The sequence below is a fragment of the Thermodesulfobacteriota bacterium genome (assembly GCA_040756475.1).
GTDB lineage: Bacteria > Desulfobacterota > Deferrisomatia > Deferrisomatales > JACRMM01 > JBFLZB01.
In genome coordinates this window covers 1-57,074 of sequence record JBFLZB010000008.1, presented here as the reverse complement: position 1 = coordinate 57,074, position 57,074 = coordinate 1, and the positions used below count along the sequence as shown (strand labels likewise).

The following is a 57,074-nucleotide window of genomic DNA, read 5'->3' as shown; positions in this document are numbered from 1 at the left end:
CCGCCATGTCAAAGTGGCCGTGGCCCGAGAGCAGGAAGAGGATGTTCTTTTGCTTGCCCTCCTCCTTGGCCTTCATCGCCTCGACGATGGCGCCGCGGATGGCGTGGTTCGACTCGGGCGCGGGCACGATGCCCTCGCAGCGGGCAAAGAGCACGCCGGCGTCGAAGCACTCCACTTGGTGGAAGGCCACGGCGCGCATGAGCCTGTCCTTGAGGATCTGGCTCACCAGGGGCGCCATGCCGTGGTAGCGAAGGCCGCCCGCGTGGATGCCCGCGGGCATGAAGGTGTGCCCCAGGGTGTGCATGGGCAGGAGCGGGGTCATGCCCACGCTGTCGCCGAAGTCGTAGTGGAAATGCCCCTTGGTGAGGGTCGGGCAGGCGCTGGGCTCACAGCCCACGATGTCGATGTTCTTGCCGGCGATCTTGTCCCGGAGGAAGGGGAACGCAAGGCCGGCGAAGTTGGAGCCGCCGCCGCAGCACCCGAGGATGACGTCGGGATAGGCCCCGGCCATCTCCATCTGCTTCTGTGCCTCCTGGCCCACCACGGTCTGGTGCAGGAGCACGTGGTTCAACACCGAGCCCAGGGCGTACTTGGTGTCCTCGCGGCTCGCCGCGTCCTCCACGGCCTCGGAGATGGCGATGCCCAGGGAACCCGTGGAGTCTGGGGTCTCGGCCAGGATCTTGCGGCCGGCCGCGGTCTCGTTGGAGGGGCTGGGGGTGACCTTGCCGCCCCAGGTCTCCATCAGCATCCGCCGGTAGGGCTTTTGCTGGTACGAGATCTTCACCATGTAGACCTTGGCCTCGATGCCGAAGAAGTTGCAGGCCAGGGAAAGCGCACTGCCCCACTGGCCGGCCCCGGTCTCGGTGGCGATGCGCTTCACGCCCTCCTGTTTGTTGTAGTACGCCTGGGGAATGCTGGTGTTGGGCTTGTGGCTCCCGGCCGGGCTCGTGCCCTCGTATTTGTAGAAGATCTTGGCGGGGGTCCCCAGGGCCTTCTCGAGACGGCGGGCCCGGAAGAGGGGCGTGGGGCGCCAGAGGCTGAGGATGTCCAGGACCTCGTCCGGGATGTCGACCCAGCGCTGGCCGCTCACCTCCTGCTCGATCAGGCTCATGGGGAAGAGCGGCGCCAGGGCTTCGGGCCCGATCGGCTGCCCGGTGCCCGGGTGGAGCGGAGGCTTCATGGGGTTGGGCATGTCGGCCGCGATGTTGTACCACTGCCGGGGGATGTCCTTCTCGGTGAGCAGGTACTTGGTCTGATCCATGTTTCGGCTCCTCTGGGTGGGTGGGCGGAAACGATCGATGGGGGCTCCGTGGGCGGCACCTCCTGGGCTCTTCGAGGGTCAGCGCAGACGCACGAGCTGCCGCGCGAACCGTGCCAGCGCCTCGACGCTGTGGGCAGGGTGGAAACCGTCCAGGTACGGCCGCGCCGCGGCCATGCCCCGGCACAGGGGCCGGTAATCGGGGTCTCCCACGAGGGGGTTGAGCCAGTATACACGCCCCGTGGCGGCCTTGAGCCGGATCATCTCTCGGCGCAGGAGGTCCGGGTCGCCCCGGTCCCAGCCGTCGCTGAGGATGACCACCACGGTGTCCTTGAGGTGGGGCCGGCGGCGTAGCTCCCGGTGGAACTCGGCCAGGCATTCTCCGATCCGCGTCCCCCCGGACCACCCCCGCGTCTCCTCGCTCAGGCGTGCCAGGGCGCGGCTGGCGTCCTTGTCCCGAACGAAGTCGGTGAGACGGAAGAGCCGCGTGGAGAAGGCGTAGACCTCCACCCCGGGCTCCTGCCGGGCGAGCGCGTGGGCCACCAGGAGGAAGAACCGGCTGTAGGCGTCCATGGAGCCGGAGACATCCCCCAGGAAGGCGACTCGGCGCTTGCGGACCTTGCGCTCCCGGCGGACCAGGGTGAGGAGCTCTCCGCCGGTGCGGGCGGAGCGCCGGAAGGTGGAACGAAGCGCCAGGCCCCGGCCGCGGCCCCGGGGCGTCGGCCGGGTGCGGCGCCCCGGGCGGGTGGCGAGCTTGGCCAGGAGGGACTGGAGGATCTCCCGCAGGCGGGGCTCCTCCCGGGGGGCCAGGGTGCGCAGGTCCTTGCGCAGGAGGACTTCGTCGGCGCTGGCGCCTCCCGAGCCGTCAGTCCGGCGCGGTGCGCTGGCGTCGAAGTCCGGGGGCGCATCCGGCGGGGCGGGCGGCGCCGGGACGCGGACGGGGAGAGAGCCCAGGCGCTCATTGGGGGGCTGGGGCAGGCGGCGGAGCCCCTCGTCCCAGAAGAGGCGGTAGAGGCGGTCGAAGGCTTCGTAGCGGCTTTGGTCGGAGACGAGGTTGGCGCGAAGGGCCCAATACACCTGCCGGCGGTCGCCCAGGTCCAGGGCGGCCACCGAGCGGCAGGCGTCGGCCACCGCCCGGGGGTGGGTGGGCAGCCCGGCGTCCTTGAGGAGCCGGGAGAAGGCCACGATGCTCCCCGCCATGCCCAGGGGGCCGTCGGGGATTTCGGAGCCGGCTGCGGGGCGAGGTTCCGGCATCGGCGCTCAGTCGTCGGTTGTCGTCATCTCGCTCCTCCCGAGGCTCCCGATGAAAAGACGGTACCTTCTCCGATTTCCCGCGGAGTCAGTAAGGCTCCACGAAGATGCGCATCGTCCCGCCGCAGACGTCGCCGCCGCGGGTGCCCAGGTCGTCGGTGAGGTCCACTTCCACCAACTCCGGGGCGCGGGTGGCGAGCAGGCAGCGCAGCGCCGCGGTCTTGACGTTTCGCTCCCCGCAGCCGCCCCCAACGGAGCCGTAGGTCGTTCCGTCGGCGCACACGAGCATCTTGGCGCCCACCTCCCGGGGGGTGGAGCCGGCAGCGTCGACGATCGTGGCCAGGCACACGGCCACCTTTGCAGCCCGCAGCTCGGCGAGCTTTGCCAGGAACTCCCGGTCGGTCACCGCTCCCCCCCTTCTTGCGATGCCTCCCGCAGGGCCCGGGCCCGCCCCGGCCCCTTGCGCCGCACGCACACGAGCTCGGCGGCGATCGAAAGGGCGATCTCCTCCGGCGACTCGGCGCCGATCGGCACACCGATGGGGGTGAAGACCTCTTCGAGCCGGGAGGCCGGCACGCCTTCCCTGCCCAGCATCTCCAGGACGAAGCGCACCCGGCGGCGGCTCCCGATCATGCCCGCGTAGGCCGTGGGCTTGCGGAGCACCTCGGCCAGGCACTCTGCGTCGTGCTCGTGGCCCCGGGTGATGACCACCACATAGGTGGATCCGCCCAGGGGCATGCGCTGAAGCGCCTCGGCGAAGTCCGCGGCCAGCACCGTGCAGCCGGGGAACCGGTCGGGCCGGGCGAAGTCGGGCCGGTCGTCGAGCACCGTCACCGAAAACCCCAGACTGCGGGCGAAGGTGGCGAGCGGCACCGCGATGTGGCCGGCCCCGCAGACGACGAGCTCGGCCTCGGCCGCGAGCACGTCGAGGAAGACCCGCAGGCCCCCGCCGAGCTCGGCTGTGCCCTTGCGCCGGCGGGCGATCGCCTCCACCGCCGCCTCCCGCAGCTCCCGGTCCCGACCGGCGTCGCCGAGGGTGCCCTCCAGGGTGCCGTCCCGGCGGACGATGGCCTTGCGGCCCGGAGGCAGGGCAGGGTCGGGGGAGGCGAGCACCGTGACCAGGCAGAAGGCGTCGCGGCTCGCCAGGAGCTCCCGCGCCCGGTCGAGGAGGTCGGGGGGGGCGGGGGTCAGCACACCTTCTCCTTCACCTCGCGCAGGTAGGCCTCGCGCCGCGCCTCGTCGGCCCAGACCTCGCCCCGGAAGACCTGGATGTCCTGCTGGTTCTTGAAGATGCACCCCAGGGTGTCCTCCACGGCCCCCGCGTCCAGGCTGTGGCGGTTGAGCGCCAAGAGCGCCGCCGCCCAGTCCAGGGTCTCGGCCACCCCGGGCTTCTTCAGGTATTCCTCGGTGCGGATGTGCTCCATGAACCGGCACACCTGGGCCGCGAGCTCGGCTTCGACCCGGGGCAGACGGCTCCGCACGATGGCGTACTCCTTCTCGAAATCCGGGTAGTCGATCCAGTGGTACAGACAGCGGCGCTTGAGGGCGTCGTGCACGTCGCGGGTGCGGTTGGAGGTCACGAGGACGAGGGGCTTGACCGCCGCCCGCACGGTGCCGAGCTCCGGGATGGTGATCTGGTAGTCGGCCAGGAGCTCCAGGAGGAACGCCTCGAACTCCTCGTCGGCCCGGTCGAGCTCGTCGATGAGGAGCACGGCGGGGCGGGGCCCGGGGTGCTGGATGGCCTGGAGGAGCGGTCGCTTGATGAGAAACTCCTCCCGGAAGATCGTCGCGGCGAGCCGCTCCCGGTCGCCGCAGGCCTCCTGGAGCTTGATCTCCAGGATCTGGCGGGGGTAGTTCCACTCGTAGAGGGCCATGGAGGCGTCGAGCCCCTCGTAGCACTGGAGGCGGATCAATGCCGTGTCCAGGGCCCGGGCGAGCACCACCGCGAGCTCGGTCTTCCCCACCCCGGGCGCCCCCTCCAGAAAGAGGGGCTTCTCCAGCACCTGGCTCAGGTAGAGCACCGTGGCCAGCGACGGCTCGGCGACGTAGTGCTCCCGCCCCAGGGCCTCGATGATGGCGTCGACGGAGGAGAACGTCGGCTCCATGGCGTGCAGCCTCAGGTCTCGGCGCAGAAGCGGGCTCGGCCGGGAACCGCACTGCGGGGGCGCCGAGGCACGGGTCGTTCGCGAGCAAGCCCGCTCCTGCGGAGACCCCAGGAAATCGGCACCAGATGCGTCACGCGTCATCCCCCCCGTCGTCATAGCTCCGGTCGAAGTCCCCGTCCAGGATCTCGGTGAGCACGCCGTGCATCTGGGGGGGCGGGGCGATGAAGGCGTAGCGGTTGCCCATGAGCTCCCGGGGCGCCCGGTCGATGGTGCGGTAGTGCTTCTCCTTGAGCTCGGCGAGGCCCGCCGCCACGTCGTCCACCCGGTAGGAGATGAGGAAGAACCCCTCCCCGCGCTTTTCCAGGAAGCGGCCCACCTCGCTGTCGGGCTTCGTGGGCTCCATGAGCTCGAGGGCCACGTTCTCCAGGTAGTACCGGGCCACCCGGATGCTCTCGGAGGGCGCCGTGTAGAACCCGTCGGGCTCCATCCCCAGGGTGTCCCGGTAGCGCGCGACCGCGGCGTCCAGGTCGCGCACGACGAAGCAGATATGGTCGATGGCCTTGGCCTTCATGCGCAACCCCGCTTCTTGGACAGGATGACAGGATGGACAGGATAGAACTCGTTTTCGGTTGGTCTTGTCCTCTCCATCCTGCTCATCCTGTCATCCTGTCGACGTTCGTCTCTCCTCGATCGCTGCCAGGATGCGGTCCGGGGTGTAGGGGAACTCCCGGACGAAGGTCCCGATGGCGTCGGCGATGGCGTTGGTGTAAGCCTGGGCGGTGCACATGGAGATGGAGAGCCCGCCCTCCTTGGCGCCGAAGGGCCCCACCGGGTCTTCGGACTCGATGATCGTGTTGTGGATCGGCGGCATGTCCGGGGCCAGGGGCACCTTGTAGTCCAGGAAGCCGGTGTTCAGGTTCGCCCCCCGGTGCCACCGGCACGCCTCGAGCAGGATACCCCCGTGGCCGCCCATGGCCACCCCGGCCTCCATCTGCCCCTCCACTTCGGCGGGGTTGATGGCCCGGCCGCAGTCGTGGGCCACCCATACGTCCAGGACGTCCACCAGCCCGGTCTCCGGGTCCACCGCCACCTCCACCACCGCGCTCCCGTAGCTGAACGCCGCGGCGAGCTGGCCCTGGGGGTTGGTGATCCATTCCCGGGTCTGGTCCACGTTGGGCCCGAAGCTCCCCTGGCCGAGCACTGCCTTGCCCTGGAGGAGCCCGGTGCGGATGGCCTTGGCCACGGGCATGGCCCGGGAGGGGGAGCCCACGACGAAGATCTTCCCGTCTTCGATGTCAAGGTCCGCGGCGCTCGCCTCCATGGCCTCGGCGGCGATCTCCAGGAGCTGGCGGCGGGCGTCCTCGCAGGCCAGGCGCACGGCGTTGCCGCTCACCAGGGTGGTGGCCTGGGAGTAGGCCCCCTGGTCGATGGGGGTCACCTCGGTGTCGGAGGCGGTGAGCTGGATCTGGTCCACCGGGATGCCCAGGGCCTCGGCCGCGATCTGGAGCACCACCCCCTCGTTGCCCTGGCCGTTGTCCACCACTCCCGAAATCAGGGTCGCCCCCCCGTCCTCGTCGAACTTGATCATGGCCGCGGAGCCTCCCCGGATGCCCATGGGGAAGCCGCTCATCACACTCACGCACCCCACGCCGATGCCGTGCCAGGGGGGGAGCTTGCCCCACTTGTCCCGGAAGCGGCTCGCCTCGGCCACGGCGTCGATGGTCTCGCCGCTCGCCATCACCGGGATGTAGCTCCGGGTGGGGGTGTACTCCCCCCCGTGGAGGGCGTTCTTCCGGCGGATCTCGATGGGGTCCAGGCCCAGGGCCCGGGCCGCCAGGTCGAGCTGCATGTCCACGTTGCACGCCCAGGCCCGGCCGTGGGTGCGGATCATCCCCCGGATGGGCTTGTTGGTATAGACCCGGTAGCCGTTGTAGCGGACGTTGGGCACCCGGTAGGTCTGCTCGAAGCACAGGAAGGGCACGCTGGTGGCGATGGGGCCGGTGGAGGAGTAGGCGCCCCCGTCCATGTAGGCGGTGACGTCGGCGGCCTGGAGGGTGCCGTCCTTGCCGAACCCGAAGGTGCTCTCCACCACCATGGAGTGGCCCTGGCGGATGGCGATGGAGTTCTCCTCCCGGGTGTAGACGAGCTTCACCGGCCGCCGGGTCTTGCGGGAGAGGAGCGCCGCGATGTACTCCCCGGGGAACATGTCGCTGCGGCCCCCGAAGGCGCCCCCCACGGCCACGTGGCGCACGTGCACCTTGGAGACCGGGAGCTCCAGCGCGTTGGCGAGCCCCTTGGCCTTGGTGTGGGGGCTCGCGTTGGGCATCCACACCTCGACCGTGCCCTGGCGGTCGCAGTGGGCGACCACCGCGTAGGGCTCGGTCATGAAGTAGCTCTCCTCTTCGCTCTCGGTGCGCTCGGTGTGCACGTAGTCGCAGGCGGCCAGGGCCGCCTCCACGTCGCCCACGTGGATGGGCACGTGGATGTTGACGTTGCGCTCCGCGTGCTCGTGCACCCGGGGCGCGCCGGGTGCCATGGCCGAGAGGGGATCGAAGACCGCGGGCAGGACCTCGTACTCGACCTCGATCCGGGCCACCGCCTCCCGGGCCAGCTCCTCGGTCTCGGCCGCCACCGCCGCGATCTCCTCGCCGATGTAGCGCACCACGTCCCGGGCCAGGAACTCCTGGTCCCGGGTGTAGCGAAAGACCCCCCACTTGACCCCCGAGGCGTCGGCGGCGGTGACGACGGCCTTGACCCCGGGGAGCGCCAGCGCCGGCGTCGCGTCGAGCTTGAGGATGCGGGCGTGGGGGTGGGGACTTCGCAGCACCGCGGCGTGGAGCATGTAGGGCAGGCTCACGTCCGCCGTGTAGCGGGCCTCGCCGGTGGCCTTGAGCCGGGCGTCCCGGCGGGGGAGGCTCTTGCCGATGGTGCGGCCCGGCTTCACGGCTTCACCTCCTGGAGGCGCTCGGCCGCGGCCAGCACCGAGTCCACGATCTTGGCGTAGCCGGTGCAGCGGCACACCTGCCCCGAGAGGGCGTGGCGGACCTGGGCCTCGGTGGGCCGGGGGGTCTCGTCCAGGAGCGCCACCGCGGTGAGAATCATGCCCGGGCTGCAGAAGCCGCACTGGATGCCGTGGCGCTCCACGAAGGCCTCCTGGACCGGGTGGAGCTCCTCCTGCGCCCGGCCCGGCCAGGTCTCGGCCAGACCCTCGATGGTGAGGACCTCCCGGCCCTCGGCCTCGCAGGCCAGCGTCAGACACGAGCGCGCGGGCTTCCCGTCCAGCAGCACGGTGCAGGTGCCGCAGGCGCCCACGCCGCACCCCTCCTTGGCGCCGGTGAGCCCCAGGTCCTCCCGGAGCACCTCGAGCAGCGTGCGCTCGGGCGCTACCAGGAGCTCGTGGGCCGTGCCGTTCACCTGGAGCTGGATGGGGAGCTTCCTCGGGCGGCTCACGGGGCGCCTCCCTCGGGTCCGACCGCGGCCCAGGCGCGACGGGCGGCCCGGGCCACCAGGGTCCCGACCACCTTCCTGCGGTAGGGGGGGGTCAGATCGGCGTTCTTGACCGGCCTGGCGGCCTTGCGGGCCGCCTCGGCGGCGGTACCCAGGGCCGGTTCTTCAAGCCTGGAGCCGATGAGGGCCGCCTCGGCCTCTGGAACTCGCAGGGGACCCGAACCCACGGCCCCCAGGACCACGCTGGCGGCGCTGCACCGGCCCTCGCCGTCCCGCTGCACGCAGACGGCCGCGGCGGCGGCCGGGAAGTCGAGGCCCTTGCGGGGCCGGAGCTTTTCGTAGGCCGCCCCCGCTGCCGGTGCCGGCTTGGGCAGGGTGACCCGGGTGAGGAGCTCGCCCTTGCCCAGGCGCAGGGGCACCCGGCCGTCTCCGGAGTAGAGCTCCTCCAGAGGCATCGTTCTCGATCCGGCGGCGCCCACGACCTCGACCGCCGCGCCCAGGGCGATCAAGAGCGGCGGCAGGTCGGCCTGGTGGCAGGCGTGGCACCGGGGGCTGCCGGGCACGGCGTGGCAGACCTCGCCCCCGGCCTTGTGGCAGGGGGGCCGGCCGCTCCGCCAGAAGGCGGACTGGTTGTAAAAGCAGCACCGGGTGTCCAGGCAGAGGTTGCCGCCCAGGCTGGCCCGGCTCTGGATCGGGGGGGCCGCGACCAGGGCGGCGGCCCGGGAGAGCTCCTGCAAGGAGGGCGCGCCCGCCGGCGCCCAGCGGATCAGCTCCGCGAGGGTCGTGGTCGCGCCCAGGGACCAGCCGCCGCCGCGCTCCTCGATCCCGCCGAGGGGCAGTCGAGTCAGGGAAACCAGGGCCGCGCCTCCTCCGAGCCCGTTCTTGTACGCCACCAGGAGGTCGGTGCCCCCGGCCAGTACCCGAGTCGCGCCGGGTCCGGACAAGGCCTCCAGGGCCTCACGCAGATCCTGGGGGCGGATCACCGGGGTCGGGGGAAGGCGGAGCATTTCCTCTCCTGTGGAAAGCGAGCTCTCCCGGGTCACTGCGGTTGGAACCTGCCCCACCGGCGCGGCGGGCGAACCCCCGCTGCCGGGGAACCGCCCTGGGGCACCCGGACCGGGGCGCCCCGTAGGAGCAGCCTGAGCCAGGAACGGCACGGTAGCGCCCCGGCAGCGCCAGACAAACAACATATTGCATAATAGAACAATGTGCCCGCCGCCGCCGGCAGGCCGTGGGGAACGGTAGCAGACGAGGAATGGCATGTCAACGCGACAAACGAAGCGGCGTTGGCGGAGATAAGCGCCGGAACGGAAGGCTGTCGAATGATCGGTTGACAGATTTTCGGGGCGACGCTAGACTCCGTCGAGGGATCGGTCAAAACGGTTTTCTATATTGCGTAGAACACAGCATTGCATTTCTCAAACAGCGGGAGCGCAGCCCATGGACGCCCTCCGAAACCTCACCGTCCTGAGCCTGGAGCAGGCGACCGTCCTGCCCTACCTCACCTATCGCCTGGCGCAGGACGGCGTGCGGGTGATCCGGCTCGAGCACCCCCAGCTCGGAGACCCCAACCGCAAGGTGGGGGAGCCCTTCGCGCCCGGAGAGGACGCGATGGGGAGCTACTTCCTCTCCATCAACGCCGGCAAGGAGGCGGTGACCCTCAACCTGAAGCACCCCAGAGGCCAGGAACTTTTGAAGAAGTTGATCGTGGAGCTCGAGGCCGATGTCTTCGCCACCAACCAGCTGCCCAAGAACTACGGGCCTTTGGGCATCGCCTACGAGACCCTGGCCGCGGTGAAGCCTGACCTCATCTGGCTCGGGCTCACCGGCTTCGGCCCCGACTCCAACGAGGCGGCCTACGACCCGGTGCTCCAGGCCCGGGGAGGGCTCATGGACCTCACCGGCGAGGCGGGGGGCAGCCCCCAGGTGGTGGGCATTCCGCTGCCGGACATGGGCACGAGCGAGCACGCCTACGGGCTGCTGATGCGGGCCCTCTACCAGCGCGCCGTGACCGGCGAGGGCAGCCGAATCGACCTGGCGATGATCGACTCCACGGTCTCCTGGCTCACCCAACCCATCGCCATGGCCAAGAGCTTCGGCAAGGTGATGACCCGCCGGGGCGCCACCCACGAGTTCTTCGCGCCGGTGAGCGTCTATCCCACGAAGGACGGGTACGTGTACGTGGCCCTGGGCAACGACGTGCAGTGGCAGCGGCTCCTGGCTCTGCCGGGCTTCGAGGGGTTGAACGACCCGGCCTACGCCACCAACGCGGGCCGGATCGAAGACGTGGGACGACTCAACGGGAAGATGGCGGCCGCCACCCGGCAGTTCGCCACCGACGCGCTCCTGGAGACCTTCCGCAAGGCCCTGATCCCCATCTCCAAGGTGCAGGACGTGCTCGAGGTGTGCGAGGACCCGGCGGTCAAGCCCCGGCTCCTGGAGACCGTGGACCCCAAGACCGGCTTCCGGGTCACCCTGGCGCCCCCTCCCTACATGACCCCCTATCTCAAGGCGCAGGGCCAGTCCCTCTCCTTCCCCCCCCGCTTCGGCGAGCACAACGGGGCGGTGTACGGGGGCGAACTGGGACTGGGCTCCGAAGAGCTGGAGGGGTTGAAGGCGGAGGGGGTGATTTGAGGGGCTGGGGGTTGGGGGTTGCACGTTGCGCGTTGGAGAGAACGACCACCACCACCACGCGCAACCTCCAACGCGCAACTCGCAACCGACAACGCGCAACAAGCGATGAGCAGAGACCATGGATTTTCGCCTGACCGACGAGCAGGAGTTCTTCCGCAGCGCCGTGGCCGACACGGTGGACCGCCTCATCCTGCCCCGGGTGGAGGAGATCGACCAGGCGGACGCCATCCCGGCGGACCTGTGGCGGGAATTCACGGGGCTGGGGTACCTGGGGCTGCGCTACCCGGAGGAGCTGGGGGGCATGAATGCCGACCCGGTGACCTGCATGCTTTTCTACGAGGAGCTCTCCCGGGGCTCGGTGGGGTTCGCCCAGGCGGTGATCATGAACATGCTCATGGGCACCCACTTCCTCTACCGGTTCGGAAGCCCGGGGATTCGCGAGCGGTGCCTGCTGCCGGCGCTGCGGGGCGAGAAGATCGCCACCATGTGCTTCACCGAGGACCAGTCGGGCTCGGACCTGGCGGCCACCCGGACCGCGGCGAAGAAGGTGGACGGGGGCTGGGTGCTCACCGGCACCAAGAACTGGATCACCAACGGCCCCACCGCCGACTTCGCCACGGTGCTCGCCACCAGCGACCCGGCCAAGGGCATGAAGGGCCTGAGTTTCTTCCTGGTGGAGAAGGGAACGCCCGGCTTCCAGTCCGGCCAGCTCCTGCACAAGCTCGGCGCCCGGGGGCCGGCCTGCGGCGAGCTCGTGCTCGAAGACGTCTTCGTCCCGGACGAGAACCTGCTCGGCGAGGAGCCGGGCAAGGGGGTGGTGTACCTCGGCGAGATCCTCAACGAGGTGCGCTGCATGACCGGCGCCATGGCCCTCGGGATGGCCCGCACCGCCTTCGCCGATGGCCTTGAGTACGCCCGCAAGCGCCAGGCCTTCGGCAAGCCCATCGGCGAGTACCAGCTGATCCGGGCCAAGCTGGCGGACCTGGCCACCGAGATGGAGGCGGCACGCCTCATGGTGTACTGGGTGGCCTGGATGATCGGCGAGGGGATGAACCCGCGAAAGGAAGCCGCCATGGCCAAGATGTTCGCCACCGAGACCTGCCTCAAGGTGGTGGACGAGGTGACCCGGATCTACGGCGCCAACGGCTTCGCCTCCGAGTACGGCCCCCAGCGCTACTTCCGGGACGCCCGGTTCCTGCTCTACGGAGGCGGCACCCACGAGATCATCAAGGACTTCGTGGGCCGGGAAATCGTGCGGGAACGGTAAGGCGTGAAACGTTAGACGTGAGACGTGAAGCGTGAAGAGCGGGTCCCCGTCTCACGTTTCACGTCTCACGCTTCACGACCCAAGGGGTGCCATGAAGATCGCAGTGCTCGTGAAGGAAGTTCCCGACCTGGAGGCCCTGGTGAAGGTGGCCGAGGGGGGAAAATCGGTGGAGGTGGAGAAGAAGCGCTGCCTCAACTTCTTCGACGAGATCGCGGTGGAGGCGGCCCTGCGGGTCAAACAGGCGGCCGGAGGCTCGGTGTACGCCGTCTCGGCCGGTGCGGGCACGGGGCTCGACGCGGCGCGGCGGGCCCTGGCCATGGGGGCGGACGCCGCGTTCCTGGTGGACGACCCGGCCCTGGCCGGGGCCGACCCCCTCACCGTGGCCCGGGCCCTGGCGGGGGTGTGCCGGCGGGAGGGCTTCGACCTGGTGCTGGCGGGCCGGCAGGCCACCGACGGCGAGGCCGGGCTGGTGGGGCCCATGGTGTCCGAGCTCCTGGGGGTGCCCTGCGCCACCGGCGTGACGGAGCTTGCGGTGCAGTCGGGCGCCGCCCGGGTGACCCGGGAGACCGACCGGGGGGCGGAGGTCCTGCGGGTACCCCTCCCCGCGCTCCTCACCGCCGAGAAGGGCCTGTGCGAGCCCCGGGTTCCCCAGGTGATGGGGCTCATGAAGGCCATGAAGGCCCAGGTGCCGAAGGCGACCCTGGCCGAGCTCGGGGTCGAGGCGGCGCCGGCTCTGGCGGTCCAGTCCTACCGCGGCCCGGCCAAGCGGGCGCCGGTGAAGATGGTGGAGGGCGAGCCCGCCGTTGCCGCGGCGCAGTTGGTGAAGCTCCTCAGGGAAGAGGCGAAGGTGCTGTGACGGCAATCCACATCGAAATCGAAATCGGGAGCGAAATCGACCCCGGTCCCGACTGCCGATTTCGATAGCGATTTCGATCACGAATCACGAGGTTCCCATGTCCATCTGGGTGATCTGCGAAGGGCAGGAAGGCGGGTACCGGGCGTCCACGCTGGAGCTCCTCTCCCAGGCGCGCCGCCTGGTCGGTGGAGCCGGGGGGCAGGTGGTGGCGGTGGCCGTGGGCGACGAGGCGGCCGCTGCCCAGGCGCTTCGCGGTGCCGCCCACCGGGTGGTGGCGGTCCAGGGGCCAAACCTCTCGCCCTATGCTGCCGACCCCTGGGTGGGCGCCGTGGCCGGCGTCCTCTCCGCCGGTGCCCCGCGGCTCGTCCTCTTCGCCGAGGGCACCCGGACCCGGGAGCTCCTGCCGCGCCTGGCCGTCCGGCTGGGGGCCTCGGCCCTGACCAACGCCCTCGGGCTGGAGGCGGACGGTGAGGCGTTCCTCCTCACCCGGCCGGCCTTCGGCGGCAAGGCCTACGCCACGGTGCGCTCCGGCGACCGCCTGTGCCTCGCGGCCTTCCGCCCGAACAGCTTCGACGCCGGGGCCGAGCCCGTGGCAGAGACCCAGTTCGAGACGCACCAGGCCTCGCCGGACCCGAGCCGTGTGGAGGTGCTGGAGAAGAGGCCCCGGGCCTCGGCCCGGGTGCCCCTCACCGAGGCCCAGCGGGTGGTGGCCGGCGGGCGGGGTCTGCGGGCGCCGGAGAACCTGAAGATCCTCGAAGAGCTGGCGGACGTCCTAGGGGGCGCGGTGGGGGTGAGCCGGGCCATCGTGGACGCGGGGTGGGCCGACCACGCCATCCAGGTGGGCAAGTCGGGCAAGACCATCTCCCCGGCCCTCTACGTGGTGGCCGGCGTCTCCGGCGCCGTCCACCACACCATGGGCATGGACACGGCCAAGGTGGTGGTCGCCGTCAACGCCGACCCCAAGGCCCCGATCTTCCAGTATGCCGACTACGGCATCGTGGGAGATGCGCTGCAGGTGCTGCCGGCGCTCACGGCGGAACTAAGGGCCGTGAAGCGTGAAGCGTAGAAGAGGAACCCCGCCCATGGACGTCGTCTCACGTCTCACGTCTCACGTCTCACGACGCCCCAAGAGGCCCGCGCCGTGAAGCTGGACGCCGTCGTCGTGGGCGCGGGTCTGGCGGGGCTGGCCGCGGCCGAGACCCTGGCGGACGCGGGGCTCCAGGTGGTGGTCCTGGAGCGGGGCGACGCGCCGGGGGCGAAGAACGTCACCGGCGGCCGGCTCTATGTGGAGAGCGTGCGCGATCTCTTCCCCGAGTGGTGGGCCGAGGCCCCCCTGGAGCGTCCGGTGACCCACGAGGCCTGGACCCTCCTGGACGAGGGCCGAAGCCTTCGGCTCGACTTCCAGGACGAGGGCCTGGGCGGAGAACTGCCCCAGAGCCACACGGTGCTCCGGGCCAGGTTCGACGCCTGGCTCGGCGATCGGGTGGGCCAGAAGGGGGCCTTCGTCATCCCCCAGAAGCCCGTGGCCCAGCTCCTCTGGGAAGGCGAGGCCGTGGCCGGGGTCAAGGTGGACGGGGAGGAGATCCCGGCCCACGCGGTGATCGCCTGCGACGGGCTCCTCTCCTTTGTGGGCCAGGCAGCCGGGCTCCGGGGCCGGCCCGCGCCGAAGACCGTGGCCGTGGGGGTGAAGGAGGTCCTGGGGCTGCCGTCGGGCACCATCGAGGACCGCTTCCAGCTCGACCCCGGCGAGGGGGCAGCCGAGCTCTTCGTGGGCTCGGTGACCCGGGGGCTCCTGGGCGGCGGGTTCTGCTACACCAATCAGGAGTCCCTCTCCCTGGGGCTGGTGGTCGGGGTCGGCGACCTGATGGAGAAGGGCGGGCAGGAGAAGGTGCCGGAGCTCTTCGAGGCCTTCAAGGCCCACCCCCGGGTCCGGAGCCTCACGCGGGGGTCCGAGCTCCTGGAGTACTCGGCGCACCTGATCCCCGAGGGGGGGCTCGGTGCGGTGCCGTCCCTCGTGCGCGACGGCCTGTGTCTCGCCGGCGACGCCGCCGGCCTGGCCCTGAACATGGGCTACACCGTGCGCGGCATGGAGTTCGCCCTGGCCAGCGGGAGGTTCGCGGCCGAAGCGGTGATCGAGGCCCGCCAGAAAGAGGACTGCTCGGCCGCGGGGCTTGCCGGCTACCCCCGGCGCCTCAAGGAGAGCTTCGTCTGGCAGTACCTGGAGGCGTACCGGGAGATGCCCCGGCTCCTGGAGAACCCGGCCCTCTTCGACCGCTACCCTCGGGAGGTCTGCCGGCTGCTCGGAGGTCTCGTGCGGCTGGAACAGGGGCGACCGGGCAAGCTCTCGACCAGGGTCTGGGAGTTCCTGCGCCGCAACGTGCTCAACTGGACGGACCTCAGGGCCCTGGCGGGCTGGCGGAAGATCTGAGTTGCCCATGACCTTCGATCACCCCGAGGGATGAAACGGTAGGGCGGGCGGTTCCCGCGTAGCGGGGTTCGCCCGCCGGTTTGGCGGGGCAAGCCCCGCCCTACGCCTCTGGCGGGGTGGCGGAGAATCTGAGAGGCGTCCGACGGGTCTGACCGGTCCGACGGGGAGGAGCGAAGGCGTGGACGCAACCGAAAAGCTCACGAAGAACGCCATCAAGCCCGACGGCGAGAGCCACATCGCCATCGACGCGGAGGTGTGCCGCACCCGGTGCACCGAGCGCTACTGCGAGCGGGTCTGCCCGGCGACGCTCTACGAGTGGAACGCCGAGGCGGACCGGATGGTGGTGGAGTACGCCGGGTGTCTGGAGTGCGGCACCTGCCTGGTGGCCTGCCGGGAGGACGCCCTCTCCTGGCGGTATCCCCGGGGCGGGTGGGGGGTGCAGTACCGGTATGGGTAGGGCGATGATCTGGTCCGAACCCGATAGCGATACCGATAGCGATAGCGAGGGCGAGCTCGGTATCGGTATCGGGATCGACAGCGGTATCGGTATCGACGTGAGACCGGCCAACGCAGACGGAGGCCCAAGTTGATCAGAAGAATCAAGGTTCTCGTGGCCAAGCCGGGGCTGGACGGGCACGACCGGGGGGCGAAGGTCGTGGCCCACGCCCTCAAGGAGGCCGGCATGGAGGTGGTCTACACCGGGCTCCACCAGAGCGTGGAGGCGGTGGTGCAGGCCGCCGTGCAGGAGGACGCGGACGTGATCGGCCTCTCCATCCTGACCGGCGGCCACCTCGCCATCTGCCGCAAGCTCAGGAAGCTCCTTGCGGAGAAGGGGGCGGCGGACAAGCTCGTGTGCGTGGGCGGGGTGATCCCGAGCCGCGACTTCGAGGCCCTGCGGGCCCTGGGGGTGAAGGGCATCTTCCCCGGCGGCACGCCGCTCCGGGAGACCATCGAGTTCATTCGGGAGAACGTGGGGCGCACCGGAGCGTAGGACCCATAGGACCCATAGGACCCATAGGACCCATAGGTCCCATGGGTCCCATGAGTCCCATCACGACCCCCCACCCAGGAGCACCCATGGACGTCGCCCGCTACACCCGAGACAAGAACGACAGGATCCTCGACGTGGAGCTCTCGTCGGGGATCCACGTGAAGCCGAGCTACGGCCCGGCAGACCTGGAGGCCGTGGGCTTCGACTATGCGAGGGACCTGGGGGAGCCCGGGGAGTACCCCTTCACTCGCAACCTCTTCGCCGAGGGGTACCGGTCGCGGGAGTGGACCACCCGGCAGTACACCGGCTTCGGCACGCCCCGGGAGACCAACGAGCGCTTCAAGCTGATGATCGACCACGGCCAGACCGGGCTGAACGTGGCCTTCGACCTGCCCACCCAGATGGGCCTCGACTCGGACCACCCCATGGCCGAGGGCGAGGTGGGCCGGGTGGGCATGGCCGTGGACAGCCTGCGGGACTTCGAGGTCGCCTTCGACGGCATCGACCTGCACAAGGTGGGCGCCGGGCTCACCATCAACGCCGTGGCCTCGATCATGCTCGCCATGTACCAGGCGGTGGGGGAGAAGCTCGGCTTCGACCGGACGAAGATCTCGGCCACGCCCCAGAACGACATCCTGAAAGAGGTCATCGGCCGGGGCGCGTGGATCTACGCCCTGGACCCGGCGGTGAAGCTGATCGGCGACACCATCGAGTACGCCATCGAGGCCATGCCCCGCACCAACCCCGTGAGCATCTGCGGCTACCACATCCGTGAGTCGGGGGCCACGCCGGCCCAGGAGATGGCCTACGCCTTCGGCATCGCCAACGCCTACATCGACGAGGTGGTGCGCCGGGGCTACCACCCGGACCAGTTCGTGGGCCGCTTCAGCTTCAACCTGAACATCTTCGGCAATCTCTGGGAGCAGGTGGCCAAGTTCCGGGCCGGCCGCAAGGTGTGGGCCCAGAACCTGAAGGAGAAGTACGGGGTGAAGGACCCCCGGAACCTCTGGCTCCGGGGCCTGTTTGCCGGGGGCGGGTCGGGGCTGACCAAGGCCGAGCCCGAGAACAACATCATCCGGGGGGCCTACTACGCCCTGGCCGCGGCCCTCTCGGGGGCCCAGACCACGGCCCTGTGCTCCTTCGACGAGGCCTACACCATCCCCACGCCGCGCTCCGCGCTGCTCTCGCTGCGCACCTGCCAGATCCTGATGGAGGAGGTGGGGATGCGGGACACCGTCGACCCCTTGGCCGGCTCCTACTTCGTCGAGACCCTCACCAAGCAGATGGAGGAGAAGATCCGGGAGGAAATGGAGGACATCGAGGCCCGGGGCGGGATGCTCGCCTGCGTCAAGGACGGGTACGTGCAGCGCAAGGTCTCCCGCCAGGCCTTCGAGTTCGAGGCCGCCCTGGAGCGGGGCGAGCTGGTGAAGGTGGGGGTGAACAAGTACGCCACCGAAGGCCAGCACGAGGTGGACCTCCACGAGTACAACGAGGCCTGGGCCGAGGAGAAGCTCGCCGACCTGCGGGATCTCAGGCGCACCCGGGACGCAGCGGCCGCGGCCGCCGCGCTCAAGGGCCTGGAGCAGGCCGCCCGGGAGGGGAAGAACGTCATGGCCCCCCTCGTGGAGTGCTGCCGCGCCTACGCCACCGTGGGCGAGATGGCGGACGTGTTCCGCCAGGTGTACGGGGAGTTCCAGGAGCCAAAGATTTTCTAAAGGCTGCTCGTGGCCCGTTGCTCGTTGCCCGTTGGAGAAAGGGCGACGGCGAGGGGTCTTATTGACCACGGGCAACGAACAACGAGCAACGAGCAAACGCCATGTACAAGATCGGCATCGACGTGGGCGGGACCTTTACCGACTTCCTCCTCGCCGAGGAGGACGGGACGAGCCACATCTACAAGGTGCTCTCCACCCCCTCGGACCCTTCCATCGCCACGATCCAGGGCATCGAGGAGATGGCCCGGGACCGGGGGCTCACCACCGAGGAGTTTCTGGAGGAGGTGAGTACCATCGTCCACGGAACGACGGTCACCACCAACGCCACCCTGACCCACCGGGGGGCGAAGACCGGGCTCCTCACCACCCGGGGTGTCCGGGACGCCCTGGAGATGCGCCGGGGCATCCGGGAGGAGCAGTACAACAACCGCTACGAGAACGTGCGGCCCGTGGTGGAGCGCTACCTGCGGCTTCCGGTGGACGAGCGCCTGGACTACCGCGGGGCGGTCCTCACGCCCCTGGACGAGGGCTCGGTCCGGTCCGGCATCGAGGCCTTCCGGCGGGAGGGCGTCGAGGCGGTGGCCATCTGCTTCATGAACTCCTTCGCCAATCCGGCCCACGAGGCCCGGGCCGCCGAACTCGTGCGGCAGGCCCTGCCCGGCGCCTTCCTCTCGGTCTCCACCGAGGTCGCCCCGGCCATCCGCTTCTACGACCGGGTCTCCACCGCCTGTCTCAACGCCTACGTGGGGCCGGTGCTCGAGCGTTACCTGCGCAGCCTCGTGCGCCGGCTCGAGGGACTTCGGTACCAGGGGGTGCTCCTCATCATGGCCTCCAACGGCGGCGTCATCTCCCCCGAGGCGGCCATCGCCAAGCCGGCAATGACGCTGCTGTCCGGCCCGGCCGGGGGGCCCGTGGCCGGGCTCGCCTTCTCCGCGGGTCAGGGCCACCAGGACTGCATCACCTGCGACATGGGGGGCACGAGCTTCGACGTGGCCCTGGTCAAGGACGGCAAGCCCCTCACCACCACCGAGGGCGACATCGACCGACTTCGGATCAGCCTGCCCATGCTCAACGTGGTGACCATCGGCGCCGGGGGCGGCTCCATCGGCTGGATCGACGAGGGAGGGCTCCTGCGCATGGGCCCCCAGAGCGCCGGCGCCGACCCGGGCCCGGCCTGCTACGGCCGGGGCGGCGCGCTCCCCACCTGCTCCGACGCGGACCTCCTTCTCGGGTACCTGGACGCCGACTTCTTCGCCGGCGGGCGCTTGAAGCTCGACGCCAAGGCCGCCGAGGCGGCCATCCAGGAGCACATCGCCCGGCCCCTGGGGTACGACGTGGCCCAGGCCGCGGCGGGCATGTACGAGGTGATCAACGTCTCCATGGCCGCCGCGGTGCGGGAGATCGCGGTCAAGAACGGCTACGACCCCCGGGACTTCCCTCTGGTCACGGCGGGGGGCGCCGGCCCCAATCACGCCTGCATGATCGCGCTGGAGCTCGGCATCCCGGTGGTGCTGATCCCCCGGGAGTCGTCGATCTTCTGCGCCGCCGGGATGCTCCGCTCGGACTTGAAGCACGACTTCGTGCGCACCTACCCGGGGCGGCTCGACCGGATGGACCGGGAGCAGTTTCAGTCCCTCTTCCGGGAGATGCGCGAGGAGGGCGTGCGGCTGCTGCGCAGCGAGGGGATCGGCGAGGACCGGGTCTCCTGCCACCTCACCGTGGACCTGCGCTACGTGCGCCAGTACCACGAGGTGGGGGTCGAGCTCACCTGGGAGGAGGCGGAGATCTGCGACCCGGCGGCCATCGCCGCCAAGTTCCATCCCCAGCACGACGCCCTCTACGGCTACTCCCTGGCGGACAAGGGAACCCCGGTGGAGCTCATCAACCTGCGGCTCTCGGCCGTGGGGCGCACCGAGAAGCCGAGCCTGGTGCCCGAGCCCCGGGCCGACGCCGACCCCTCGGCGGCCTTCAAGGGTGTGCGCCGGGCGTACCTGCCCCGGGAGAGGCGCTTCACCGACGTGGACATCTTCGACGGGATGAAGCTCCAGCACGGCAATCGCCTGGAGGGCCCGGCCATCATCGAGCAGGTGAACACCACCACCTTCGTCACCCCCGAGTTCCACGTGGCCGTGGACCGGTACGGCACCTACACCCTGTACCTGCGCGAGAAGGAGCAGGAAGTGCTGGGCAGGGTGCTGAAGAGCTGAGTCCGACGGGTCCGACCTCCTTGCAGAGAGAGCAAACCATGCCCGAGATCCCCATCGACAAGGTCCTGGTCTCCATCCTCCAGCGGCGCCTGAAGAGCATCACCGAGGAGATGAGCATCGCCATGACCCGGACCACCCGGTCCCCGATCCTGTGCGAGGCCAAGGACTTCGTCACCGGGCTCTACGACGCCCGGGGCAACATGCTGGAGCAGACCGAGAACCTGCCGATCCTGGCCTTCAGCCTGGCGCCGGTGTGCAAGTACATCCTCGAGTACTTCGGCGACGACCTGCACCCGGGCGACGTCATCTTCCACAACGACGTCTTCAGCATGGGCAACCAGAACAACGACGTGGCGGTGTACAAGCCCATCTTCCACGAGGGGGCGCTGGTGGCCTGGGCCGCGTGCAAGGGCCACCAGGCCGACATCGGCGGCGCGGTGCAGGGGGGCTACAACCCCCAGGCCACCGAGGTGTGGCAGGAGGCGCTGCGCATCCCGCCGGTCAAGGTCTACGAGAAGGGCAAGCTGCGAAAGGACGTGTGGGACCTGATCTTCGCCAACATCCGCCTCGACATCGTCGAGGAGGACATGCGCGCCGAGATCGGCTCGTGCGTGGTGGGGGAGCGGGGGATCCTCAAGATCCTGGAGCGCTACGGCCGCGACGTGTTCGAGGCCCACGTGGCCCACCTCTTCGACGCTACCGAGAAGATGATGCGCCAGGAGATCCGCTCGATCCCCGACGGCGTGTACCGGGGCGAGGCGGTGGCCTACTACGACGGCAAGAACCCGGGCTCCTCCTACACCATCCGGGTAACCATCACCGTCGCGGACGGGGACATCCACTTCGACTACACGGGCACCGACGCCCAGACCACCGGCTTCGTCAACGGCACCTATACCTCCAGCGCCTCGGCCACGATCCTGACCTTCCTCCAGATGGTGAACCCCAACATGCCCCACAACGAGGGCATGGTGAAGCCGATCCGGATCACCATCCCCGAGGGCACGATCCTGAACGCCGCCTACCCCGCGGCCACCACCTACGGCAACCACCTCTGCCCCAACAACGCCGACGCCATCATGCGGGCCCTGGCTCCCGTGATCCCGGACCGGGTGACCGCCGAGTGGGGGGAGCTTCTGTGCAGCCTCACCACCGGGAAGGACCCCCGCAAGGGCGGGGAGCCCTTCGTGGACATCGGCTTCATGGGCCTCAAGGGCGGCTCGGGGGCCATCCAGGGATGCGACGGCTACGACCACATCGGGATGATCGACGCCTCCGGCGGCGTGCTCGACCAGGACTACGAGATCTTCGAGCAGCAGACGCCCCATCTCCTCCTCCAGCACGAGTACTGGACCGACTCGGCCGGCGCCGGCCAGTGGCGGGGCGGGCTCGGGGTGGAGACCCGGTTCCGCATCGGCGGCCAGGGGGTGAAGCTCGTCACCTTTGGCGACGGCGACGTGGAGCCGGCTCGGGGCGCCCTGGGGGGCAAGGACGGCACCCTGAACGCAATCCGGCTCACCTACCCCGACGGCCGCGACTACCTGTGCACCACCAAGGACCTGGTGCCGGACGTGCCGGCGGGGACCCTCTACTTCCAGCAGGCTGGGGGCGGCGGAGGGTGGGGCGACCCGAAGAAGCGCCCGCCCGAGAAGGTGCTCCGGGACGTGCGAAACGGCGTGGTCTCCGCCGAGCAGGCCCGGCAGGCCTACGGCGTGGCCGTGGACACCGCCACCTGGACCGTGGACGCGGCGGAGACGGCGCGGCGGCGGGGGACGTGACCGGCCCGGCCGCCGGAAGGTGCAGGAGCGGGCTTGCCCGCGAAGGGAACTGTCGGGACGGTTCGCGGCCAAGGCCGCTCCCACGCATCAAGAGGGCTTCATGTCACCATCCTTCATGCCCACCTTTCGCACCGAGGCGGAGCTCGCCAGCCACCAACTCCGGGGGCTCCAGTGGAGCGTGGCCCATGCCTACCGGGGGAGCGAGTTCTACCGGGCGCGCCTGGACGCCGCGGGGGTCCGCCCGGAGGACATCCGCACCCTGGAAGACGTGCGCCGCCTGCCCTTCACCACGGCCGACGACCTCCGGGCCGGGTATCCTTTCCCGCTCCGCAGCGTGCCCTTCGAGCGGCTCGTGCGCATCCACTCCTCCTCGGGCACCACGGGCAAGCGCAAGGTGCTGTGCTACACCCGGAAGGACGTGGAGGACTGGACCCGGTTCTTCGCCCGCTGCTACGAGATGGCGGGGGTGGGCCCCGGAGACCGGGTGCAGATCGCGGTGGGCTACGGCCTGTGGACGGCCGGGGTGAGCTTCCAGGCCGGGTGCGAGGCCGTGGGGGCCATGGCCATCCCGGTGGGCCCCGGCAACCTGGACATGCAGTGCCAGTTCCTCGTGGACCTCGAGCCCACGGTGATCTGCTGCACGGCGAGTATGGCGCTGCTCTTGGCCGAGGAGGTGGAGCGGCGGGGCCTGCGGGGCAAGGTCCGGGTCCGGACCGTGATCCAGGGCTCGGAGCGGTGCAGCGACGCCATGCGCCGGCGCATCCTCGAGCTCCTCGGCGCCGAGCACCTCTACGACATCACCGGGATGACCGAGCTGTACGGGCCGGGGGCGGGGCTCGACTGCGCCCACCACCAGGGCATTCACTACTGGGCGGACTACTACCTCCTGGAACTCCTGGACCCCGAGAGTCTCCAGCCGGTGTCCGATGGGGAGATCGGCGAGATGGTGGTGACGACGCTGGCGAAGGAGGGCTCGCCGCTCCTGCGCTACCGCACCCGGGACCTCACCCGCAGCCTCCCCGGCCGCTGCTCCTGCGGGTCGGTCCTGCCCCGCCACGACCGCCTGCTCGGCCGCAGCGACGACATGATCATCTTCCGGGCCGTGAACATCTACCCCGGGCAGCTCGACGAGCTCCTCTCCCGGGTGCCGGGGATCTCCAGCGAGTACAACATCCGGCTGGAGCGTCGAGGAGGCAAGGACTTCATGACCGTGAGCGTGGAGCGCGACCCGACGGGCACGCCCGAGGCCGATGCGGCCCTGGCGGCCGAGATCGAGCGGCGCATCCAGAGCCAGATCCTGGTTTCCGCCGAGGTGAAGGTGGTGGGGTACGGGGAGCTGCCCCGGAGCGAGAGGAAGTCCAAGCGGATCTACGACGAGCGGCAGGCTTGAGAGGAATGCCGGGCGCCGCCCCCCTCCGGGCCTCCCCCGGGTACGACCCCGCGGTCTCCCTAGCCGACGGCCAGCTCGAAGGGCTGCGGTGGACCGTGCGCCACGCGTACGCGGGGAGCGACTTCTACCGCAGGAAGCTCGAGGGCGCCCGGGTGCGGCCCGAGGACATCCGCTCCCTGGACGACCTCCAGCGCCTGCCCTTCACCACGGCCCACGACCTGGATGCGGGCTATCCCCTGCCGCTTCGCTGCGTGCCCCGGGAGGACCTGGTGCGGGTGCACTCCTCCTCGGGCACCACGGGCAAGCGAAAGATCCTGTGCTATACCTCCCGGGACCTGGAAGAGTGGACCCGCCACTTTGCCCGGTGCCTGGAGATGGCGGGGGTGGGGCGGGGGGACACGGCCCAGATCGCCGTAGGCTACGGCCTGTGGACCGCGGGGTCGGGCTTCCAGGCCGCGTGCGAGGCCGTGGGCGCGCTGGCAATCCCCGTGGGCCCGGGCAACGTGGACATGCAGTGCCGGCTCCTGGTGGATTTGGAAACCACCGTGTTGTGCTGTACCCCGAGCATGGCGCTCCTGCTCGCCGAGGAGGTCGACCGCCGCAACCTGAGGAAGCGGCTCCGGGTGCGCACGGTGATCCAGGGCGGCGAGCGATGCGGCGAGCTTACCCGCCGACGCATCCAGGCCCTCCTGGGAGCCGAGCACGTCCACGACCTGACCGGGTTTACCGAGCTCTCCGGCCCCGGGGCGGGAATCGAGTGCCGCGAGCACCGGGGCATCCACTACTGGTCCGACTGGTACCTGCTGGAGGTTCTCCACCCCGAGACGCTGCGGCCGGTGCCCGAGGGAGAGCTGGGCGAGATGGTGGTGACGACGCTGGCCAAGGAAGCCTCGCCGCTCATCCGCTATCGCACCCGGGACCTGACCCGGCTCCTGCCCGGGCCTTGCCCCTGCGGGTCGGCCTACCCCCGGCACGACCGGGTGCTGGGCCGGGACGACGACCTCTTCGTCTATCGGGCCGTGAGCATCTACCCGAGCCAGATCGAGGAGATCATCTCCGAAAGCCCCGGGGTCTCGAGCGAGTACCAGATCGTGCTGGAGCGGCGCTACGGCAAGGACCTCATGAACGTTCGGGTGGAGCGCGACCCTGCGGGCAGCCCCCTCAAGGACGAGGCGGTCGAGGCCGAGATCGAGCGCCGGATCAAGAACCAGGTCATGGTCTCGGCCGAAGTGGAGGTGGTGGACTACGCCACCCTTCCGCGAAGCGCCGGGCGCGCCCAGCGGGTGTTCGACCGGAGGTGACCCATCTCTCCCTCTCCCCCGCGGGGGGAGGGGCGGGGTGAGGGGGCGTTCTCCGAACGCCGCCCCCACTCCTCACCCTAGCCCTCTCCCCGCAGGGGGGAGGGGGAACTGCGAAGGATTTGGCATGCACGCCTTCGAGTACCTGCGCCCCGAGACCCTGGAAGAAGCCCTGGCGTTCCTCGCGGGCCGAGAGGGGGCCGTGCCCGTGGCCGGCGCCACGGACGTGTGGGTGGGCATCCAGGGGAAGAAGATCGCCCCTTCCGCCCTGGTTTCCCTGCGGCGCATCCCAGGCCTGGCGGGGATTCGGGAGGAAGGGGGCGCCGTGACCCTGGGTGCTGCGACGACCCACGCCGCGGTGGAGGACTCGGCCCTCCTCCGGGAGCGCCTGCCGGCCCTCCACCGGGCGTGCTCGGCGGTGGGCTCGCGCCAGGTGCGAAACGTGGGCACGGTTGGCGGGAACCTCTGCAACGCCGCGCCGTCGGCCGACAGCGCGGTGCCGCTGCTCCTCTACGACGCCGTGTGCGTGGCCCGGGGGCCCGGGGGGGAGCGGGCGATCCCGGTCGCGGAGTTCTTCCTGGCCCCGGGCAAGAACGCCCTGGATCCCGGGGAGATCCTCGTCCACATCCGGGTGCCGGCGCCCACACCCTCGGGGCGCACCTACGCCGACTACTGGAAGCTCACCCGCCGGAAGGCCGTGGAGCTCCCCATTCTCGGGGTGGGGGTGCGGGTCAGTCTGGACGGCGACGGGGTAGTTCGCCAGGCCCGGGTCGCCCTGGGGGTGGCGGGGCCCACTCCCCTGCGGGCCCGAGCCGCGGAGGCTGCCCTGGAGGGACGGCCCCTCACCCGGGAGACCGCCGCCGCGGCCGCCGAGGCTGCGGCCCAGGAAGCCCAGGTCCGCGACTCCTGGCGGGGCAAGGCCTGGTACCGCCGCCAGATGATCCGGGTGCTGGTGCCGAGGGTTCTGGAGCGGGCGGGTGCGCTGGAGGGGGAAGTCTAGAACCCCGGTATCGCTATCGGTATCGACGCCGGCCCCGATGTCGATACCGATTCCGACGGGCTGAAGGGCTGGAACGTCTGTCTCACGCTTCACGTCTCACGCTTCACGATCCTAGAGGTCCAAACCATGGAAGAAGTCGTCCGATTCACGGTCAACGGCGAGGCGGTCTCGGTGCGGGCGGGGGCCGGGTGGAACCTGCTCCGGGTGCTCCGGGAGGGGCTGGGGCTCACCGGCGCCAAGGAAGGGTGCGGCGCGGGGGAGTGCGGCGCGTGCACCGTACTGGTGGACGGGGCGGCGGTGAACGCGTGCCTGTTTCCGGCCCCGGAGGCGGAGGGCCGCAGCGTGGTCACCATCGAGGGCCTGGCGGCACGGGAAGAGGCGGGCGGGGTGGGGCGGCTCCACCCCATCCAGCAGGCCTTCGTGGACCACGGGGCGGTGCAGTGCGGGTTCTGCACGCCGGGCATGGTGCTCTCGGCCAAGGCGCTCCTCGACCGGTCCCCCGAGCCCGACGAGGCTGAGATCCGGACCGCGCTCGCCGGCAACATCTGCCGGTGTACCGGCTACACCCAGATCCTCGAGGCGGTGCGGGCCGCCGCCCAGGCCCGCCGGGAGGTGCCCCGTGGCTGACCTGTGCGCCGTCGGCAAGGCCATCCCCAAGGCGGACGCCGGCGAGAAGGTCGTCGGCCGCTCGGTGTACGTCCACGACCTGGTGCTCCCCGGCATGCTCCACGGCCGCATCCTCTACTCCGAGCGGGTGAGCGCCCGCATCGTGGCCGTCGACACCGCCGAGGCGGAGAAGGTTCCCGGGGTTCGGGCCGTGATCACGGCCGAGAACACCCCGGAGATCCGCTTCGGGTTCCTCAAGGACAACACGGCCCTCAAGAAGGGGCGGGTGCGCCAGTACCGGGACGAGGTCGCGGCGGTGGCGGCCACCACCCCGGAGGCGGCGGCCGAGGCCCTGGCACGGATCCGGGTCACCTACGAGGACCTGCCCGCGGTCTTCGACCCGGAGGCCGCCCTGGCGGAGGGCGCGCCCCGGCTCCACGACGCGGACGCCAAGGGCAAGCCCGTGAAGGACAACCGCCTTCGCCTGCCGTGGAAGGTGGAGGCCGGCGACGTGGCCGCGGGGGAGGCGGCGTCGGCCTTCGTGGCGGAGGGGGAGTACGAAGCGGGGTGGGTGACCCACTGCTGCATGGGCACCTCCGGGTGCGTGGCGAGCTTCGACACCCGGGACAACCTCACCGTCCACTCCAACACCCAGATCCCGAGCCTCGCGAAAAACGACTTCCAGGAGGCCCTCAAGGCCATGGGGGTGAAGGGCCGGGTGCGGGTGGTGAACACCGCCGTGGGGGGCGGCTTCGGCTCCAAGCTCGACACCTACGCCTACGAGTACATCGCGATCCTCCTGGCGCACCGGACCCGGAAGCCCGTGAAGATCGTCTTCGGCCGGGAGGAGGAGTTCGTCGCCACCTCGCCGCGACAGCCCACCCGCATCCGCATCCGCCAGGGGTGCGACCGCGAGGGGCGGCTCACCTTCCGCGACATCTCCATGGTGCTCGACAACGGGGCCTACACCTCCTGGGGCGCCACCACCCCCACGGTGATGATGATGCCCTCCACGAGCCTCTACCGGGTGCCCAACGTCCGGTTCCAGGCCACCTGTGTCTACACCAACAACACGTACTCCCAGGCCATGCGGGGCTACGGCACCCCCCAGGTGACGTTTGCCATCGAGGCGAACCTGGACGAACTGGCGGAGACGGCGGGGATCGACCCCTACGAGCTGCGCCTCAAGAACGCCAACCAGGCCGGGGACGTGACCCCCCAGGGGTTCCGGCCCGTCACCTGCGGCCACCGGGAGTGCCTGGAGGAGGTGGCGAAGCGCCTCGACTGGACCGCCGCCCGGGCTCGGCCCAGGTCCACCGGCCGCAAGGCCCGGGGGGTGGGCATGGCGTGCCTCATGCACGTGGGGGGCGGGGCCAAGATCTACAAGTCCGACGGCTGCGGCACCATGATCAAGGTGGACGACCAGGGCCGGGTGGACGTCTTCAGCGGGTCCATGGACATCGGCCAGGGCCTCGACACGGTGCTCCGGCAGATCGTGGCCGAGACCCTGGGGGTGCCGGTGGACTATGTGAACGTGGTGGTGGGCGACACCGACGTCTGCCCCTGGGACGTGGGGGTGCACGCCAGCCGCTCCACCTTCGTGGCGGGCAACTCGGCCCTGGCCGCTGCCCGCACCGTGCGCGACCAGATCCTCTCGTTTGCCGAGGAGGTTCTGGAGGCGCCCAAGGAGATCCTGTCCTTGCGCGACGGCCAGGTCGTCTGCAGCGAGGACGCCTCCAAGAACACCCCGCTGGAGAAGATCCTGCGCAAGGCACACTTCGCCACCAGCGGCAACACCATGTTCCTGGCGGCGGAGTTCTTCGAGCCGGCCACGGACCTCCTGGCGGGGGACTTCAAGGGGAACTTCTCGGCCTCCTACGCCTGGGGCTGCCACGGCGTGGAGGTGGAGGTGGACACGGAGACCGGCCACGTGGAGATCGTCAAGTACGTGGCCGCCCACGACGTGGGCAAAGCCATCAACCCCATGCTCCTCAAGGGGCAGATCTACGGCGCCGGGCTCATGGGCGTGGGCTACGCCCTCACCGAGGAGATGATCTACGAGGAAGGCAGGCTCCTGAACCCCAACTTCCGCGACTACAAGATCCTCACCGCGGCGGACACGATTCCGGTGGAGCCGGTGCTGGTGGAGACCGACGACCCGGCGGGCCCCTTCGGTGCCAAGGGCATCGGCGAGCCGGGCCTCGTGCCCACGGCCCCGGCCATCGCCAACGCCATCTACCACGCCGTGGGCGTGCGCCTGCGCACGCTTCCCATGAAGCCCGAGCGCGTGCTGGCCGCGCTCAGAGAAAAGGCGGGCGAACCGTGAACGGTCGGATCGGACCTATCCGTCTGATCCGTCCGATCGGTCCGAAGCTCCAACCGACGACGGACCACTGACCACGGACACCTCATGCGCCTGCACTCGAGCCTCACCGACCTTCGCATCCTCGTCCGGGGCGCCGGCGAGATGGCCTCGGGCATCGCCCACCGGCTCTTGCGGAGCCACCTCAAGGTGGCCCTGACCGAGATCGCCCACCCCCTGGCCGTGCGCCGCAAGGTGAGCTTCTGTGAGGCGGTGTGGGACGGCGCCGCCGAGGTGGAGGGCGTGCGAAGCCGCCGGGTGGGCTCGGCGCAGCAGTTCGATGCGGTGCTGGCCGCCGGGGAGATCCCCGTGCTGGTGGACCCGGGGCTCGCCTGCCTGGAAGCCTGGCGGCCCCACGCGCTCCTCGACGCAGCCGTGGTCAAGCGAAATCTGGGCACCCACCGGGACATGGCCGAGCTGGTGGTGGGCTTCGGCCCGGGCTTCACCGCCGGGGTGGACGTGGACCTCGTCGTGGAGACCAACCGGGGCCACGACCTGGGGCGGCTCCTCTTCGAGGGGGGCGCCGAGCCCAATACGGGCGTTCCCGGCAGCACCCTGGGTTTCGCGGGGGAGCGGGTGCTGCGGTGTCCCCGGGACGGAGTCTTCGAGGCGCTGGCCGAGATCGGCGACCGGGTGGAGACGGGCCAGGCGGTGGCCCGGGTCGCGGGCGTGGAACTCCGCGCCGAGATCTCCGGCGTGCTCCGCGGCCTTCTGCGCCCCGGGCTCGCCGTCACCCCGGGGCTCAAGGCCGGCGACGTGGATCCCCGGGGCGTGCGGCAGCACTGCTTCACTATCTCGGAAAAGGCCAGGGCCCTGGGGGGAAGCGCCCTGGAGGCCGTGCTCGGGCACTTCAACCGGTGAGGCGCAGGCGCAGAGCCGGGAACGGAAGGAGGTTCGGGACAGGATGACAGGATGACGCAGGATGGGTGCAGAGCCGGGATAGGCGGAGGGGGGCGCGGCCGTCGGCTTCGGCCCTCCCATCCTGTTCATCCTGTCATCCTGTCCAGGAAGTTACCCCGTTTGATTTTCTGTGGTGCCTCGGAGGAGAACGGGTGTATGTCTTGACGTCTCGCCGCCCTCTGCTCGGCGGCCGCAACGATCCACCACCAGACAGGAGGCGTACCATGAAGCTGCCCAGCATCCTCTCGCTCCTCGGGGCCGGCCTCGCCGTGGGCCTGCTCGCCACCGGCGCCCTTGCCTCGGACAAGATCAGCCTCACCTATGCCAACTTTCCCCCGGCACCGACCTTCCCGTCCGTGCAGATGGAGAAGTGGCGCGAGACCGTGGAGGCGCGCACCGGGGGCAAGGTCGCGGTCAAGACCTTCCCGGGCTCCACCCTCCTGGACGCCAAGGGCATGATGGACGGGGTCATCGACGGGGTCGCGGACATCGGGTGCCTGGCCTTTCCCTACCAGCCGGGGCGGTTCGAGCTCCTGGAGGGAGTGGACCTGCCGGTGGGGTTCACCAGCTCCAAGGTGGCCAACGCGGTCCTCTGGGACCTTTACGTGAAGTACCAGCCCAAGTCCCTGGAGAAGGTGAAGATCCTCGCCCTCTTTACTGCGCCGCCGGCCCAGGTCATGTCGAAGACTCCCATCCGCGCCCTGGCGGACCTCAAGGGCTACGAGCTTCGGGCCACCGGCGCCGGGGTCAAGCCCCTCCAGCTCCTGGGCGCGACCCCCGTGGCCATGCCCCAGTCCGAGACCCCCGAGGCGCTGCAAAAGGGGATCGTGAAGGGCGTCTTCTCGTCGCTGGACGTGCTCAAGGACTTCAACTTCGCGGAGATGCTGCGCTACGCCACCATCACCGACATGCAGACCACGTCCTTCGGGGTGGTGATGAACCGGAAGAAGTGGGATGCGCTCCCCGATGACGTGAAGAAGGTCTTCGACGACGCGGCCCGGGAGCACTCCCTGTGGGTGGGCGAGTACGTGGACAACCACGGCCGGGATTCGGTGCAGTGGTCGGTGGAGAAGTACGGCCTCGAGGTGATCCGGCTCGCTCCCGAGGAGTACCAGAAGGTCCACGAGACCATGAAGCCGGTCATCGACGAGTGGGTGGCGGGCCTGGCGGCCAAGGGCTTCCCGGCCCGGGAGTTCGTGGGCGATCTCTTCGTGCTCAAGGGCAAGTACGAGGCGGAGCTCGGCAAGTAGGGTGCGGGCCGGGGCGCCCCCCCTCAGAGGGAGGGGGGCGCCCGGTCCCCTTTCTCACGAGGCGGCGCCTCAGACCATCGGGGATTGGGCGGGCAGGAGGGCACGAAACCCTCGAACCACGAAGGCACCAAGACACAAAGGAGATCGCGAAAAGGAGACGTGTGCATTCCTCGTGTCTCTGTGTCTTGGTGGTTCAAACATTGCCTGTGGGGGGCTCCCTCCACCCAAAAGGCCGCGTAGGGTGCGGGCTCCGGTCCGGTGGGGTTCGGTGAGAAACTTGACGCATTACTCAATATTTCGGGACCTCAGCGCCTAGTGGGCGGAGGACGTTCCATGGCCTGGCTGCGGCGAGCCTCGCGGCTCGTCAACCGGTGGATGCTGCGCGCGGCCTCGGCGACCCTGCTCGTCACCATGGGCATCGCGGTGGCCAACATGGTGCTCCGGCCGCTGGGCCGGCCGGTGCAGGGTTCCTTCGAGCTCATGGGGTTCGGAGGGGCGCTGATCGCCGCCTTTGCCCTGGGTTACACCCAGGAGCGCCGCAACCACATCTCGGTCGACATCGTGTTCGAGCGGTTCGGACCCCGCCTCCAGGGGGCCCTGGGCGGGGTGTCCCACCTGGTCTGCGCGGCGTTCTTCGGTCTCGCCGGGTACCGTATCGGGCGTCTCGGCCTCGACCTCATGGGTACCGGCGAGGTCTCGGAGACCCTCCGGGTGGCTTTTCATCCCATCGTCTTCTGCGTGGCCCTGGGGCTCTGGGGGCTGTGCTTCGGCCTGGTCCTCGACGGGATCGGAGCGCTGCGCGGGGAGCGGGAGGAGGGTTGATGGACCCGGTGTCAGTGGGCCTCGCGGGCATCGCGGCGCTGATGGCCGTGATCTTCCTCTTTCGCATGCCCGTGGGCTTTGCCATGGCCCTGGTGGGGTACCTGGGGTTTGCGGTGGTGGTCAACCCCAGGGCCGCCCTGAACATGGCCGGCAGCTCCCTGTGGCAGACGTTTTCGTCCTACGGGCTCACGGTCATCCCGTTGTTCATCCTCATGGGCAATATCTGCTTTGCTGCCGGCCTGAGCGAGCGGATCTACCGGGCGGCCTACACGTGGCTGGGGCACATCCGCGGGGGGGTGGCCATGGCCACGGTGATGGCCTGTGCGGGCTTTGCTGCGATCTGCGGCTCCAACGCCGCGACCGCGGCCACCATGAGCACGGTGGCCCTGCCCGAGATGCGCCGCTTCGGGTACGACAACGCCCTGAGCACGGGTTCGGTGGCGTGCGGGGCCACCCTGGGGGTCGTCATCCCTCCGAGCGTCGTACTGATCCTCATCGGTCTCTCCACCGGGGACTCGATCGCCCGTCTGTTCTTCGCAGCGTTCATCCCGGGGCTGATCCTCACCGGCCTGTTTGTCGCGACGGTGTGGGTCGTGTGCCGCATCCAGCCCGGCGCGGGCCCCCGGGGCCCGAGGACGAGCTGGAAGGAGAAGCTCGCAAGCCTCCCCGGCTCCGTGGAGATGCTGCTCCTGTTTGCCCTGATCATGGGGGGGCTCTTCGCGGGCTGGTTCACGCCCACCGAGGCGGGGGCCGCCGCGGCCTTCTTCGCCCTCGTCATCAGCCTCGCCGGCCGCCACCTGACGTGGAAGAAATTCCTCGGGGCGGTGGACGACAGCATCCGCATGTCGTGCATGATCCTCGTCATCGTGGCGGGGGCGGTAATCTTCGGACGCTTCCTCACCATCACCCGCATCCCCTTCGAAGCGGCCGAGTGGATTACCGGCCTGCCCATTCACCGCGGGGTGATCCTCGTCCTGATGCTCCTGATCTTCGCCGTGGGCGGGGCGATCATGGACGCCCTGGGGCTCCTTATGATCATGCTCCCGATCTTCTACCCGGTGGCCGTGAAGCTCGGGTACGACCCCCTGTGGTTTTCGGTGGTCATCACGGTGGTCACCACCATGGGGGCCGTCACCCCCCCGGTGGGAGTCAACGCCTTCGTAGTGGCGGCCATGTCGCGGGATGTGCCGATGACCACCGTTTTTCGGGGAGTGTCGTACTTCCTGTTCTCGTTCGCCGCCTGCATCGGGATCATGATGGCGTTTCCCGCCACGGCCACGTTCCTCCCGGCGCTGCTGCGCTGAGGAAGTCTCCGGTCGGAATCGGGATCGGGATCGGAATCGAAATCGGACTGGGCTCCGATAGCGATACCGATTCCGAGGTTGGGGCGCACCCCTTCCCCTCACCGCCGCTGCGGCTGTCGGCCCTCCAGGGAGGCGACCCGGTCGATCCAGGCGTCGGTCAGGGGGATTTTGCGGTCGGCGGCGTAGTCGTAGAGCACCTGGGTGCTGCGGGCGCGGGCCACGGGGCGGCCGCCCTCGGCCCGGGCCTCGTACGCGAACTCGAAGCTCGTGCGGCCCACCGATGGGATCCGGATGCCCACCTCCACCTCCGCTCCGTAGCGGGTGGGGGCGAGGAAGTCGCACTGGATCGAAGCGACGATGAAGTTGATGTCCTGGATGGTGCGGGCCTGGAAGGCCGCCTCCCAGTAGCGGGCCCGGGCGATCTCCAGGTAGGTGAAGTACACGGCGTTGTTCACGTGCCCCATCGCGTCGACGTCGCGCCAGCGGACCTCGATCCGGGCGGTGACGGGGTATCCCTCCATCGGTCCTGCCTCCTCAGGGTGTTCCCTTCCACGAGCCGTCGCTTTCGCCCGAGGATTCTCGCCCACCGGGTCGCCCGGGGGGCGGGCGCCGGCCGACGGGGCCGGGTGTGCCGCGAAGTCACCCGCGCAGGGCGGCTCCCATCTCCCGCGCCCGGGCCATGAGCTCGGGCCGTTGGGTCGCGTCCTGGGCGCCCTCCAGGCCGGCCCCCACGAGGGTCGTCGCCCGCAGCCCGTAGGCGGTGAGCACCTTCTCCAAGCTCTCCCGGGTCCAGGCGTAGGCTCCCGGGTCGGGGTGGCCCTGGGTGAGGATGAGCAGGGCGGGGCGCCCCTCCCGCATCCGCAGCGCCCGGTTGCCGTCGCGAAAGCCATACCAGCGATCGAGGTACGACTTGAACAGCCCCGAGGGGTAGCCATAGTAGATGGGGGCCGCGAGCACGAGGGCGTCGGCTCGCCCCGTGGCCTCGAGGACCGGGGTGAGGTCGTCGAGCAGCACGCAGGCATCGGCGGACTCCCGGCAGGCGCGGCACCCGATGCAGCCGCGGAAGGAGAGGTCCGCCAGGGTGAGGGCTTCTGTCGCCTTGCTGCCGCCCGCGCCGTATCCGGCGAGGGCCTCGGCGAGAAGTCGGGCGGAGTTGGCGTCTCTTCTGCCGCTCCCGGCGACGGCGAGGACCATGGGAGCCTTTCGTGTCTCGAAGGAGAGGGGAGGGCGAAGCGCTCTGGGTGGACCGCGTCAGCCCAGGGGCTCGGCCAGGCCGATCTGGACCCCCTTGACCGCTGCCTGGGTGCGGTTCTTCACGTCGAGCTTCTCGAAGAGGCTCACGAGCTCCTTCTTCACGGTCTGCTCGGAGACGCAGAGATCCTCTGCGATCTCGGCGTTGTTCAACCCCTGCACCAGGAGCTTGAGCACCTGGAGCTCCCGGGACGAGAGACCGTAGCGCCTTCGGTCGGTGGCGGCGTGGAGCTTCTGGTCCGCGAGGAACGGGGAGTGGATCTCCTCTCCCCGGTGCACGGCCTTGATGATGCGAACGAGCTCTGCCAGATCCACGTCCTTGAGGACATATCCGGCGATCCCCGCCTTTACGGCCTTGCCCACCTGCGTGGGGGTGTCGTGGAGGGAGAGCATCAGGACCTTGGCGCCCGGCAGGCGCTCGTGGATCAGCCCCGTGGCGCTGATGCCGTCGAGGTTGGGCATGGCCAGATCCATGAGGATCACGTGGGGCTGGTACTTCTCGGCCAGGACCAGGGCCTCCAGGCCGTCCGACGCCGCGCCCACGACCTCGATCTCCGCGTCCAGGTCCAGGACTTCCTGGAAACACTGGCGCAGGAGACGCTGGTCCTCGGCGATGAGCACGCGGATGCACTTGGTCTGGGTCATGTTTCCCGGCCACGGCGAAGACGAGGGCCGGAGACGGCCCCGAGTGCCGGCGGTTACGGTAGCACAGGCGGGAAAACCAACGCAACGCGTCGCGCGCGGCGCGCATGGCGCACGTTCCGCGGGGGCTTATCGCACCTGGCCCTCGGCCCGGAGGGCGGCTTCCACGTCGGGCCAGAGCCCCTGCCCCGGTCCGTCGAGGTACGCCCGCAGGCGGTCCACCCGGGCCGGGTCGCCGGACAAGGATACGAGCACGGCCGAGCGCACGCGGGCGGCTCGGGGCAACCCCCCCCCCACCGCTGCTTCCAGGGCGTCCCATGCTCGCGCGTCGTCGAAGAGGGCGAGTGCCTCCACCGCCTGGTGGGCACCGGGTTCCGAAGGGGGTGCCTGGGTATACCGTACGAGGGCCTCGAGCCCGGGCTGCCCGAGCTTGTGGAGCGCTCGTCCGGCGAGCCACCCCAGGTGGGGGTCGATCAGGTGCCCCAGCACGTCCGGCGCGGCGGAGGGATCTCCGATCTCTCCCAGGATCCAGAGGGCCGCTGCTCGCCGGCCTACGCTCTCGTCACGCAGATGCTCGCGCAGGGCGGGGATCACCGCCGGGCCCAGCCTCACGAGGATCTGGGTTCGCAGGCTCATGGTGGGGTCGTTGGGGCGGGCGGAGAAGAAGAGGTCGGGATTCTCGCCGCCCACCTTCTCCAAGGCGAGGGTCGCGAACCAGCGCAGGTCGTCGTCGCGAAGAGCGTCGAGCAGGGCCTCCACGGCCCGGCCCGTTCCAGAGGTGATGAGACCGGCTGCGGCCGCAATCCGAATCCGGCGCTGGGGGTGGCGCAAGAGCTCGATCATGACCGCTTCGCCCTCCGGGCTCCCGATCTCCCGCAGGGCGTTGAGACACGCCAGCTTTTCGTCCTCCCCGCCGGTGCGGGCGCGCTCGATCAGCGTCTCGACGGCCCGGGGCCCGTACCGCACCAGGGCGGCGCGCGCCGAGTCGGCCACCTCCGGCGATTCGTCCGCGAGCCTCAGGCTCAGGGCGATGACGATGCCCTGGGGCTCCGAGACTGCGGTGCCGAGCTCACCCAGTGCGTAGGCCGCATTGCGGCGGACCCGGGGGTCGGGGTCTCCGAGGGTCCGGAGCAGCGGGTCCACCGCCCGCAGGTCCCCCAGGCCCCCGAGGAGGTAGGCCGCCTCCCGCCGCACTCGGGGGTCGTCGCTCAGGAGGCTCTGGAGCACCGGCTCCACGCTCTTCCTGCCGTAACGCAGGAGGCTCTCGACGATGAAGCTCTCGAGCCCCTTGCCCTCCCGGGTCAGCCGCGAGAGCACCGCCTCCACGGCGCGAGGCCCGCCGATCTGGAGGAGCGCCGTTACGGCGTGCATCCGCACCTTGTCTCGCCGGTCGTCCAGGTATCGAACGAGGGTGGGAACCGCCCTGCGGTCCTGGATCTCCCCCAGGAGGTAGAGGCAGTCCACGACCGTGGCCTCGGTGGCGTTGTCCAGGAGCTCGATCATGGGTCCCACCGCCTGGGAGCCCATGGCCACCAGGGCTCCTCCCACGAGCCAGTTGTTGCGCGTGTGGCGCATTTCCGAGACCAGGCGCGGGACGACGGGGGGGCCCATGGAGGCGAGCATCTCCATGGCTTCCAGGGCCGCGGGGAGGTCGTCTCCCCCCATCACGGCGAGGAGAGCCTGCACTCGCCCGGCTTCGGTGGGGGCGGCGAGGGCGTCGGTTACTGCCGGCGATCCCGACGGCGACCGGCGGGGCAGGGTTCGCACGGCGGCCTCGGCCCCCCCGGAGACCCACAGGAGAGACACGTCAGGGCCCGCCAGGCACAGCCCGGCGAGCCCTGCGAGGAGCAGCGGTAGGAGGTCTCGTCTCACCGCTTGCAGGCGGGATCGGCCAGCAGTTCGTCGAGCACGAAGGGTACCTCGCTGACGCCGTCGGCGTAGTCACCCACGTGGGAGTACCGGATCCGTCCCTGGCAGTCGATGATGACCTTCAGGGGAATGGGGCCCGACAGGCCATACACCCGGGTGGCAACCTCGTACTCGGTGTCGAGGAGGATCGGGTAGCTCAGCTTGTGCTGGTCCTTGAGGGCCTGGATCTTTCGGCGGTCCTTGTCGTCGCCTCGGCTCAGGGTAATGGCCAGGAGCTCGTAGCCCTTGTTCTTGTACTCCTCGTACTCCCGCACCAGACGGGGCATCTCGACCTTGCAGATGTCGCACCAGGTGGCCCAGAACTCGAGCATCACGACCTTCCTGCCCAGGTACTGGGAGAGGGTCACCTGCTGGCCCGTCGTGAACTCCTCCAGGGAGAAGTCCGGAGCCCGGTCCCCGATCTTGAGCTTCATCGCGGTGTCCTGCGCGGTCGCCGAGCCCATCCACCCGGCCACTCCCAGGAGGGCAGCCCCGACGATGGCTCCCAGCTTAGCGCACGTGCTGCTCCTCATGTCCCGCTCCTTTGTTCGCCGCTCGGCAGTCTCTTCGTCGCCCCGGTCCCCGCTCAATGTCTCACCTCCACCGGCCGGCGCCACTGCTCGACGAGCCTCTGTGCCCATTCGAGGCCCTTGTCGGCGTGGCACTTGCCGCAGCGGTTCTCGATGCGTCGATCGTAGCAGTTGTCGGGGTGCAACAGGAAGTATCCGGGCGTGTGAATGTCGAGACGCTCGGTGTTCATGATCTCCGGAGTCTGCGGTACGTGGCAGTCGAGGCAGAGGATCTGGGCGGAATCCGGATGGCGCGAGTGCTCGGCGTACCGGTCCTTGAAGTCGTGGCAGCCCAGGCACAGCCCCATGGCCCCTGCGGCCTCGGGCCGCCTCTCCTCGCTCGCGTCGTAGATACCGCAGACCTCGCACCGCACCTTGGTGTTCGATTCCCGGTCGCTCTTCCACTTGGAGAACTCGCGCAGGATCGCCTGGCTGTTGGTCTCTCCCTCCGGCACTTCCATTGGACGATAGTAGAGCCCCAGGTCCTCGCCCGGCACGTACCCCACCGGAAAGTAGTATTCTCCCGAGTTGTCCTGTCCGCGCACGTGGCAGGCGGCGCAAACCATGTCGCGGCGGTCTTCGGACAGCTTTGCCGGGTTGACGATGGGCTTCTTCCCGCCGCTGGCCGCGTGATTCCATCCCGGACCGTGGCAGGCCTCGCACCCCACGCGGTTCTCCGCGGTGGGGACGTTCGCCCGCGGGTCGTAGGCCGTGACGTGGCACCCCTTGCAGAACTTCGAGTAGGGCTTCTTGCGCCAGGACCACACGTTGTAGGGGCGCCAGGTCTGGGACTGGACGCTCCACAGCTTCGGGAGCACGTAGTAATCGTCGTCGATCTTCTTCATGTAACGCTGGTCCCAGTGTCCCCCGATCGTGAACTCCACGTCGTCGAGGGTGAACCCGAGCCCGGGGACCGAGAAGTCGCCGAGGACGACGGACGGGTTCTGCTTGGCGTCCTGGACCACGGTGGCGTGGAAGGTCTGCTTCCAGCCCTCGTACTTCTCGGCGTGGCACGGGCCGCACCGGTCGCTGCCCGCGTACCCCGGGGGGTCGAAGGCGTCTCCCGACGCCGAGCCCACAGCGGCCACGAGCGTCCACAGACAGAGGACGGCAGTTGCCTTCCCCACGATCTCACCTCCCGAGCAGGGCTTCGATTTCGGCCTCGATGGCGCCTGCCAGCTCCGGCTTGTAGCCGGTGTGAACGGCCCGTACGACCCCGGTGCGGTCGATGAGGACCGTTACCGGAATCAGCCACTGGGTGTAGTGTCTCGCAATGGTCAGGTTGGGGTCCAGCACGTGCGGGTACGCGGGCTCTATCTTCCGCGCCACCAGGGCCTCGGTGAGCTGGGCCGGGCTCGCCCGATCCGTATTGACGCCGATCACCTGGAGCCCCCGGCCTCGATAGCGGGACTGCAAGTCCACCAGGAACTCCATCTCGGCCAGACACGGGGCGCATCGGATACCCCAGAACTGGAGGAGCACCACCTTCTTGCCCACCAACGAAGACAGGCGCACGGTGCCGCCCATGAGCTCGGGGGCGGTGAAGTCGAAGTAGGGTCGCCCCACCTCGACCTTGCCCTCCTCCAGGGGGACGACCGTCTCCAGCTGCCAGACCTCGCCCTGGGGCCGCACCGTGGTGCAGCCCACGCCCAGCCAGAGGGCTGCAAGCAGCAGCAGAAGTCGGCCCCCGGAACCCCGCGCAGGGTCACTGGACAAGCAGCTTCTCCAGCACCTTCACGTAATGGATCTCGTCCCCGTCTTCGTACCCCTCGTGGCGGAACTGCACCACCCCCTGGCGGTCGATCATCACGTTGAGGGGAGCGCCCAGGAGCCCGTAGGCATCGATGACCGCGAAGTCGGTGTCCGGCGCCATGGGGAAGGTGACCCCCGCCGCCTTGAGATCGTCGCGGGTCTCGAACTGCTTCGCAATGAAGGCGGCGTCCACCCCGTCGGCATTCAGACCGATGATGAGCAACCCCTTGTCCTTGTAGGTCTGGTAGAGCTTTTCCAGGACCGGGAGCTCCCGCACGCAGGGGCCGCAGCGAAGGCCCCAGAAGTTGAGCCAGACCACCTTCTTCCCCAGGAGCTCCGACAAGTGGAGCGGCCGGCCCTCCAGGTCCTTGAGCTCGAAGCTCGGCGCGGGCTTGCCCACCCATTCTTCGTCTTCCGAGCTCCAGGAAGGGCCCGCGAGGCACAAGGCGGCCAGAGCGATCAGCACCGTGGCGAACCGAGACGTTCGGCAAGACATGACGAGCCTCCCTTGGATGTCGACGCGTGAGATCGTGACAAATCTTACGAAGTCTAGGCAACCCCCCGTTTCCCTGTCAATCGAAGGTCGGCCGATGCCCCCCAAAAAGGGAAGGGAGGGAGGGCGAGAGGGTCGTAAGCCGGGTTCTGTGCCCCCCTGCGGGGGTGGCAGCCATTCCTCTGGGACCTCGATTCCTCGAGGCCTCGAGCGACCTACCCGGGAGCCTGGGGCGGGCAGCCCTCGTAACGCTCCCCTATTTGGTCTTGCTCCGGGTGGGGTTTGCCGAGCCGGCCCGGTCACCCGGGCCGCTGGTGAGCTCTTACCTCACCGTTTCACCCTTGCCGAACCGGAGTCCGGCGGTCTGCTCTCTGTTGCACTTTCCTTCGGGTCACCCCGACTGGACGTTATCCAGCACCCTGCCCTGTGGAGCCCGGACTTTCCTCCCCGCTGACGGGGCGGCTGCCCGCCCTCTCTCCCTGCCTCCCTTCCTAACTTCGTTCCCGCTAATGCACTGGCGGGCACATACTTCGCCCCGGCCGCCGGGTTGCGCCCCCCCACCGGCCCCTGCCGCTTCACTCTTCGGCCCGGACCTTCGGAGGGATGAGGATGCGGTGGCAGTTGGGGCACTGGATCACCTTGGTGCGCCGCATGATCTCAAGGTACATCTGGGGCGGCAGGCGCATGAAGCACGCGGTGCAGGCCTCGTTCTTGGCGGGCACCACCGCCAGTCCCCCCCGGCGGGAGCGGATGAGGCGGTAGCGGTCCACGGCCTCCCGGGGAAGGCTCTTGAGGATCGACGACTCCTGGCCCTTGCACTCGGCCACGGCGGCGTCGGTTTCCTCCAGCACCCGGGTCAGTTCCTGCTGCGCGGTGCGCGAGCTCTCGCCCAGAGTCTGGAGCTCGCCCCGCAACCCGGCAATCTCGCTCTCCATCGACTCCAGTTCCTGCATCTCCCGGAGCTGGGCTTCCTCCTGTTCGGTGATGGTGTGCTTGGCCGACGCAATCTCCTGGAGCACCGCCTGATACTCCCGGCTCGTCTTGACGTCGCCCAGGCGCCCTTTCACTCGAGCCATCCGGTCCCGCTCGGCCTTGAGCACCAGCTCGCGCTTGCGGCGCTCCATGTCCACGGCCCGCGCCCGCTCCTCCTTGCCGGCAAGGAGAACCGATGCTTCCTGCAAGGAAGCGTCGGCCTTTTCCTTGGCCTGCACGGCGCCCCGGCGCCTTGCCTCCAGGCGGTCCATTTCGTCGGCTACCTCTTGCAGCTTCTCCAGCTGTCCCAGTACGTCTGCGTCCAACGCTTCCTCCTCGCCGCTCGGGTTACAGCAAAGTCTTCTCGCAACGGGCGCCCCGCGGGCCGCCCGAGATCTCCACGGGGAGGAAGGGGTCGGCTTCCCGAAAGGCGCTCACCTCCAGGCCAACGCCGCTGCGGCCGGCCCAGGATGCGAGATGAGCGACCACGACGTCGATCGCCACCCGTTCGCTCGGGGCGTGGCCCACGTCGAGCAGGGCCAACCCGGCCTGCCGAGCCTCGAGGGCCGCGTGGTACTTGACGTCGCCCGTCACGAGCACCTGAACCCCTGCGGCCACGGCCTGGGGCCAAAGGGAGGTGCCGCTTCCGCCGCACACCCCCACCCGCTCCACCACCGCCCGTGGGTCGCCCACCAGGCGCGCCGAACCTGCCCCGAGAACTTGGGCCACATCGCGCGCCCACTCTCCCAGGGTCCGCGGTGCCGGAAGGACCCCCCAGCGGCCGAGCCCTCCCTCCGAGACGGTCCCTTCCAGCGCGTACACGTCCACCGCCGGTTCTTCGTACGGGTGCTCGCGGCGCACCGCGGCCAGCGCACCCGGCAGCGCGCTGCGGCGCACCACGACTTCCCAGCGGGTCTCGTCCGCCCGCTCTTCCTTCCCGGGCTCGCCCAGGAAGGGCCGGGCCCCCTCCCGTGGCACGAATACCCCCATTCCGCGGCATCCGAAGCCGCAGCCCTCATACTTGCCGATCTTCCCCGCGCCGGCTGCGGCCAGCGCGCGGCGCACCGGGTCCTCGTACCCCAGGGGAATGGTGACCACGAGCTTGTACAGGGTCTCCCCCGAACCGAGGCAGCGCACCTCGCCGAGCCCCAGGCACCGTGCCAGGGCATCGTTGACGCCACCCGGGGCACGGTCCAGGCTCGTGTGGGCGGCGTACACCCCCACGTCGGAGCGGATGAAGTCGGCCAGGAGGCGGGGCAGCGGAGTGGAGAGATCGAGACTGGCAGGGGGTTCGAGCAGCAGGGGGTGGTGGGTGACGAGGAGCTGGGCTCGGCGGCGAAGGGCTTCGGAGAGAGCCTGGGGGGAGGGGTCCAGAGCCACCAGGACCGCGTGGACCGGCGCCCGGGGATCGCCCACCTGGAGCCCGCAGCGGTCCCAGGGTTCCGCGAGCCCTGGCGGGGCGAGTTCCTCCAGGGCTCGGGCCACGTCCTCGATGGTGACAACCATCTAGGAGGCGACCTCTCCGCGTTGTGGTTCTCCGGTCTCGAGCATGGGTACGCAGCAAACACCGCACAGGAGGTGGGCGGGGATGGTGGGCCCACCTGGATTCGAACCAGGGACCGACCGGTTATGAGCCGGCAGCTCTCACCAGCTGAGCTATGGGCCCCGATCAAGGGCTGCTGATTATCTACCCCGTCCATGGGCGTGTCAATATCCTGCCCGCGTCCGGTCTGGGCCGTCGTCGTGCGTCCGCTGCACGCCGAACCGTGCAGGTTGCGCGTCGTTGGTGGGGAGCAGGCGCACGCATCGTGTCGCGAATCGTCCGTGGCGGGTCCCGGTTGGAAGGTGAAGGGCGACCCCCCGTGGGGCCGCCCTCCCCGAGCCAACGGCTGACGCCGCTCCTGCTCACTCCTTGTGGCAATCGCTGCACTTGAGCTTGGTGCCGGCGTCGGGCGCCAGGTGGCAGCCCCAACACTTGCCCACGTCTTTGCCGTGGAAGGCGTCGCGGATCTTGAGGACGTCTCCTTCCCCTTCCAGGGTGTGGCACGAGCCGCACCGGAACGTGCCCTCGGCCTCGTTGTGGTGACACTGGACGCAGGTGAACCCCTCGCCCGCGTGCTGGCTGTGGTCGAAGACCACCGGGGCCTTCTTGCCGAAGTTGGTTACCGGAGCGGGCTCCGGGGGCGGGCTCGCCGCCCATGCGGCGGCGGCAAGGGCTGCGGCGATGAGGGCGGTTGCGAGGATGCGTCGGTTCATGGTCTGCCTCCTTGGTGGAAAACCGGGGCGGCCGATTCCGCCCTCTGCCCCCTCTATACGGCCCGCGCGCCGCGTTCGCTAGCCGCATCGGGGGGCATACGGCCTTGTGCCGGGCCGCGTCGGGGCCGTGTCGGATCTGTCCCGGGCCCGTGCCGGGTCGCCCGAGCCCCGTGGAGAATCGGGCGCGGCGCCCGGGGGTGACTTCGGCGCGGGAGTCTGCTAGGTTTCCGATCTCTTGCGGCACGGCCGATGACGCACGGACCAAGGGGAGCCATGACCCTGTTGCTTCGCAAACCGCCCACGGTGCGGCTCGACGGTGAGAAAGTGCGCCTCCTCAGGGAGTCGAAAGGGCTCACCCAGCTCTACGTGGCCGAGGTGGCCCGTGTGAGCGTGGACACCGTGAGCCGCTGGGAGAACAACCGCACCCCCGCCGTAAAGCGCGAGAACGCCCAAGCCTTGGCCGACGCCCTGGAAGTGGACCTGGATTCAATTCTCCAGGAGGAGCCTGCCGCGCCGGAAGGCGCTTCCGCAGCCCCGGCGGCTCCCGAGGCTCAGGAAGAAGGGGAGGGGCGTCCTCGACCCCGTCTCTGGCCCTGGGTAGGCGGGGTGGCGGTCCTCGTCCTCCTGGGGCTCTGGACGCTCTGGCGCGCTGCGGGACCGGCGCCCTTCGTGGTGGAGGGCCAGCGCCGGCTTCCTCTCTACACGCCCCCGGGAACCGAGGTTCCCGTAGTGGTTCACCTGCGTGCGGTCTCGGGGGTTGGGCAAAGGGTGATCCTGCGGGAGACCCTGCCGCCGGGGTGGGCGCTCTTGGGGGCGGAGCCTTCCCCCGACCAGGGGCCGGCCCCGGACGGAACGATCAAGTGGATTCTCACCCTGGAGGATGGTGGAGGTCGGGTCGCCTACCTGGTCCGAGCCCCGCCCGGAGGGACGGAGGGATCGGCGCACCGGTTTTTCGGGGAGGTAGTGACCCCCGGGGCGGATGACGGGAGCAGCGCCGTGCGGGGCGAGGGCCGGATCGACCTCGAGTTCGTACACTGGGCCGATCACAACGCCGATTTCCAGATCAGCGACGCCGAGGTGCTCGACGCCCTGGAACGTCTGGAGGGCGCCCACGGGCTGGGGCTCGACCCGGCGGACCTGCGGGCGCTGTGGGGGGCGCGGGACTACGAGTGGGATCGGACCCGCGGGGGATTCCGGCCCCTGGAGTGACGGACGAGGTGAGGGGCAACCCCATTGCCGAGGGACGGCGGGGAGTTCTCCCCCCTCGCCCTCGCAATCCAAATCGAAGTCGGTTTCGACCCCGACCCCGATCCCGATTGCGATACCGATACCGATTTCGAACGAGAGAGGGACAGGCAGAGCAACGTCCGTTGCCCGTTCGGCAAAGCGCTCTGCCGCTAGAACGCGAAGCGCAGGGTTCCCAGGGGGCCGGTGAGCACCAGGGTGGGCGGCAGGTCCGCCCGGGTGCCGTCGAGGATGGGGAAGAGCAGGGAGTACTCCCGGGTCCAGCGGGTGACGTAAGGGTGCTCCACGGCGCTCTTGTCGGACTTGGGAAGGTAGATGACCCGGACCGGCTCGGAGCGCTCGCCCCCGGGCAGGGTCAGGTAGACCCGCCATAGGGTGTGGGCCGATTCCAGGTCGTTCCAGTCCTTCTTGGGGGTGTAAAGGGCCAGGTGGAACTCCCTCACCCTCCGGCCGGCCCGCTCTTCCTCGAGCCGCAAGGTGCGGGCGGCGTCCCCCTCGAGGCGGTACGCCGCGATGCTCGTTTCGGCGAGGGCGGACCGGAGCTGGGGTGACTTCCACGTGGCCCAGCCTTTGGCCACCGTGTCGAGGGCGTCGTAGAGCTCGGCGCTGCGGGTGTGGCGGGGGAGCAGGGCGCCGTAGGCCGTTGCGGGCGAGGCAAAGCCCCGGGTGACCCGGATGTCTTCGGGGCCGTACGCGCACCCGGCGCCGGCCAGAAGTGCCGCCGCGACGAGGAACGCCGGGAAACGCCCTCTCGGCCGGGTCATGCGTCTTCCTCCGCGTCCCGCCTCCCCCGGACCTCTGCCTTGGTGAAGAGGGCCTCGAAGCGGTACCCCCGGCCCTCCAGGGCCTCCCGGCCGCCCTCCTGCCGGTCCACCAGGGCCAGGACGCCGAGCACCCGGTAGCCCTCGGACTCCACCCGCTCGACCGCCTGGAGGCTCGACCCCCCCGTGGTCACCACGTCTTCGAGCACCACCACCCGGGCGCCCGGGGCGAGGTTTTGCTTGCCTTCGATCCAGCTCTGGGTTCCGTGGCCCTTGGGTTCCTTGCGCACGATGAAGGCGGGCAACCCCGCCCCCTGGAGGCCGGAGACGAGGCTCGTCGCGGTGGCCAGTGGGTCGGCCCCCAGGGTGGGGCCCCCCACGGCGTCCACCGCGCCGAAGGTTCCCAGCCGTTCCCAGAAGAGGCGGCCGATCAGGTACGCGCCCCGGGGGTGCAGCGCCGTTTGTTTGCCGTCCACGTAAAAATTGCTTCGGCGCCCCGAGGCCAGGGTCACCGGCCGCTCCTGGTAGGACTTCTCCCGGAGGAGCGCCAGGAGCTCTTCCTTCAGTTGGTCGAGTGATGGTTCCACGGCGTTCTCCTTAGAACAACCCCAGCTGCGTCCCCTCGGGGCGGTCGGGGTGGATGGGGTAGTTGCCGGTAAAGCAGGCGTCGCAGTAGACATACGGCCCGTAGTCTGTTGCCCGCTGCAGGCCCTCGCGGCTCAAGTATCCCAGGGTGTCCGCCGTGAGGTAGCGGGCGATCTCCGCCACGGAGTGGCTCGACCCCACCAGTTCCTTGCGTGTGGGGGTGTCGATGCCGAAGTAGCACGGATAGCACGTGGGGGGAGAGGACACGCGCATGTGCACCTCGCGGGCGCCGGCCTCCCGGATCATCTTCACGATCTTGCGGCTCGTGGTGCCGCGCACGATGGAGTCGTCGAGCACCACCACCCGCTTTCCCTGCAAGACGTGGCGCACGGCGTTGAGCTTGAGCTTGACCCCGAAGTGCCGGATCGACTGCTCGGGCTCGATGAAGGTTCGCCCCACGTAGTGGTTGCGGATGAGCCCGAGGGCAAAGGGGATGCCGGACTCCTCCGCGTAGCCGAGGGCCGCGACCATGCCCGAGTCCGGCACGGGCACGACCACGTCGGCCTCGACCGGGTGCTCCCGGGCGAGCTCCCGGCCGAAGGCCTGGCGCACCTGGTAGACGGGCCGGCCGAAGATCACCGAGTCGGGGCGCGCGAAGTAGATGTGTTCGAAGATGCACTGGCGGTGGGGGGCCGGGGCAAAGGGCCGAAAGCTCTGGAGGCCCTTCTCGGCGCTGATCATGAGGATCTCTCCGGGCTCCACCTCCCGGATGTATTCCCCTTCGATGAGGTCCAGGGCACAGGTCTCGGAGACCACCACGAAGGAGTCCTTCACCTTGCCGAGCACCAGGGGCCGGAAGCCGAAGGGGTCGCGCACGGCGATGAGGCGCTTTTCCACCAGGACCACCAGGCTGTAGGCCCCCTGGACCTGGCGCAGGGCGTCCACGAGCCGGTCCAGGAGCTTCTCTTTCTGGCTCCGGGCGTAGAGGTGGGCGATGACCTCGGTGTCGTTGGTGGTGTGGAAGATGCTGCCTCGCCCCTCCAAGCTCCGACGCAGCGCCGGGGCGTTGACCAAGTTGCCGTTGTGGGCGATGGCGATGGGCCCGTGGACGGTGTCGGCGTAGAAGGGCTGGGCGTTCTTGGCCACGCTGGCCCCGGTGGTGGAGTAGCGCACGTGGCCGATGGCGTGGCTGCCGGGGAGCCGGGCGAGGATCTCCTCGTCGAAGATCTCCTGCACGAGCCCCATGCCGATGTGCATGCGCATCGTGACCTCGTCGGAGGTGACGATGCCGGCGCTTTCCTGCCCCCGGTGCTGGAGGGCGTGGAGCCCCAGATACGCGAGGTTGGAGGCCTCCGCGTGGTTGTAGATCCCGAAGACCCCGCACTCGTCGTGCCACCTGTCGAACATGCGCGCTCCCGATGGTTGTCCAGTGACCCGAGGACACGGGGATACCCGCGCCCCAAAGAGAAACGTCTGGCGCGGCTGCGCCTCCGGCCGCCGAGGCATGTCAGCCCCTACCCCCTTACCGAATCGGAATCGCAATCGAAGTCGAGATCGATTTCGAGATCGATTTCGATTTGGACGGTGCATCCAGGTGGCCTGTAATCCCCACCACCTGCTTCCGTGGCGCGGGCGGCCGACGCCCACGCGGTCTGCCTCCGGCTACAGGAGCTCCCTGCGGATGAGCTCCACCGCGTTGCGAAAGAGGGCCAGTCCCTGTCCTTCCTCGGGCAGCTCTTCCCGGGTCCAGCGCGGGTGGTTGGTGCGGTGGAGGAAGGCCTCGGGGTGGGGCATGAGCCCGAAGATGCGCCCCGTGGGGTCGCACAGCCCTGCTACCGCCCCTACGCTCCCGTTGGGGTTCTCGGGGTAGCGCTGGGTGGGCTGGCCGTCGGAGCCGGCGTAGCGCAGAGGTACGAGGGCCTGGGCGCCGACGCGCCGGAGCACGTCGTGTTCTGCGGGCACGAACTTCCCCTCCCCGTGGCGCACCGGGTAGTAGAGGCGGTCGAGCCCCCGGGTGAAGACGCAGGGGCTCGCCGGGTCGACCGCCAGGTGAACCCAGCGGTCCTCGAAGCGGCCCGAATCGTTGTGGGTGAGGCTCGCCGTCTGCTCGGCGTACCGGCCGTCGAGCCCCGGCAGCAGGCCCAGCTTCACCAGGAGCTGGAAGCCGTTGCATACGCCCAGGACGAGCTTGCCGCCGGCGACGAAGCGCAGGAGGTCCTCCAGGAACCGTCGGCGCCCGTCGTCCTGGATCTTCCCGTACTTGAGGCGCACGGCCCCGGCCTTGGCCGAGCCCAGGTCGTCCCCGTCGGAAAAGCCCCCCGGGAAGTTGAGGAAGTGGTAGTCCGCCAGGTGAACCCGGCCCGAGAAGACCTCGGCCAGATGGACGACGTGGGCCTCGGCCCCCGCGAGCCGGCACGCATGAGCCATCTCCCGTTCGCAGTTGACCCCGTTTCCGGTAAGCACCAGGGCCTTGACGGCCTTCATCGCAGTTCCTTTCGCAGAGAACCCGTCGGACGGGTCGGCCCTCTCAAATCCCAGCCAGCGGTTCCTGCCATGCCTTCTTCAGGGCCGCCAGGGGCGCGCGCACCACCTCGCCGCCGCCCAGCCCCGCGAGCACGAGGACGGGCTCGGCGGTCACCTGGCCCACCCTCGCCGCCGCTCTTCCGTCAAAGAGGGCCTCGAAGGCTGGGGTGTGGGCCGGGCGCACGGTCACCACAAAGCGGCTCTGGGACTCGGAGAAGAGGAGCTCGTCGTTCCGGGTCAGCCCTTCGGCGGGGGCGCGGGCCAGGTTTGCGGCGATGCCGAACCCCCCGGCAAAGGCGGTCTCGGCCAGCGCCACCGCGAGCCCGCCGTCGGAGCAGTCGTGGCACGAGGCCACCAGGCCGCGGCGGTGCGCCTCTTCCAGTGCCCGGTAGAGGAGCAGGCTCTCGTCGACCCGCACCTGGGGCACCTGGTTGCCGATGAAGCCCCGGGCGGCCCAATACTCGGAAGCCCCCAGCTCGGGTCGGGTGGTGCCCAGCACGTACACCGCGTCGCCGGGGCGCTTTGCGTCCATGGTGGTGCACCGGCGCACGTCGTCGACCTTGCCGATCACGCTGAACAGCAACGTGGGCGGGATGGAGATCTTCGTCCCCCCGACGTGGTAGTCGTTCTTCATCGAGTCCTTGCCCGAGACGAGCGGCACCCCGTAGGCCACGGTGAGGTCGTAGAGGGCTTCGTTGGCCCGCACGAGCTGGGCGAGCTTGTACTCCCCGTCGGGGGTGCGCTCGCTCTGCACGGGGTCGCACCAGCAGAAGTTGTCGAGCCCCGCCAGGTGCTCCAGGCTGGCGCCCACGCACAGGGCATTGCGCACCGCCTCGTCCACGGCGGCGGCGGCCATCCAGTACGTGTCGACGTCGCTGTACCGGGGGCAGATGCCGTTGGCCGTCACCACGCCGGAAAAACGGTCCAGGAGCGGCCGCACCACCGCTGCATCGGAGGGCCCGTCGTTGGCGACCCCGACGAAGGGCTTCACCACGCTGCCCCCCTGCACCTCGTGGTCGTAGCGCCGCACGATGGATTCCTTGGAACAGACGTTGAGCCGGCCCAGCAGGCCCAGGAGGTCCGGCGTGAGGTCGGCGGGGCAGGGGGACGCGGGTTCTTCGTGGATCGGCTTCTCCCACCGGGCCGCGAGCTCCATGGCAGGGAGCCCGTCGTGGAGGAAGTCCAGGGGCAGGTGGGCAACGGTGTTTCCCCGGTAGCGGGCCTCGAAGGCCCCGCTCGCGGTGAACTCGCCGATGTCGGTAGCCTCGACCCCCATCTCACGGGCCAGGGCCAGGAATCCCGGGAGGGTCTCGGACGGCACCGCGAGCGACATGCGTTCCTGGGATTCGGACACGAGGATCTCCCAGGGGTGGAGCCCCGGGTACTTGAGCGGCGCCCGGTCGAGATCGAGCACCGCCCCGTTGGACTGCTCGGCCATCTCCCCGATGCTCGAGGAGAGCCCGCCGGCGCCGTTGTCGGTGATCGAGCGGTAGAGCCCCCGGTCGCGGGCCAGCAGGAGAAAGTCGTAGAGGCGCTTCTGGGTGATGGGGTCCCCGAGCTGGACGGCCGTGGCGGGGCTGCCTTCGTGGAGCTCCTCGGAAGAGAAGGTGGCGCCGTGGATGCCGTCCTTCCCGATCCGGCCGCCCGCCATCACGATCCGGTCGCCGGGCCGGGCGCGCTTCTCGTGGCCCGGCGCGCCCGCGACGAGTCGGGGGATGAGGCCGGCCGTGCCGCAGTAGACCAGGGGCTTTCCGAGAAAACGGTCGTCGAAGACCACGGCGCCGTTGATCGTGGGGATGCCGCTCTTGTTGCCCCCGTGCTCCACCCCGCGCACCACCCCTTCGTAGATCCGCCGGGGATGCAGGAGCCGCGGGGGCAGCTCGCCCCGATAGAAGGGATCGGCGAAGCAGAAGGTGTCCACGTTGAAGAGGAGCTGGGCGCCCATCCCGGTGCCCATGGGGTCGCGGTTGACCCCCACGATCCCCGTGAGTGCGCCGCCGTAGGGGTCGAGGGCCGAGGGGGAGTTGTGGGTCTCCACCTTGAAGCACAAGGACCACTCGTCGTCGAAGGCGATCACCCCGGCGTTGTCCACGAAGACCGAGAGGCAGTAGTCGTGCGCTCCCAGGCCTTTTCGCACCCGCTCGGTGGCGCCCACGATGTAGGTCTTGAAGAGGCTCTTCACGGTGCGGATCTCGCCCGAACCGTCGTCGTAGCGGATCACGGCGTTGAAGATCTTGTGCTTGCAGTGCTCGGACCAGGTCTGGGCCAGGCACTCGAGCTCCACGTCGGTGGGCACCGGCGGCAGGCCGAGTTCGGCGCGCCGGCTGCGCACGGCGGGGTCCCGATAGTGGCGGCGGATCGCCTCCATCTCCTCCAGGGTCAGCGCCAGGAGCCGCTCCTTGGAGAGGCGCAGGAGCTCGGCGTCCGAAACCTCCAGGTCCACGGCCTCCACCCGGCCCTCGGCGGTTTCCCGCACCCGTGGCACCCGCACGGCGAATCCCCCTCCCGCGCCGAACTCCTCCCGGGAGAGGATCTGCGCGTGCTGGATGAGGGGGTTGGAAAGGAGCCCCTCCACGAGGGCGCCCACGTGGCTTCGCGCAAGCTCTTCGCCCCGGAGCAGGTACTGGACCGAAGTATAGGCCTGGAGCTCGTGGGGAAAGCTCTGGTCCAGGAAGGCTTCCACCGCCTCCTTGGCGGTGCGCCCCACGTTGTCGGTAACCCCCGGCAGGAACCCCACCTCCACCGCCCAGTGGAAGGCCGGATAGAGGCGCAGGGCCAAGGGGGCGCCCGCGCAGGCATCCTGGATCACCGGGTCCGACAGGGGCTCCCGGGCGGCTGCCTCGGCCTGCTCGGGGGTGAGGCCGAGATCCAGGGTGTATACGTCGAGGGTGCGCACCTCCTCCACCGGCAAGTGGAGGAACTCGCGCACCTCCCGGGCCACCCCCTCCCCCCGAGGGTCCCGCAGGTGCCCCTTCATCCCTACTTCGATCCGCTGTGCCATTGGGGGAATCCCTGTGAAAAGTGAGAAGTGAAAAGTGAGAAGTGAAGGGAGGGGACGGTCTCCCCTTCACTCTTCACGTTTCACCTCTCACGCCTCTCCGAACACCCTGCGAAAGATCGTGTCCACGTGCTTGAGGTGGTAGCCCAGGTCGAACGCCTCGTCGATCTCGGCCGGGGTGAGCAGCGCCGCCACCTCGGGGTCGGCCCGGAGAAGCGACTTGTAGTCGGCCCCTTCCTCCCACACTCTCATGGCGTTTCGCTGCACCAGGCGGTAGGCGTCCTCCCGGCTCGCGCCCTTCTCCACGAGCTTGAGGAGCAGGCGCTGGCTGTGGATGAGGCCCCCCGTGAGCTCCAGATTGCGGAGCATGTTGTTCGGGTAGACCACCAGGTTACGCACCACGTTCGTAAACCGATGGAGCATGTAGTGCAGCAGGATCGTCGCATCGGGGGCGATCACCCGCTCCACGCTCGAGTGGGAGATGTCGCGCTCGTGCCAGAGGGCCACGTCCTCCAGGGCCGCCTGGGCGTAAGAGCGCAGGAGGCGCGCGCACCCCGAGAGGTTCTCGGTGGCGATGGGGTTGCGCTTGTGGGGCATGGCGGAGGAGCCCTTCTGCCCCTTGGCGAAGTGCTCCTCGGCTTCGAGGACCTCGGTGCGCTGGAGGTGGCGGATCTCCACGCAGAACTTCTCGATGCTGGTGCCCACCAGCGCGAGCTGGGAGAAGAACTCGGCGTGGTGATCGCGAGACACCACCTGAGTGGAGACCCGGGCGGCGGCGATCCCGGCCCGGGCGCACACGTGCGCCTCCACGAAGGGGTCGACGTTGGCAAACGTGCCCACGGCCCCCGAGATCTTTCCCACCGCGATGGCCTCGCGGGCGCGCTCCAGGCGCGCGAGGCCGCGGCGCATCTCGTCGTACCACGAGGCCAGCTTGAGGCCGAAGGTGACGGGTTCGGCGTGGATGCCGTGGGATCGGCCCATCTGGGGCGTGAGCTTGAACTCCCGGGCCCGGGCCTCGAGCACCGTCAAGAGCTCCCGCACCTGTGCGATGAGCAGGTCCGCGGCCTCGACGAGCAGCATCGCCAGCGACGTGTCGAGCACGTCCGAGGAGGTGAGCCCCATGTGGACGAAGCGGGCGTCGGGCCCCACGTGCTCGGCCACGTTTGTGAGAAAAGCGATGACGTCGTGCTTGACCTCGGCCTCGATCTCCTCGATGCGTCCCACCTCGAAGGCCGCTCGGGTTCGGATGGTCGCCAGGGCCTCGTCGGGGAGCTGGCCCAGGCGGTTCCACGCTTCGCAGGCGTAGAGCTCTACCTCGAGCCACTTCCGGTAGCGGTTTTCGTCGGTCCATACGGCGGCCATCTCGGGCCGCGAGTAACGTGAAATCATGCTCGTTGTCCGTTGCCCGTTGTCCGTTGGAGCACGGGGGTCAGAGGGTGACGAGCCGGCCAGGGCGGTCCTGGCGGGCTACGAGGAGGGTCACGTCGCCGGCGGCTCCGGTCTGTTCCAACACGTGGTGCGCGGCCCCGAAGGCCAGGCGCGGCTCGTTGTTGATCTCCGAGAGGTGGCCGAGCACGACCGCGCGCAGTTCCGGGTGCACGAGACCCCGGAGCAGTTCCGCACACTCCCCGTTGGAGAGATGGCCGTGCCGGGACCGGATGCGCTGCTTCAGATGCCAGGGGTAAGGGCCTCGGGCCAGGAGGTCCACGTCGTGGTTCGACTCCAGGTACAGGATGTGGGCATCCCTCAAGGCGTGGCGCACCAACTGGGAGACGAAGCCGAGATCGGTGGCGAGGCCGAGGACGCAGGCGCCGTCGGTCACGCGAAACCCCACCGAGTCCGGGGCGTCGTGGCTCGTGGAGACCGGCCGAAACTCCAGGGCGTCCACCCGAAACGGGTTGCCGGGCTCGAAGAGCCGCACCTCAACCCCCTCCAGCCCCGAGGGCCCCAGAACCCGGTGGGCGCTGCCGCGACACGCCTCGGTCAGGTAGAGGGGCACCCGGTACCGGCGAGCCCACACCCCCGCCCCGGAGAGGTGGTCCCGATGGCCGTGGGTCACCACCACGGCCGCCACTTGGCGCGGTTCGATCCCGGCGTGGTCCAGGCGCCCTGCGAGGTGCCTGCCCGGGAGCCCGGCGTCCACGAGCACACCCCGGCCGCCGCTCCCCACGTACACCGCGTTTCCCTTGCTGCCGCTGGCGAGAGCACAAAGCTCCAGAAGATGCTCCTCGTACGTCGGCTCGGGGGGGGGAGTCGAGGGCGCGATGATAGCGGAGGGGAGGGGTCGATTCAAGCGCCGGGACGAGTGCCGAGTCCCTCTCGCCCGGCTCCGGGCCCACAGGGAACCAACCCGCCTAGGGCGAGGCGGCCTGCCCCCGGGGTCCCCGGCCCATGCCGAAGCGGAAGAGGCTGAAGTCGAAGCGCACGGGATCGGCAGGGTCGCACCGCCGCAGCGCCTCGGTGATTTCGCAGGCGGTCTTCCAGTCGGCAGCCTTTCGCGGGGTCAGGCCCAGTTCCCGGCCGGCGCGGGCCACGTGGGTGTCCAGGGGAACCACCAGGCGCGCCGGGTCCACCGCGCCGTGCCAGAACCCGGGGTCCAGTGCGTCCCGGCGAACCATCCAGCGCAGATACAGGCACAGTCTCTTTGCCGGCCCTCCCCCCGCTGGAGACGCGACGAGGTGGCGCACCGGGTGGTTCGCCGGAATCGTGCGGCTCGGCAGCAGGGGGCGCGGGTCACCCCCGAGCAGGGCGTCTGCAAAGGCTGACAGGGCCGGGCCGATGGGACCCCCCGGGTCGCCCGCCCGAAACGCCCTGAGCAGGTCGTCGTGACGGTCCAGAAGCTGCCGCAACAGGTGGAGGAACAGTGCCAGGTCGGATCCCTTGTGAAAACGGTACGAGAATTCGGCCGTTGCTGCCAAGAGTTCTGCCGGCGAGGCCCCCTCGAGAAATCTTTTCGGCGAGGGCGCCAGGATGGAAAAGACCCCTTCGAGGGTGATCATGATCTGTGCCACCTGGCCGTAGGCCAGGGAGGCGGCGATCAAACCGGCGACCTCCCCCTCCCGGGGCTCTCGAAAGCGGCGGGCGAAAACCAACGGGTCCGGGGCGAGGTTCTCCAGCCGATGGTGCCGCCGGTACAGCCGCTCCAGGAGCTCCGGCAGGGAGCCGGGGGGCGAGAGCGGTGCGCAAGGCGCCCCGGTGGAACGGGCCGTGCCCTTCGCGAGGGGTCCAGCACTTCGGCGCATGGTCGCCTTCCTTCCCGCTTGCATCGTTCCGGCACGCATCTTGAAAACGTGAGGACCCGTTCCCAAAGACGTCCTGCGTCGGGTTGCTGCGGGGTAGCGTAGGCGGTAGGTTTCTCCAGGCCCCTGCCGCGAGCGCGTCCGGTGCGCGGGCTCACATCGGCGCAGGGGAGGGTGTGTAGGTTCCTGCTGTTTTTGTGAACCGATTTTCCCTGCGTGGGGAAGGAGGCAGACATGGCCTACGGTTTCGCACTCTTGACCGCCGTGCTGGTCGCGTCGGGCAGTTGGGCCGGGAGTATCCCGCGATCGTCCATCCTGATCAAGGATGCGGGCAACCAGTTCCTCGAAGCCAAGCGGTATGCGGACGCCATCGACTGCTACTTTCAGGCCCTGGAACTCTCTCCGAACTTCTCCGAGGCCCACTACAACCTCGGAGTTGCCTTCCTCCGAGGATACAACGCCACCCCCCTCGCGCTCTACCACTTCGAGAGGTACCTGGCCTTGGAGCCTGGGGCAGAAGATGCCGAGAGCGTGGGAGCCCTGGTGTCCACCCTGAGAGAGCGGACGCGGACCCTGCGGGCGCGGCCTGGGGAGGTGTTGGGGGTTGTGGCGGGGCGGCTCGTGGTGGCGGGGGGGGCGTGGCTTCGGCCGGGAGACCGGCTGCAAGTGTCGAAAGAGGGAGAGCCCCCGTGCGCCCACCTGCTGGCTGCCTACGTCTACCCCGACCGGGCCCTGAGCCAGAGGATACGGGACCCGGGCGTGCTCGAGCAGGTGAGGGAGGGCATGCTCGCGGTCAACACCTCCGAGTGGCTGACCGAGCGCTGATTCGTGAGCCCCGGGGCGCCGCACCGGGTCGACCATCGGCCTCCAGCGGGCCGTGGCGGGCATCCCGAGCGTTCCGCAAGAACAAAGAGAAGGTAAGGATGTCCCCATCGACACCATCGACAGGCGAAGAGAGCGACACATTTCTGCCCGACCTCTTGACCGACGAGAGGGTCCGAGACAAAGTGTTGGCTGCTCGGCTGGCGGCCATTCGGCGAGAATCGGCCACTGTCTCCCCAAGCCCCTGCGCCCGGCGCGTGGCCAAGGCCTCGGTGAGCCACGGATGCGTTGCTCTCTGCCATGTGGCATGGTACCGTAGCGCCATCAGTGCACCAGGCTGGCTGCGCCCAGAGGAGGCCAAGGATGGGACTTCCCGCTACCGTCAGTGACATGCTCGGGGGTCGACCAATCCTGCGCAGTGCCGTGGACTCTCCTGACGCCATGATCGACCTCCTGCGAGAGGGACTGCCGATTCCTGCTATGGATCGCACGGCGCAGACGCTTGGATTGAGCGCCGAGGAGACCAGTCACGCGTTGGGCATACCCGCGCGCACCCTCGCCAGGCGGCGCAAGGACAAGTACCTCAAGCCCCACGAATCCGACCGGCTCTACCGGCTTGCGCTGCTGGCCGTCCATGCCTTGCACGTCTTTGACGACGAAGAGCAGGCGGCGGGGTGGTTCCACGATGCGATCCCCGCGCTGGGGGGACAAACCCCGGTGTCGCTTCTCGACACCGAGGCCGGCATTCGACTCGTGGACGAGGAACTGGGCCGCATTGAGCACGGAATCTTTGCTTGAGCGAGGTCTGGCGGATCACCAAGCGGGAACACTGCGAGAACAACCCGCTCTCTGGTGAAGGAGCAAGACGCTACCCTGGGCGATGGCACCCTCGGGGGACCCCCGTCCTCTATACTTCGAGGACGCTTTCCCTGGCGGCGCTGGAGGTGTTTGTCCACCTCCCTGCCCGCAAGCACCTGCCGTCGGATCTTGTCGCCATCCAGATCGACGTCTCCGGCGTCTCTGTGCGTCGCGTAGGGGTGGAGGAGCTGCCCCCCGACTGGGACCGTGCGCTGCCTATCGCGGCGACACAAGAGTTGGCCCTGGGGTGGCTGGAGGCTGGAGATGCCTGTGGTCTGGACGTACCTTCCGCCATCATCCCGTTCGAGCGGAATCTGATCCTCAACCCCCGCCACCCGGACTTTGAGACCGTCCAGGTGCTTTCGGTGCAACCCTTCCGGTTCGATCCCAGGATGTTGCAGCCGAGTGACTCGGCGGCGCGACACTAGCCCCTCTTCGAGGGCCGGTCTTCTCGGACTACGTCGCCAAAGGGGGGGTCGTGGACGACATCCGGGAGGACTTCCCGGGCCTGGTGGAACTCGTGGAAGAGGCGCGGCCCACCGGGTAGGCCCCCCACCCCAGACAAGAGCCCCCGAGGACCCCTCGGGGGCTTTCTTGCGCCTTGGAGCGGCTCGACCTCTTCCTTCCTGGCGAACGGGAGAGGGTCCCGCCGGAGGGCTGGGAGCCTGAAGTGGTAGAAATCAACCGGAGCGACTGCCCCTTCGAAAGGAGCGCGACACTATGAACGGAAACGGCACACACGCGGCAACCCCAGCGATGAACGCGGCGGCGGCACTTGAGAGGTTTCAGGATGTAAACGCCCGGCTCCAAGAAGAGCGAGCGGAGGTGACAGCCCTTGAGGGCCGTCTCTACGACCTTGCCCTTGGCGGTAGCCGGGCACTGAACCCGACCCAAGGCGCCCTTGCCCTGGCCCTGGGGCAACCGGCGGACCTCGACGCGGCAGGGGAAGACGACCCTGACGGGGTCCGGGAGCGACTGCGCCGCGCCCGGGCCGGGGAGCGGGTGGTGGGCGAGGCGTTGCGCATCGCGCGGGAGCGATGGGGAGAGGCGAGGGCCGCGGCGGACCTGGAGCGGTGGCGCCGGGAGGTGGAGCCCGAGCACCGGCGGGCGGTGGAGGCACTGGGGAAAGCCCTCCTGGCAGTGGCCGCCCCACGTGTCTCCACATCATCGTCGGATTCCCTGCCACCCCCCGTGAACGCTTACACCTGGGTTCCGCCCCCGTAAGCAGACGGGTTGGAGAATCGCCAATCATTCCGGGGGCATCCACGGGGGCCTCGAAAAGGTCGTGTGTCTACGGTTTCGGGGGCAGGGGCGCGAGGTCCAGAATCGGC

Annotated in this window: 52 protein-coding genes, 1 tRNA gene and 1 other RNA gene (1 of these 54 running past the window's edge); 24 read left to right on the top strand and 30 right to left on the bottom strand. The window is 69.6% G+C overall.

Features of this window, described 5'->3' with window-relative positions:
• From AB1578_02450 to AB1578_02410, 9 genes are all read right to left on the bottom strand, one after another.
• A protein-coding gene (locus tag AB1578_02450; protein MEW6486758.1) for a TrpB-like pyridoxal phosphate-dependent enzyme crosses the window boundary here: on the bottom strand, positions 1-1,261 show its 5' portion. It extends 104 nt beyond the left edge of the window; only the first 1,261 of its 1,365 coding nucleotides appear in the window; its start codon is at positions 1,259-1,261; the stop codon falls past the left edge of the window.
• Between the two features lie 78 nt (positions 1,262-1,339).
• On the bottom strand, positions 1,340-2,512 hold the full coding sequence (locus AB1578_02445; protein MEW6486757.1) for a VWA domain-containing protein: 1,173 nt from the start codon (positions 2,510-2,512) through the stop codon (positions 1,340-1,342).
• A gap of 85 nt (positions 2,513-2,597) precedes the next feature.
• A complete protein-coding gene (locus AB1578_02440) occupies positions 2,598-2,915 on the bottom strand; it encodes an XdhC family protein (GenBank protein MEW6486756.1) in 318 nt (105 codons plus the stop codon).
• Positions 2,912-3,703: an XdhC/CoxI family protein gene (locus AB1578_02435; GenBank protein ID MEW6486755.1), complete on the bottom strand. Its 792-nt coding sequence runs from the start codon at positions 3,701-3,703 to the stop codon at positions 2,912-2,914. Before AB1578_02435 ends, AB1578_02440 begins: the two co-directional genes overlap by 4 nt.
• Positions 3,697-4,614, bottom strand: a complete 918-nt coding sequence (locus AB1578_02430; GenBank protein ID MEW6486754.1) for a MoxR family ATPase — start codon at positions 4,612-4,614, stop codon at positions 3,697-3,699. Before AB1578_02430 ends, AB1578_02435 begins: the two co-directional genes overlap by 7 nt.
• A 130-nt stretch (positions 4,615-4,744) precedes the next feature.
• Positions 4,745-5,185: a VOC family protein gene (locus tag AB1578_02425; protein MEW6486753.1), complete on the bottom strand. Its 441-nt coding sequence runs from the start codon at positions 5,183-5,185 to the stop codon at positions 4,745-4,747.
• A gap of 90 nt (positions 5,186-5,275) precedes the next feature.
• The gene (locus AB1578_02420) at positions 5,276-7,558 is read right to left on the bottom strand and encodes a xanthine dehydrogenase family protein molybdopterin-binding subunit (GenBank protein MEW6486752.1); all 2,283 of its coding nucleotides are present in this window, start codon (positions 7,556-7,558) and stop codon (positions 5,276-5,278) included.
• Positions 7,555-8,064, bottom strand: coding sequence for a (2Fe-2S)-binding protein (locus AB1578_02415; protein ID MEW6486751.1), 510 nt, complete (start codon positions 8,062-8,064; stop codon positions 7,555-7,557). Before AB1578_02415 ends, AB1578_02420 begins: the two co-directional genes overlap by 4 nt.
• Complete coding sequence (locus tag AB1578_02410) at positions 8,061-9,068, bottom strand: FAD binding domain-containing protein (GenBank protein MEW6486750.1); 1,008 nt, start codon at positions 9,066-9,068, stop codon at positions 8,061-8,063. Before AB1578_02410 ends, AB1578_02415 begins: the two co-directional genes overlap by 4 nt.
• Before the next feature lie 433 nt (positions 9,069-9,501).
• Here AB1578_02410 and AB1578_02405 point away from each other — a divergent pair, with 433 nt between their 5' ends.
• The 19 genes from AB1578_02405 (at position 9,502) to AB1578_02315 (ending at position 32,869) form a co-directional block, all read left to right on the top strand.
• Positions 9,502-10,695, top strand: a complete 1,194-nt coding sequence (locus AB1578_02405; protein ID MEW6486749.1) for a CoA transferase — start codon at positions 9,502-9,504, stop codon at positions 10,693-10,695.
• 118 nt (positions 10,696-10,813) lie between these two features.
• Positions 10,814-11,962: an acyl-CoA dehydrogenase family protein gene (locus tag AB1578_02400; GenBank protein MEW6486748.1), complete on the top strand. Its 1,149-nt coding sequence runs from the start codon at positions 10,814-10,816 to the stop codon at positions 11,960-11,962.
• A 91-nt stretch (positions 11,963-12,053) separates the two neighbouring features.
• Positions 12,054-12,818 carry an electron transfer flavoprotein subunit beta/FixA family protein gene (locus AB1578_02395; protein ID MEW6486747.1) on the top strand — a complete coding sequence of 255 codons (765 nt, stop codon included), beginning with the start codon at positions 12,054-12,056 and terminating at the stop codon, positions 12,816-12,818.
• A 97-nt stretch (positions 12,819-12,915) separates the two neighbouring features.
• Positions 12,916-13,884: an electron transfer flavoprotein subunit alpha/FixB family protein gene (locus AB1578_02390; GenBank protein ID MEW6486746.1), complete on the top strand. Its 969-nt coding sequence runs from the start codon at positions 12,916-12,918 to the stop codon at positions 13,882-13,884.
• A 75-nt stretch (positions 13,885-13,959) separates the two neighbouring features.
• A complete protein-coding gene (locus AB1578_02385; GenBank protein MEW6486745.1) occupies positions 13,960-15,246 on the top strand; it encodes an FAD-dependent oxidoreductase in 1,287 nt (428 codons plus the stop codon).
• Between the two features lie 178 nt (positions 15,247-15,424).
• Positions 15,425-15,703: a 4Fe-4S dicluster domain-containing protein gene (locus AB1578_02380; GenBank protein MEW6486744.1), complete on the top strand. Its 279-nt coding sequence runs from the start codon at positions 15,425-15,427 to the stop codon at positions 15,701-15,703.
• A gap of 129 nt (positions 15,704-15,832) precedes the next feature.
• Positions 15,833-16,237 carry a cobalamin B12-binding domain-containing protein gene (locus AB1578_02375; GenBank protein MEW6486743.1) on the top strand — a complete coding sequence of 135 codons (405 nt, stop codon included), beginning with the start codon at positions 15,833-15,835 and terminating at the stop codon, positions 16,235-16,237.
• 86 nt (positions 16,238-16,323) lie between these two features.
• Positions 16,324-17,952, top strand: coding sequence for a methylmalonyl-CoA mutase family protein (locus tag AB1578_02370; GenBank protein ID MEW6486742.1), 1,629 nt, complete (start codon positions 16,324-16,326; stop codon positions 17,950-17,952).
• A gap of 101 nt (positions 17,953-18,053) precedes the next feature.
• Positions 18,054-20,159: a hydantoinase/oxoprolinase family protein gene (locus AB1578_02365; GenBank protein MEW6486741.1), complete on the top strand. Its 2,106-nt coding sequence runs from the start codon at positions 18,054-18,056 to the stop codon at positions 20,157-20,159.
• 38 nt (positions 20,160-20,197) lie between these two features.
• Positions 20,198-21,937 carry a hydantoinase B/oxoprolinase family protein gene (locus tag AB1578_02360; GenBank protein MEW6486740.1) on the top strand — a complete coding sequence of 580 codons (1,740 nt, stop codon included), beginning with the start codon at positions 20,198-20,200 and terminating at the stop codon, positions 21,935-21,937.
• Positions 21,938-22,037: 100 nt separating this feature from the next.
• Complete coding sequence (locus AB1578_02355; protein MEW6486739.1) at positions 22,038-23,327, top strand: phenylacetate--CoA ligase; 1,290 nt, start codon at positions 22,038-22,040, stop codon at positions 23,325-23,327.
• Positions 23,328-23,332: 5 nt separating this feature from the next.
• A complete protein-coding gene (locus AB1578_02350; protein ID MEW6486738.1) occupies positions 23,333-24,628 on the top strand; it encodes a phenylacetate--CoA ligase in 1,296 nt (431 codons plus the stop codon).
• A 124-nt stretch (positions 24,629-24,752) separates the two neighbouring features.
• Positions 24,753-25,625, top strand: coding sequence for a xanthine dehydrogenase family protein subunit M (locus AB1578_02345; protein ID MEW6486737.1), 873 nt, complete (start codon positions 24,753-24,755; stop codon positions 25,623-25,625).
• A gap of 126 nt (positions 25,626-25,751) precedes the next feature.
• Positions 25,752-26,252, top strand: a complete 501-nt coding sequence (locus AB1578_02340) for a (2Fe-2S)-binding protein (GenBank protein MEW6486736.1) — start codon at positions 25,752-25,754, stop codon at positions 26,250-26,252.
• Positions 26,245-28,557: a xanthine dehydrogenase family protein molybdopterin-binding subunit gene (locus AB1578_02335; protein MEW6486735.1), complete on the top strand. Its 2,313-nt coding sequence runs from the start codon at positions 26,245-26,247 to the stop codon at positions 28,555-28,557. Before AB1578_02340 ends, AB1578_02335 begins: the two co-directional genes overlap by 8 nt.
• Before the next feature lie 84 nt (positions 28,558-28,641).
• The gene (yqeB, locus tag AB1578_02330; protein ID MEW6486734.1) at positions 28,642-29,454 is read left to right on the top strand and encodes a selenium-dependent molybdenum cofactor biosynthesis protein YqeB; all 813 of its coding nucleotides are present in this window, start codon (positions 28,642-28,644) and stop codon (positions 29,452-29,454) included.
• A gap of 263 nt (positions 29,455-29,717) precedes the next feature.
• Positions 29,718-30,743, top strand: coding sequence for a TRAP transporter substrate-binding protein (locus tag AB1578_02325; protein MEW6486733.1), 1,026 nt, complete (start codon positions 29,718-29,720; stop codon positions 30,741-30,743).
• A 333-nt stretch (positions 30,744-31,076) separates the two neighbouring features.
• Positions 31,077-31,565, top strand: a complete 489-nt coding sequence (locus AB1578_02320; GenBank protein ID MEW6486732.1) for a TRAP transporter small permease — start codon at positions 31,077-31,079, stop codon at positions 31,563-31,565.
• Positions 31,565-32,869, top strand: a complete 1,305-nt coding sequence (locus AB1578_02315) for a TRAP transporter large permease (protein ID MEW6486731.1) — start codon at positions 31,565-31,567, stop codon at positions 32,867-32,869. Before AB1578_02320 ends, AB1578_02315 begins: the two co-directional genes overlap by 1 nt.
• Before the next feature lie 98 nt (positions 32,870-32,967).
• Here the strand turns inward: AB1578_02315 and AB1578_02310 are convergent, their stop codons facing one another.
• The 13 genes from AB1578_02310 to AB1578_02250 all read right to left on the bottom strand — a co-directional run bounded on the left by AB1578_02310 (position 32,968) and on the right by AB1578_02250 (position 42,712).
• The gene (locus tag AB1578_02310) at positions 32,968-33,390 is read right to left on the bottom strand and encodes a thioesterase family protein (GenBank protein ID MEW6486730.1); all 423 of its coding nucleotides are present in this window, start codon (positions 33,388-33,390) and stop codon (positions 32,968-32,970) included.
• A 118-nt stretch (positions 33,391-33,508) separates the two neighbouring features.
• Positions 33,509-34,063 carry a flavodoxin family protein gene (locus AB1578_02305; GenBank protein MEW6486729.1) on the bottom strand — a complete coding sequence of 185 codons (555 nt, stop codon included), beginning with the start codon at positions 34,061-34,063 and terminating at the stop codon, positions 33,509-33,511.
• A 57-nt stretch (positions 34,064-34,120) separates the two neighbouring features.
• Positions 34,121-34,765 carry a response regulator transcription factor gene (locus AB1578_02300; GenBank protein MEW6486728.1) on the bottom strand — a complete coding sequence of 215 codons (645 nt, stop codon included), beginning with the start codon at positions 34,763-34,765 and terminating at the stop codon, positions 34,121-34,123.
• A 126-nt stretch (positions 34,766-34,891) separates the two neighbouring features.
• A complete protein-coding gene (locus AB1578_02295) occupies positions 34,892-36,634 on the bottom strand; it encodes a HEAT repeat domain-containing protein (GenBank protein ID MEW6486727.1) in 1,743 nt (580 codons plus the stop codon).
• Positions 36,631-37,203 carry a TlpA disulfide reductase family protein gene (locus AB1578_02290; GenBank protein MEW6486726.1) on the bottom strand — a complete coding sequence of 191 codons (573 nt, stop codon included), beginning with the start codon at positions 37,201-37,203 and terminating at the stop codon, positions 36,631-36,633. Before AB1578_02290 ends, AB1578_02295 begins: the two co-directional genes overlap by 4 nt.
• Before the next feature lie 53 nt (positions 37,204-37,256).
• Positions 37,257-38,366 (bottom strand): multiheme c-type cytochrome, encoded by a 1,110-nt coding sequence (locus AB1578_02285; protein MEW6486725.1) that lies wholly within the window; start codon positions 38,364-38,366, stop codon positions 37,257-37,259.
• 4 nt (positions 38,367-38,370) lie between these two features.
• Positions 38,371-38,955 (bottom strand): TlpA disulfide reductase family protein, encoded by a 585-nt coding sequence (locus AB1578_02280; GenBank protein MEW6486724.1) that lies wholly within the window; start codon positions 38,953-38,955, stop codon positions 38,371-38,373.
• Positions 38,945-39,487, bottom strand: a complete 543-nt coding sequence (locus AB1578_02275; protein MEW6486723.1) for a TlpA disulfide reductase family protein — start codon at positions 39,485-39,487, stop codon at positions 38,945-38,947. Before AB1578_02275 ends, AB1578_02280 begins: the two co-directional genes overlap by 11 nt.
• 119 nt (positions 39,488-39,606) lie before the next feature.
• Positions 39,607-39,962: RNase P RNA component class A (gene rnpB, locus AB1578_02270), an RNA gene on the bottom strand.
• Positions 39,963-40,059: 97 nt separating this feature from the next.
• Positions 40,060-40,782 carry a C4-type zinc ribbon domain-containing protein gene (locus AB1578_02265; GenBank protein MEW6486722.1) on the bottom strand — a complete coding sequence of 241 codons (723 nt, stop codon included), beginning with the start codon at positions 40,780-40,782 and terminating at the stop codon, positions 40,060-40,062.
• Positions 40,783-40,804: 22 nt separating this feature from the next.
• A complete protein-coding gene (locus tag AB1578_02260; GenBank protein ID MEW6486721.1) occupies positions 40,805-41,962 on the bottom strand; it encodes a Nif3-like dinuclear metal center hexameric protein in 1,158 nt (385 codons plus the stop codon).
• An 83-nt stretch (positions 41,963-42,045) separates the two neighbouring features.
• Positions 42,046-42,122 (bottom strand) — tRNA-Ile (locus AB1578_02255).
• A gap of 239 nt (positions 42,123-42,361) precedes the next feature.
• On the bottom strand, positions 42,362-42,712 hold the full coding sequence (locus AB1578_02250) for a cytochrome c3 family protein (GenBank protein MEW6486720.1): 351 nt from the start codon (positions 42,710-42,712) through the stop codon (positions 42,362-42,364).
• A gap of 273 nt (positions 42,713-42,985) precedes the next feature.
• Here AB1578_02250 and AB1578_02245 point away from each other — a divergent pair, with 273 nt between their 5' ends.
• On the top strand, positions 42,986-43,921 hold the full coding sequence (locus AB1578_02245; GenBank protein ID MEW6486719.1) for a helix-turn-helix domain-containing protein: 936 nt from the start codon (positions 42,986-42,988) through the stop codon (positions 43,919-43,921).
• Between the two features lie 188 nt (positions 43,922-44,109).
• Here AB1578_02245 and AB1578_02240 read toward each other — a convergent pair whose 3' ends face one another.
• From AB1578_02240 to AB1578_02205, 8 genes are all read right to left on the bottom strand, one after another.
• A complete protein-coding gene (locus tag AB1578_02240) occupies positions 44,110-44,721 on the bottom strand; it encodes a hypothetical protein (GenBank protein ID MEW6486718.1) in 612 nt (203 codons plus the stop codon).
• Positions 44,718-45,305, bottom strand: a complete 588-nt coding sequence (pyrE, locus tag AB1578_02235) for an orotate phosphoribosyltransferase (protein ID MEW6486717.1) — start codon at positions 45,303-45,305, stop codon at positions 44,718-44,720. Before pyrE ends, AB1578_02240 begins: the two co-directional genes overlap by 4 nt.
• Positions 45,306-45,315: 10 nt before the next feature.
• Entirely contained in the window at positions 45,316-46,710 is a 1,395-nt protein-coding gene (gene purF / locus AB1578_02230) for an amidophosphoribosyltransferase (GenBank protein ID MEW6486716.1), read from the bottom strand.
• Positions 46,711-46,965: 255 nt separating this feature from the next.
• Positions 46,966-47,787 carry a phosphoribosylformylglycinamidine synthase subunit PurQ gene (locus tag AB1578_02225; GenBank protein ID MEW6486715.1) on the bottom strand — a complete coding sequence of 274 codons (822 nt, stop codon included), beginning with the start codon at positions 47,785-47,787 and terminating at the stop codon, positions 46,966-46,968.
• A gap of 43 nt (positions 47,788-47,830) precedes the next feature.
• Positions 47,831-50,827, bottom strand: coding sequence for a phosphoribosylformylglycinamidine synthase subunit PurS (locus AB1578_02220; GenBank protein MEW6486714.1), 2,997 nt, complete (start codon positions 50,825-50,827; stop codon positions 47,831-47,833).
• Between the two features lie 87 nt (positions 50,828-50,914).
• Positions 50,915-52,213 carry an adenylosuccinate lyase gene (gene purB / locus AB1578_02215; protein MEW6486713.1) on the bottom strand — a complete coding sequence of 433 codons (1,299 nt, stop codon included), beginning with the start codon at positions 52,211-52,213 and terminating at the stop codon, positions 50,915-50,917.
• A 40-nt stretch (positions 52,214-52,253) separates the two neighbouring features.
• Positions 52,254-53,000 (bottom strand): MBL fold metallo-hydrolase, encoded by a 747-nt coding sequence (locus tag AB1578_02210; protein ID MEW6486712.1) that lies wholly within the window; start codon positions 52,998-53,000, stop codon positions 52,254-52,256.
• A 178-nt stretch (positions 53,001-53,178) separates the two neighbouring features.
• The gene (locus AB1578_02205) at positions 53,179-54,066 is read right to left on the bottom strand and encodes a TIGR02757 family protein (GenBank protein ID MEW6486711.1); all 888 of its coding nucleotides are present in this window, start codon (positions 54,064-54,066) and stop codon (positions 53,179-53,181) included.
• Between the two features lie 231 nt (positions 54,067-54,297).
• On the opposite strand from AB1578_02205, the gene AB1578_02200 reads away from it, so the two are divergent.
• From AB1578_02200 to AB1578_02185, 4 genes are all read left to right on the top strand, one after another.
• Positions 54,298-54,888 (top strand): tetratricopeptide repeat protein, encoded by a 591-nt coding sequence (locus tag AB1578_02200; protein ID MEW6486710.1) that lies wholly within the window; start codon positions 54,298-54,300, stop codon positions 54,886-54,888.
• Positions 54,889-55,248: 360 nt separating this feature from the next.
• The gene (locus AB1578_02195; GenBank protein MEW6486709.1) at positions 55,249-55,683 is read left to right on the top strand and encodes an antitoxin Xre/MbcA/ParS toxin-binding domain-containing protein; all 435 of its coding nucleotides are present in this window, start codon (positions 55,249-55,251) and stop codon (positions 55,681-55,683) included.
• On the top strand, positions 55,680-56,171 hold the full coding sequence (locus tag AB1578_02190; GenBank protein ID MEW6486708.1) for an RES family NAD+ phosphorylase: 492 nt from the start codon (positions 55,680-55,682) through the stop codon (positions 56,169-56,171). The genes AB1578_02195 and AB1578_02190 overlap by 4 nt, the downstream gene beginning before the upstream one ends.
• Before the next feature lie 397 nt (positions 56,172-56,568).
• Positions 56,569-56,967 carry a hypothetical protein gene (locus AB1578_02185; GenBank protein ID MEW6486707.1) on the top strand — a complete coding sequence of 133 codons (399 nt, stop codon included), beginning with the start codon at positions 56,569-56,571 and terminating at the stop codon, positions 56,965-56,967.
• Positions 56,968-57,074: the final 107 nt, after the last annotated feature.

Excerpts from the sequence above, each read along its gene's own strand:
- AB1578_02400 (MEW6486748.1), top strand. The coding sequence starts at position 10,814 with ATGGATTTTCGCCTGACCGACGAGCAGGAGTTCTTCCGCAGCGCCGTG.
- AB1578_02410 (MEW6486750.1), bottom strand. The coding sequence starts at position 9,068 with ATGCTCCGCCTTCCCCCGACCCCGGTGATCCGCCCCCAGGATCTGCGT.
- AB1578_02360 (MEW6486740.1), top strand. The coding sequence starts at position 20,198 with ATGCCCGAGATCCCCATCGACAAGGTCCTGGTCTCCATCCTCCAGCGG.
- AB1578_02405 (MEW6486749.1), top strand. The coding sequence starts at position 9,502 with ATGGACGCCCTCCGAAACCTCACCGTCCTGAGCCTGGAGCAGGCGACC.
- AB1578_02220 (MEW6486714.1), bottom strand. The coding sequence starts at position 50,827 with ATGGCACAGCGGATCGAAGTAGGGATGAAGGGGCACCTGCGGGACCCT.
- AB1578_02340 (MEW6486736.1), top strand. The coding sequence starts at position 25,752 with ATGGAAGAAGTCGTCCGATTCACGGTCAACGGCGAGGCGGTCTCGGTG.
- AB1578_02245 (MEW6486719.1), top strand. The coding sequence starts at position 42,986 with ATGACCCTGTTGCTTCGCAAACCGCCCACGGTGCGGCTCGACGGTGAG.
- AB1578_02395 (MEW6486747.1), top strand. The coding sequence starts at position 12,054 with ATGAAGATCGCAGTGCTCGTGAAGGAAGTTCCCGACCTGGAGGCCCTG.
- AB1578_02370 (MEW6486742.1), top strand. The coding sequence starts at position 16,324 with ATGGACGTCGCCCGCTACACCCGAGACAAGAACGACAGGATCCTCGAC.
- AB1578_02320 (MEW6486732.1), top strand. The coding sequence starts at position 31,077 with ATGGCCTGGCTGCGGCGAGCCTCGCGGCTCGTCAACCGGTGGATGCTG.
- AB1578_02195 (MEW6486709.1), top strand. The coding sequence starts at position 55,249 with ATGGGACTTCCCGCTACCGTCAGTGACATGCTCGGGGGTCGACCAATC.
- AB1578_02315 (MEW6486731.1), top strand. The coding sequence starts at position 31,565 with ATGGACCCGGTGTCAGTGGGCCTCGCGGGCATCGCGGCGCTGATGGCC.
- AB1578_02305 (MEW6486729.1), bottom strand. The coding sequence starts at position 34,063 with ATGGTCCTCGCCGTCGCCGGGAGCGGCAGAAGAGACGCCAACTCCGCC.
- AB1578_02300 (MEW6486728.1), bottom strand. The coding sequence starts at position 34,765 with ATGACCCAGACCAAGTGCATCCGCGTGCTCATCGCCGAGGACCAGCGT.
- AB1578_02430 (MEW6486754.1), bottom strand. The coding sequence starts at position 4,614 with ATGGAGCCGACGTTCTCCTCCGTCGACGCCATCATCGAGGCCCTGGGG.
- AB1578_02390 (MEW6486746.1), top strand. The coding sequence starts at position 12,916 with ATGTCCATCTGGGTGATCTGCGAAGGGCAGGAAGGCGGGTACCGGGCG.
- AB1578_02225 (MEW6486715.1), bottom strand. The coding sequence starts at position 47,787 with ATGAAGGCCGTCAAGGCCCTGGTGCTTACCGGAAACGGGGTCAACTGC.
- AB1578_02200 (MEW6486710.1), top strand. The coding sequence starts at position 54,298 with ATGGCCTACGGTTTCGCACTCTTGACCGCCGTGCTGGTCGCGTCGGGC.
- AB1578_02365 (MEW6486741.1), top strand. The coding sequence starts at position 18,054 with ATGTACAAGATCGGCATCGACGTGGGCGGGACCTTTACCGACTTCCTC.
- AB1578_02350 (MEW6486738.1), top strand. The coding sequence starts at position 23,333 with ATGCCGGGCGCCGCCCCCCTCCGGGCCTCCCCCGGGTACGACCCCGCG.
- AB1578_02345 (MEW6486737.1), top strand. The coding sequence starts at position 24,753 with ATGCACGCCTTCGAGTACCTGCGCCCCGAGACCCTGGAAGAAGCCCTG.
- AB1578_02310 (MEW6486730.1), bottom strand. The coding sequence starts at position 33,390 with ATGGAGGGATACCCCGTCACCGCCCGGATCGAGGTCCGCTGGCGCGAC.
- AB1578_02445 (MEW6486757.1), bottom strand. The coding sequence starts at position 2,512 with ATGCCGGAACCTCGCCCCGCAGCCGGCTCCGAAATCCCCGACGGCCCC.
- AB1578_02260 (MEW6486721.1), bottom strand. The coding sequence starts at position 41,962 with ATGGTTGTCACCATCGAGGACGTGGCCCGAGCCCTGGAGGAACTCGCC.
- purB (MEW6486713.1), bottom strand. The coding sequence starts at position 52,213 with ATGATTTCACGTTACTCGCGGCCCGAGATGGCCGCCGTATGGACCGAC.
- AB1578_02290 (MEW6486726.1), bottom strand. The coding sequence starts at position 37,203 with ATGAGGAGCAGCACGTGCGCTAAGCTGGGAGCCATCGTCGGGGCTGCC.
- AB1578_02425 (MEW6486753.1), bottom strand. The coding sequence starts at position 5,185 with ATGAAGGCCAAGGCCATCGACCATATCTGCTTCGTCGTGCGCGACCTG.
- AB1578_02250 (MEW6486720.1), bottom strand. The coding sequence starts at position 42,712 with ATGAACCGACGCATCCTCGCAACCGCCCTCATCGCCGCAGCCCTTGCC.
- yqeB (MEW6486734.1), top strand. The coding sequence starts at position 28,642 with ATGCGCCTGCACTCGAGCCTCACCGACCTTCGCATCCTCGTCCGGGGC.
- AB1578_02205 (MEW6486711.1), bottom strand. The coding sequence starts at position 54,066 with ATGCGCCGAAGTGCTGGACCCCTCGCGAAGGGCACGGCCCGTTCCACC.
- purF (MEW6486716.1), bottom strand. The coding sequence starts at position 46,710 with ATGTTCGACAGGTGGCACGACGAGTGCGGGGTCTTCGGGATCTACAAC.
- AB1578_02275 (MEW6486723.1), bottom strand. The coding sequence starts at position 39,487 with ATGTCTTGCCGAACGTCTCGGTTCGCCACGGTGCTGATCGCTCTGGCC.
- AB1578_02355 (MEW6486739.1), top strand. The coding sequence starts at position 22,038 with ATGTCACCATCCTTCATGCCCACCTTTCGCACCGAGGCGGAGCTCGCC.
- AB1578_02240 (MEW6486718.1), bottom strand. The coding sequence starts at position 44,721 with ATGACCCGGCCGAGAGGGCGTTTCCCGGCGTTCCTCGTCGCGGCGGCA.
- AB1578_02325 (MEW6486733.1), top strand. The coding sequence starts at position 29,718 with ATGAAGCTGCCCAGCATCCTCTCGCTCCTCGGGGCCGGCCTCGCCGTG.